At 71.2% G+C, this 55,630-nt stretch carries 51 protein-coding genes and 3 pseudogenes (1 of these 54 cut by a window edge); 32 read left to right on the forward strand and 22 right to left on the reverse strand.

All coding sequences use genetic code 11. The features are described from left to right. The 3 genes from ACWC2T_RS36000 to ACWC2T_RS36010 form a co-directional block, all read left to right on the forward strand. Positions 1-645: proton-conducting transporter transmembrane domain-containing protein (locus ACWC2T_RS36000; RefSeq protein WP_450674546.1), on the forward strand; the 645-nt coding region annotated here is incomplete at its 5' end. Between the two features lie 4 nt (positions 646-649). Beyond that, on the forward strand, positions 650-1,777 hold the full coding sequence (locus tag ACWC2T_RS36005; RefSeq protein ID WP_450674547.1) for an NADH-quinone oxidoreductase subunit D-related protein: 1,128 nt from the start codon (positions 650-652) through the stop codon (positions 1,775-1,777). Positions 1,778-1,901: 124 nt separating this feature from the next. Beyond that, positions 1,902-2,711 carry a VOC family protein gene (locus tag ACWC2T_RS36010; RefSeq protein ID WP_351212548.1) on the forward strand — a complete coding sequence of 270 codons (810 nt, stop codon included), beginning with the start codon at positions 1,902-1,904 and terminating at the stop codon, positions 2,709-2,711. A 66-nt stretch (positions 2,712-2,777) separates the two neighbouring features. On the opposite strand, the gene ACWC2T_RS36015 is transcribed toward ACWC2T_RS36010, so the two are convergent. Then, positions 2,778-3,140, reverse strand: a complete 363-nt coding sequence (locus tag ACWC2T_RS36015; RefSeq protein ID WP_450674548.1) for a DUF488 domain-containing protein — start codon at positions 3,138-3,140, stop codon at positions 2,778-2,780. Between the two features lie 185 nt (positions 3,141-3,325). Between ACWC2T_RS36015 and ACWC2T_RS36020 the strand changes: the two genes are divergently transcribed. Next, positions 3,326-4,624, forward strand: a complete 1,299-nt coding sequence (locus ACWC2T_RS36020) for a lanthionine synthetase LanC family protein (RefSeq protein ID WP_450674549.1) — start codon at positions 3,326-3,328, stop codon at positions 4,622-4,624. A 22-nt stretch (positions 4,625-4,646) separates the two neighbouring features. Here ACWC2T_RS36020 and ACWC2T_RS36025 read toward each other — a convergent pair whose 3' ends face one another. Together ACWC2T_RS36025 and ACWC2T_RS36030 are read right to left on the reverse strand one after the other, a co-directional pair. Continuing rightward, positions 4,647-6,278 carry a sigma-70 family RNA polymerase sigma factor gene (locus ACWC2T_RS36025; protein ID WP_450674550.1) on the reverse strand — a complete coding sequence of 544 codons (1,632 nt, stop codon included), beginning with the start codon at positions 6,276-6,278 and terminating at the stop codon, positions 4,647-4,649. A 14-nt stretch (positions 6,279-6,292) separates the two neighbouring features. Beyond that, entirely contained in the window at positions 6,293-6,586 is a 294-nt protein-coding gene (locus tag ACWC2T_RS36030; RefSeq protein WP_450674551.1) for a hypothetical protein, read from the reverse strand. Positions 6,587-6,701: 115 nt separating this feature from the next. Between ACWC2T_RS36030 and ACWC2T_RS36035 the strand changes: the two are divergent. Then, a pseudogene (locus ACWC2T_RS36035) lies at positions 6,702-6,878 on the forward strand (DUF899 domain-containing protein); the annotation flags it as partial. 392 nt (positions 6,879-7,270) lie between these two features. Here the strand turns inward: ACWC2T_RS36035 and ACWC2T_RS36040 are convergent. Together ACWC2T_RS36040 and ACWC2T_RS36045 are read right to left on the reverse strand one after the other, a co-directional pair. Then, a complete protein-coding gene (locus tag ACWC2T_RS36040; RefSeq protein ID WP_450674552.1) occupies positions 7,271-7,762 on the reverse strand; it encodes a hypothetical protein in 492 nt (163 codons plus the stop codon). 341 nt (positions 7,763-8,103) lie between these two features. After that, the gene (locus ACWC2T_RS36045) at positions 8,104-8,823 is read right to left on the reverse strand and encodes an FAD binding domain-containing protein (RefSeq protein ID WP_450674553.1); all 720 of its coding nucleotides are present in this window, start codon (positions 8,821-8,823) and stop codon (positions 8,104-8,106) included. A 252-nt stretch (positions 8,824-9,075) separates the two neighbouring features. On the opposite strand from ACWC2T_RS36045, the gene ACWC2T_RS36050 reads away from it, so the two are divergent. From ACWC2T_RS36050 to ACWC2T_RS36110, 13 genes are all read left to right on the forward strand, one after another. After that, a complete protein-coding gene (locus ACWC2T_RS36050; RefSeq protein WP_450674554.1) occupies positions 9,076-10,056 on the forward strand; it encodes a DMT family transporter in 981 nt (326 codons plus the stop codon). Between the two features lie 10 nt (positions 10,057-10,066). Beyond that, positions 10,067-11,134: a glucose-1-phosphate thymidylyltransferase gene (locus tag ACWC2T_RS36055; RefSeq protein ID WP_450674555.1), complete on the forward strand. Its 1,068-nt coding sequence runs from the start codon at positions 10,067-10,069 to the stop codon at positions 11,132-11,134. Continuing rightward, entirely contained in the window at positions 11,131-12,150 is a 1,020-nt protein-coding gene (gene rfbB, locus ACWC2T_RS36060; RefSeq protein ID WP_450674556.1) for a dTDP-glucose 4,6-dehydratase, read from the forward strand. Before ACWC2T_RS36055 ends, rfbB begins: the two co-directional genes overlap by 4 nt. 43 nt (positions 12,151-12,193) lie before the next feature. Beyond that, complete coding sequence (gene rfbD / locus ACWC2T_RS36065; protein WP_450674557.1) at positions 12,194-13,087, forward strand: dTDP-4-dehydrorhamnose reductase; 894 nt, start codon at positions 12,194-12,196, stop codon at positions 13,085-13,087. Beyond that, on the forward strand, positions 13,084-13,683 hold the full coding sequence (locus tag ACWC2T_RS36070) for an acyltransferase (protein ID WP_450674558.1): 600 nt from the start codon (positions 13,084-13,086) through the stop codon (positions 13,681-13,683). Before rfbD ends, ACWC2T_RS36070 begins: the two co-directional genes overlap by 4 nt. Positions 13,684-13,951: 268 nt before the next feature. Then, complete coding sequence (locus ACWC2T_RS36075) at positions 13,952-15,124, forward strand: hypothetical protein (RefSeq protein ID WP_450674559.1); 1,173 nt, start codon at positions 13,952-13,954, stop codon at positions 15,122-15,124. Then, positions 15,121-15,891 (forward strand): WecB/TagA/CpsF family glycosyltransferase, encoded by a 771-nt coding sequence (locus tag ACWC2T_RS36080; RefSeq protein ID WP_450674560.1) that lies wholly within the window; start codon positions 15,121-15,123, stop codon positions 15,889-15,891. Before ACWC2T_RS36075 ends, ACWC2T_RS36080 begins: the two co-directional genes overlap by 4 nt. Next, a complete protein-coding gene (locus ACWC2T_RS36085) occupies positions 15,891-17,150 on the forward strand; it encodes a nucleotide sugar dehydrogenase (RefSeq protein ID WP_450674561.1) in 1,260 nt (419 codons plus the stop codon). Before ACWC2T_RS36080 ends, ACWC2T_RS36085 begins: the two co-directional genes overlap by 1 nt. A gap of 3 nt (positions 17,151-17,153) precedes the next feature. Beyond that, a complete protein-coding gene (gene wecB, locus ACWC2T_RS36090) occupies positions 17,154-18,269 on the forward strand; it encodes a non-hydrolyzing UDP-N-acetylglucosamine 2-epimerase (protein WP_450674562.1) in 1,116 nt (371 codons plus the stop codon). Positions 18,270-18,320: 51 nt separating this feature from the next. Then, a complete protein-coding gene (locus ACWC2T_RS36095) occupies positions 18,321-19,148 on the forward strand; it encodes a Wzz/FepE/Etk N-terminal domain-containing protein (protein ID WP_450674563.1) in 828 nt (275 codons plus the stop codon). Beyond that, positions 19,111-20,598, forward strand: coding sequence for an oligosaccharide flippase family protein (locus ACWC2T_RS36100; protein WP_450674564.1), 1,488 nt, complete (start codon positions 19,111-19,113; stop codon positions 20,596-20,598). The genes ACWC2T_RS36095 and ACWC2T_RS36100 overlap by 38 nt, the downstream gene beginning before the upstream one ends. Next, on the forward strand, positions 20,595-21,542 hold the full coding sequence (locus ACWC2T_RS36105) for a hypothetical protein (RefSeq protein ID WP_450674565.1): 948 nt from the start codon (positions 20,595-20,597) through the stop codon (positions 21,540-21,542). The genes ACWC2T_RS36100 and ACWC2T_RS36105 overlap by 4 nt, the downstream gene beginning before the upstream one ends. Before the next feature lie 11 nt (positions 21,543-21,553). Continuing rightward, on the forward strand, positions 21,554-22,345 hold the full coding sequence (locus ACWC2T_RS36110) for a glycosyltransferase family 2 protein (protein WP_450674566.1): 792 nt from the start codon (positions 21,554-21,556) through the stop codon (positions 22,343-22,345). Here the strand turns inward: ACWC2T_RS36110 and ACWC2T_RS36115 are convergent. Continuing rightward, the gene (locus ACWC2T_RS36115) at positions 22,324-23,241 is read right to left on the reverse strand and encodes a glycosyltransferase family 2 protein (RefSeq protein WP_450674567.1); all 918 of its coding nucleotides are present in this window, start codon (positions 23,239-23,241) and stop codon (positions 22,324-22,326) included. The genes ACWC2T_RS36110 and ACWC2T_RS36115 overlap by 22 nt on opposite strands. Further along, positions 23,238-25,205 carry an O-antigen ligase family protein gene (locus ACWC2T_RS36120; RefSeq protein ID WP_450674568.1) on the reverse strand — a complete coding sequence of 656 codons (1,968 nt, stop codon included), beginning with the start codon at positions 25,203-25,205 and terminating at the stop codon, positions 23,238-23,240. The genes ACWC2T_RS36115 and ACWC2T_RS36120 overlap by 4 nt, the downstream gene beginning before the upstream one ends. Positions 25,206-25,324: 119 nt before the next feature. Between ACWC2T_RS36120 and ACWC2T_RS36125 the strand changes: the two genes are divergently transcribed. Then, on the forward strand, positions 25,325-25,981 hold the full coding sequence (locus ACWC2T_RS36125) for a hypothetical protein (protein ID WP_450674569.1): 657 nt from the start codon (positions 25,325-25,327) through the stop codon (positions 25,979-25,981). A 17-nt stretch (positions 25,982-25,998) separates the two neighbouring features. On the opposite strand, the gene ACWC2T_RS36130 is transcribed toward ACWC2T_RS36125, so the two are convergent. The 8 genes from ACWC2T_RS36130 to ACWC2T_RS36165 all read right to left on the reverse strand — a co-directional run bounded on the left by ACWC2T_RS36130 (position 25,999) and on the right by ACWC2T_RS36165 (position 37,289). Beyond that, positions 25,999-27,045 (reverse strand): glycosyltransferase family 2 protein, encoded by a 1,047-nt coding sequence (locus ACWC2T_RS36130; protein WP_450674570.1) that lies wholly within the window; start codon positions 27,043-27,045, stop codon positions 25,999-26,001. A gap of 71 nt (positions 27,046-27,116) precedes the next feature. Further along, on the reverse strand, positions 27,117-30,680 hold the full coding sequence (locus ACWC2T_RS36135; protein WP_450674571.1) for a DUF4082 domain-containing protein: 3,564 nt from the start codon (positions 30,678-30,680) through the stop codon (positions 27,117-27,119). A gap of 115 nt (positions 30,681-30,795) precedes the next feature. Then, positions 30,796-31,914 carry a DegT/DnrJ/EryC1/StrS family aminotransferase gene (locus tag ACWC2T_RS36140; protein ID WP_450674572.1) on the reverse strand — a complete coding sequence of 373 codons (1,119 nt, stop codon included), beginning with the start codon at positions 31,912-31,914 and terminating at the stop codon, positions 30,796-30,798. Beyond that, the gene (locus ACWC2T_RS36145) at positions 31,911-32,603 is read right to left on the reverse strand and encodes an acetyltransferase (protein ID WP_450674573.1); all 693 of its coding nucleotides are present in this window, start codon (positions 32,601-32,603) and stop codon (positions 31,911-31,913) included. The genes ACWC2T_RS36140 and ACWC2T_RS36145 overlap by 4 nt, the downstream gene beginning before the upstream one ends. Further along, positions 32,600-33,739, reverse strand: a complete 1,140-nt coding sequence (locus ACWC2T_RS36150; RefSeq protein ID WP_450674574.1) for a DegT/DnrJ/EryC1/StrS family aminotransferase — start codon at positions 33,737-33,739, stop codon at positions 32,600-32,602. The genes ACWC2T_RS36145 and ACWC2T_RS36150 overlap by 4 nt, the downstream gene beginning before the upstream one ends. Then, positions 33,736-34,716, reverse strand: coding sequence for an NAD-dependent epimerase/dehydratase family protein (locus tag ACWC2T_RS36155; protein ID WP_450674575.1), 981 nt, complete (start codon positions 34,714-34,716; stop codon positions 33,736-33,738). Before ACWC2T_RS36155 ends, ACWC2T_RS36150 begins: the two co-directional genes overlap by 4 nt. 24 nt (positions 34,717-34,740) lie before the next feature. Then, positions 34,741-35,796, reverse strand: coding sequence for a Gfo/Idh/MocA family protein (locus tag ACWC2T_RS36160; RefSeq protein WP_450674576.1), 1,056 nt, complete (start codon positions 35,794-35,796; stop codon positions 34,741-34,743). A gap of 53 nt (positions 35,797-35,849) precedes the next feature. Then, on the reverse strand, positions 35,850-37,289 hold the full coding sequence (locus ACWC2T_RS36165; RefSeq protein WP_450674577.1) for an exopolysaccharide biosynthesis polyprenyl glycosylphosphotransferase: 1,440 nt from the start codon (positions 37,287-37,289) through the stop codon (positions 35,850-35,852). A 344-nt stretch (positions 37,290-37,633) separates the two neighbouring features. Here ACWC2T_RS36165 and ACWC2T_RS36170 point away from each other — a divergent pair, with 344 nt between their 5' ends. From ACWC2T_RS36170 to ACWC2T_RS36180, 3 genes are read left to right on the forward strand one after another with little or no spacing between them, the layout of a single operon-like run. Then, positions 37,634-38,482, forward strand: coding sequence for a glycosyltransferase (locus ACWC2T_RS36170; RefSeq protein ID WP_450674578.1), 849 nt, complete (start codon positions 37,634-37,636; stop codon positions 38,480-38,482). Between the two features lie 24 nt (positions 38,483-38,506). Beyond that, the gene (locus ACWC2T_RS36175; RefSeq protein ID WP_450674579.1) at positions 38,507-39,823 is read left to right on the forward strand and encodes an MFS transporter; all 1,317 of its coding nucleotides are present in this window, start codon (positions 38,507-38,509) and stop codon (positions 39,821-39,823) included. Between the two features lie 32 nt (positions 39,824-39,855). Further along, positions 39,856-40,878 (forward strand): TolB family protein, encoded by a 1,023-nt coding sequence (locus tag ACWC2T_RS36180; protein ID WP_450674580.1) that lies wholly within the window; start codon positions 39,856-39,858, stop codon positions 40,876-40,878. Between the two features lie 7 nt (positions 40,879-40,885). Here the strand turns inward: ACWC2T_RS36180 and ACWC2T_RS36185 are convergent, their stop codons facing one another. Beyond that, positions 40,886-41,131, reverse strand: a complete 246-nt coding sequence (locus tag ACWC2T_RS36185) for a Smr/MutS family protein (RefSeq protein WP_450674581.1) — start codon at positions 41,129-41,131, stop codon at positions 40,886-40,888. Between the two features lie 313 nt (positions 41,132-41,444). Between ACWC2T_RS36185 and ACWC2T_RS36190 the strand changes: the two genes are divergently transcribed. Continuing rightward, positions 41,445-42,404 carry an urea transporter gene (locus tag ACWC2T_RS36190; protein ID WP_450674582.1) on the forward strand — a complete coding sequence of 320 codons (960 nt, stop codon included), beginning with the start codon at positions 41,445-41,447 and terminating at the stop codon, positions 42,402-42,404. Between the two features lie 26 nt (positions 42,405-42,430). Here ACWC2T_RS36190 and ACWC2T_RS36195 read toward each other — a convergent pair whose 3' ends face one another. Beyond that, the gene (locus ACWC2T_RS36195; RefSeq protein WP_450674583.1) at positions 42,431-43,762 is read right to left on the reverse strand and encodes an erythromycin esterase family protein; all 1,332 of its coding nucleotides are present in this window, start codon (positions 43,760-43,762) and stop codon (positions 42,431-42,433) included. Positions 43,763-43,957: 195 nt separating this feature from the next. On the opposite strand from ACWC2T_RS36195, the pseudogene ACWC2T_RS36200 reads away from it, so the two are divergent. Further along, a pseudogene (locus ACWC2T_RS36200) lies at positions 43,958-44,086 on the forward strand (sigma factor-like helix-turn-helix DNA-binding protein); the annotation flags it as partial. A gap of 111 nt (positions 44,087-44,197) precedes the next feature. On the opposite strand, the gene ACWC2T_RS36205 reads toward ACWC2T_RS36200, so the two are convergent. Then, on the reverse strand, positions 44,198-44,488 hold the full coding sequence (locus ACWC2T_RS36205; RefSeq protein WP_450674584.1) for a hypothetical protein: 291 nt from the start codon (positions 44,486-44,488) through the stop codon (positions 44,198-44,200). Positions 44,489-44,612: 124 nt separating this feature from the next. On the opposite strand from ACWC2T_RS36205, the gene ACWC2T_RS36210 reads away from it, so the two are divergent. From ACWC2T_RS36210 to ACWC2T_RS36225, 4 genes and pseudogenes are all read left to right on the forward strand, one after another. After that, complete coding sequence (locus ACWC2T_RS36210) at positions 44,613-45,065, forward strand: YbhB/YbcL family Raf kinase inhibitor-like protein (protein WP_450674585.1); 453 nt, start codon at positions 44,613-44,615, stop codon at positions 45,063-45,065. A gap of 334 nt (positions 45,066-45,399) precedes the next feature. Next, on the forward strand, positions 45,400-45,642 hold the full coding sequence (locus ACWC2T_RS36215; protein ID WP_450674586.1) for a hypothetical protein: 243 nt from the start codon (positions 45,400-45,402) through the stop codon (positions 45,640-45,642). 432 nt (positions 45,643-46,074) lie between these two features. Then, positions 46,075-46,310 (forward strand): annotated as a pseudogene (locus tag ACWC2T_RS36220) (VOC family protein); the annotation flags it as partial. Between the two features lie 95 nt (positions 46,311-46,405). Beyond that, positions 46,406-47,170 (forward strand): SDR family oxidoreductase, encoded by a 765-nt coding sequence (locus ACWC2T_RS36225; RefSeq protein ID WP_450674587.1) that lies wholly within the window; start codon positions 46,406-46,408, stop codon positions 47,168-47,170. Positions 47,171-47,233: 63 nt separating this feature from the next. On the opposite strand, the gene ACWC2T_RS36230 is transcribed toward ACWC2T_RS36225, so the two are convergent. The 3 genes from ACWC2T_RS36230 to ACWC2T_RS36240 all read right to left on the reverse strand — a co-directional run bounded on the left by ACWC2T_RS36230 (position 47,234) and on the right by ACWC2T_RS36240 (position 52,464). After that, positions 47,234-48,373 carry an ABC transporter substrate-binding protein gene (locus ACWC2T_RS36230; protein ID WP_450674588.1) on the reverse strand — a complete coding sequence of 380 codons (1,140 nt, stop codon included), beginning with the start codon at positions 48,371-48,373 and terminating at the stop codon, positions 47,234-47,236. Between the two features lie 196 nt (positions 48,374-48,569). Beyond that, entirely contained in the window at positions 48,570-51,365 is a 2,796-nt protein-coding gene (locus tag ACWC2T_RS36235; RefSeq protein ID WP_450674589.1) for a SpoIIE family protein phosphatase, read from the reverse strand. Positions 51,366-51,456: 91 nt separating this feature from the next. Continuing rightward, a complete protein-coding gene (locus ACWC2T_RS36240; RefSeq protein WP_450674590.1) occupies positions 51,457-52,464 on the reverse strand; it encodes a LacI family DNA-binding transcriptional regulator in 1,008 nt (335 codons plus the stop codon). 110 nt (positions 52,465-52,574) lie between these two features. On the opposite strand from ACWC2T_RS36240, the gene ACWC2T_RS36245 reads away from it, so the two are divergent. The 4 genes from ACWC2T_RS36245 (at position 52,575) to ACWC2T_RS36260 (ending at position 55,123) form a co-directional block, all read left to right on the forward strand. Continuing rightward, a complete protein-coding gene (locus ACWC2T_RS36245) occupies positions 52,575-53,729 on the forward strand; it encodes a Gfo/Idh/MocA family protein (protein ID WP_450674591.1) in 1,155 nt (384 codons plus the stop codon). Between the two features lie 235 nt (positions 53,730-53,964). After that, the gene (locus ACWC2T_RS36250; protein WP_450674592.1) at positions 53,965-54,252 is read left to right on the forward strand and encodes a hypothetical protein; all 288 of its coding nucleotides are present in this window, start codon (positions 53,965-53,967) and stop codon (positions 54,250-54,252) included. 283 nt (positions 54,253-54,535) lie between these two features. Beyond that, the gene (locus ACWC2T_RS36255; RefSeq protein ID WP_450674593.1) at positions 54,536-54,778 is read left to right on the forward strand and encodes a hypothetical protein; all 243 of its coding nucleotides are present in this window, start codon (positions 54,536-54,538) and stop codon (positions 54,776-54,778) included. Positions 54,779-54,898: 120 nt separating this feature from the next. Then, positions 54,899-55,123 (forward strand): hypothetical protein, encoded by a 225-nt coding sequence (locus tag ACWC2T_RS36260; RefSeq protein WP_450674594.1) that lies wholly within the window; start codon positions 54,899-54,901, stop codon positions 55,121-55,123. A gap of 64 nt (positions 55,124-55,187) precedes the next feature. Here the strand turns inward: ACWC2T_RS36260 and ACWC2T_RS36265 are convergent, their stop codons facing one another. Then, positions 55,188-55,630 carry the 3' portion of a MaoC family dehydratase gene (locus ACWC2T_RS36265; RefSeq protein WP_450674595.1) on the reverse strand. 13 nt of this gene lie beyond the right edge of the window, so only the last 443 of its 456 coding nucleotides appear in the window; its start codon lies beyond the right edge, outside the window — the gene reads right to left on this strand; its stop codon occupies positions 55,188-55,190.

Genomic DNA, 55,630 nt, shown 5'->3' on the forward strand with positions numbered 1-55,630 from the left:
GGTTTCACCCGGGTCCTGCTGGCCGGGATCGCCCTGCTCACCCTCGCCCTCGCGGCCGGGCTGCTGCTCGCCCAGCGCGACTACAAGCGGATGCTCGCCTACTCGTCCATGGAACACATGAGCCTGCTCGCCCTCGCCGCGGCGATCGGCAGCCCCCTCGCCCTGACCGCCGCGCTGCTGCACATCGCCGGCCACGGACTCGCCAAGTCGGTCGCCTTCTGCGCCTCCGGCCGCATCCTCCAGCTGACCGGCACCGCGAAGATCGGCCGCGTGCGCGGGCTGCTCGCCAGGACGCCCGCACTGGCGGGCATGTTCGGGCTCGCGGCAGCGGCACTGATGGCCTTCCCGCCGTTCAGCCTCTTCGCCTCCGAACTGGGCATCGCCCGCACCGGTTTCGCCGCCGGGACCGGCCTCGCCCAGGTCACGTCCTTTGCCTTGCTGCTGGTGCTCGTCGCCTTCGCCGCGCTCGCCGCCCGCACCGCCCGGATGCTGCTCGGCCCGGCCCCTGTCCCGCCCACGCGCCCCGAGTCCGCCGCCGTCTGGCCCCTCGCCCTGGGCCTGGCCGCCTGCGCTGCCCTGGGCAGCGTCCTCGGCCCGCTCACCGACCTGCTGCACGCCGCCGCCCAGGCGATCGGAGGCCACTGACCCGATGCGCATCGATCAGATCAGCCTCTCTGAACTGCCCGGGCGCGCCAGGGAGTTGCTGATCGGCGGACACCGCCTCGCCCTGGTCGCCGCCCACCACGACGAACACGGCATCCGTGTGGTGCACCTGTTCGCGGCGGGCCCGCCCGACACCCGCACCGAACTCCATGTCCACCTCGACCGCGAGCGCCCCGAACTGCCGACGCTCGCCCATCTCTCCTTCCCCGCTGGCCGGTTCGAACGCGAGATGCGCGACCTGTTCGGCATCGTCCCCTGCGACCACCCGCTGCCCCGCCGCCTCGTGCGCCACTTCCACTGGCCGCGCGGCTGGTACCCGATGCGCCCCGCCGCCGCGCCCCCGCCGCTCTTCGGCGAGCAGGAGGGCCGCTACCCCTTCCTGGAGGTCGAGGGCGACGGCGTGTACGAGATCCCGGCCGGGCCGGTGCATGCGGGGCTGATCGAACCCGGGCACTTCCGCTTCTCCATCGTCGGCGAGACCATCCTGAGGCTCAAGGCCCGCCTCTGGTTCGTTCATAAAGGCGTGGAGATCACCGACCTCGCCCTCGGCCACTCCACCGTCCGCGACCGCTTCACCGGTACCGCCGTGCTGAAGACCGACGCCGCGCGGGAGATCGGCTGTCTCGGCTACGTCGCCCGCGCCAGCGGCCTCGCGTACGACGCCCGCGTCGCGCATCCCTTCACCGACTACGGTCCACGGCTTCGCATCCCGGTACACACCGGCGGCGACGTGCTCGCCCGCTTCCTGGTGCGCGCCGAGGAGATCGACACCTCCCTCGCCCTGCTCGAGCAGCTCGCCGGCGAGCTCAGCGCCCCGCGAGCCGTCCTGGCTCCGCCGCCCCTGCCGGGCACGGGACCCCGCACCGGTGTGGGCCTCGTGGAGGGCTGGCGGGGCACCATCACCACTCGTGTCGAACTCGCCCCCGACGGCACCCTGACCCGGGTCAAGCCGGTCGACCCGTCGTTCTTCAACTGGCCCGCCCTGCCGGTCGCGCTCGCGGACACGATGGTCCCCGACTTCCCCCCTGACCAACAAGAGCTTCAACCTCTCCTACGCGGGCAACGACCTCTGATCCGCCGCGCAGGGCGGCCCCGAGGTGCGTACGGACGATGACCGGGCGGACACGGGCCGAGCAGGTTTTCCCCCGCGGGGCGAGGGCAGGTGATGTGCAGGATCAGGTCTCTGGGCGGACACTGGACTCAAAGCTGTGGTCGCGGGCGTAGGAGACCAGGGCGCGATGGCCAGGAATCACGGCACGACACCCACTTCCGGTGCGGCGGATGTCGTCTTCACCCATTCCGTGTTCGGCGCCCCGTGCTGGGTGAGTCTGACCAGCCGCGACCTCGATGCCACCCAGGACTTCTACGGTGCCGTGCTGGGCTGGCAGTGCCGCAAGGCCAGGCTCGGCGAGCACTTCCGGACCGCGCTGGCGGACGGGGTCCCCGTCGCGGGGATCGCTGCGGTGGCCACCATGTGGCAGATGGCCGTGGCCTGGACGCCGTACTTCGCGGTGACGAACGCGGACGAGACTGTGGCCCGCACCCAGGAGCGATGCGGCACCCTGGCGGTCGGGCCGATCTCCTTCCCTCCCGGAAGAGCGGCGCTGCTCGCCGACCGCGACGGCGCCACCTTCGGGATCTGGCAGGGGAAGCTCGTCACCGAGTGGGAGACCTGGCGGCAGGTCGCACCCACCTTCATCACCCTGCACACCCGCGACGCCTTCGACGCCGCGATCTTCTACGGCCAGATCCTGGACTGGGCCTCGGATCTTCCCGGCTGCTGCGAGGTCGAGTACGCGGGCGACGAGGTGCTGCTGCGCAGTCAGGGTGACATCGTGGCCCGCATCGAGTCGGGCTCGGTCGAGGCGCCACCGGACCCCTCGGTGCGACCGCACTGGCAGGTCCACTTCTGCGTGGCCGACGTGGGACCGTGCGCCCGGGCCGCGGAGAAGCACGGCGGCAGCGTCCTGCGGGAGGGCGAGCACGAGGCTGTGCTGCGGGACCCCGACGGCGCCAAGTTCACGGTGACCTCGCGTCGGCGGCGCTGACCTCCCCGGCGTCCGCGTCTTACGGATCTCCCGGATCACGGATCTCCCGGATCTCCGGTGACGACGTCACCGCTTCCTGGTCAGCCACTCGGCCAGCACAGCGGCTTGGCTGTGGTCCACGTCCTTGGTGGCGGTCAGCAGCATGAGCTTGTCGTGCGCCGCCAGGTCACGTAGATGCTCTGCCGCCTCGCGGTGCCCCGCGTCGCGCAGCTCCGCCAGGTAGCGGCGACGGAACTCGGTGAAGCGGCTGGGCTCGTGGCCGTACCATTTGCGCAGGTCGGTGGAGGGGGCGACATCGCGCAGCCACTCGTCCAGATGCGCGTCCTCCTTGCGCATTCCCCGAGGCCAGACCCGGTCGACGAGCACGCGCTTTCCGTCCTGGGGCGAGGTCTCCTCGTAGACCCTGCGGCAGGTGATCTGTTTGGCCATGACGGTGCGCCCTTCCAGATCGTTTGGCCATCCCGGCCCAAGCGGGCGGACGGCGCTCCCCGCTGCGAAGCCGGGTTCCCCGAACCGCCCATTTTATCGAGAGCGGTCATACCGGACCGGTCGACCATCTGCCTGGCCGGTGCGCGACCGTGGGCGCGGTCGTTGGATCATGCGAGAGTGGGCGCATGACGCCATTGGCAGACTCGGTCGTGGCGGTCGACGAGGTCGAGGAACTCGCGGTGGACGGGCTGCGGTGGCTGACCGCGGCGGCGCGGGAAACCGTCGGCGAAGGCCTGGCCTGGGCGACCAGGCCCTCGGACGACGAGCTCAACCCGATGCTCTACAACGGTACGGCCGGGATCGTCCCCGTGCTCCTGGAGGCCTGGCGGCACTTCGGCGACGACTCCTACGCCGACACCGCCCTGCGCGCGGCCCGCGCCCTCGCGGACTCCCTCGACGGTGTCGACGACGGCTCCCTCTACTACGGCCGCACCGGAACGGCCCTCGTCCTGCGGGCCGTTCACGGTGAACTCGGCGACGCGGCCGCCGGTGCGGCCGCGGACCGTGCGCTCGGTCTGGTGCGGTCGGGCTTCGACGGGACGCGCTGGGGCGAGTTGTTCGAGCTGATGGGCGGCAACGCGGGGATCGGCCTCGGCGCGCTCGTGGCCGGTGACGCCGAGTTGGCCGTCCTCGCCCTGGAGCCGTATCTGCGGACGGCCGAGCAGACCGCGGCGGGCGTGCAGTGGGCCCAGCGCCCGGGCACCGACTCCCGTCTGCACCACATCTCGCACGGCACGCTCGGAATCGTCCTGGCGCTGGCCCGGGTCGGCCGGGCCACCGGGCGTGCTGACCTGGTCGAGCTGGCGCTGGCCGGTGCCGCGGACGTCGTGGCGCGTGACGAAGCGGGCCCGGAGGGCTTCCTGGTGCCGCACTCCACCCCGCAGTACCGACCGGACGTGATCGATCCCATCAGCTACGGCTGGTGCCACGGCCCGGCCGGCGACGCCCAGGTCTTCCGGCTGCTGCGCGACGTCACGGCCGACCCCATCTGGCCCGCCCTCGTCGACCGCTGCTGGCACACGGTCACCCACTCCGGTCTGCCCCGGCGGCCGCGCCCCGGCTTCTGGGACAACAACGGCCGCTGCTGCGGCACCGCGGGCGTTCTCGCCCTGGCCTGCGACCGGATCACCGAACAGCGTGACGGTGACGACTTCGCCCACGTCCTCGTCGCGGACCTCGCCGCCCGTGCGATCCGGGACACCGACGGTGCCCGCTGGTCCAACGTCGCGCACCGGTCCACCCCGGGCGATCTCGAACCGTGCACCGGCTGGGCGATGGGCAACGCGGGCATCGTCCGCGAACTCCTGCGTTTCGTACGGCTGAGCCGCGGGGGCGATCCCCGGTACGCGTTCACCTGGCCGGACCAGCCTGCGGTGCCCGCTCGGGCCACGGTGCGCCTCTCGGGTACCGACGCCATGTCGTGAGGGTCGGCTGCGCACGCCTGCGTCACTGCTTGGCACCGAAGTCCTGCGTCCACCACGGGCCGCCCGCACCCTGGTGAACACCCACACCGATGTCCTTGAACGAGCAGTTGAGAATGTTCGCCCTGTGACCGGGACTGTTCATCCAGGACTCCATGACGGATGCGGCGGTCTGCTGGCCCTGGGCGATGTTCTCGCCGTATGTGGACCAGCGATAGCCGGCGGCCGTGATGCGCTGGCCGGGGTCGGCGCCGTCCGGGTTGGTGTGGTCGAAGAAGTGGCGAGTGGCCATGTCGTCGGAGTGGCCCTGGGCCGCCTGCTGCAGTTGCGGGTCCTCGGTCAGGGGGCCGCAACCGGCGCCCGCCCGCTCCTTGTTCACCAGTGCGACCACCTGGCCGACGACGTCGGTCGGTTCCGACGCGGACGGCGCCGTGCTCGCCGGCGTCGTGGCCGGTCGGGCGGGCTGCCGCCCGGTGGGTCCGCTCGCCCTGCCGCGGCTCGGTGCCTTCCCCGTCCGCGGTTTCTTCGGCTTCGTCGGTGACGGGGAGGGCGAGGCCGACGGCGACACGCCACTGGCGCTGGGGGTGGCCAGGTCCAGGACGGGGGCGGCCGCTCTTCGCTCCGCACTCGCGCTGTCGCGACCGGTACCGGAATCCATGCCGAAATACCACAGACCACCCCCGACGACGCAGGTCGCGACGACGGCCCCGCCGACGGCCCGGCGCCGCATCCGCCGACGCCGACGGGACTGGCTACGCGAACCGGTCCCGCCCGGTATCCCACGTGGTGCGGTGGCCGGGTTGGAGCCGGTGCCGCCCCCGGTGACCCCGAGCGGCGTGGCGGAACCCGCCGGGACAACACCCCCCGCGGAGGCGGAGAGCCTGGCCGACAGCGCGGGCGACGCCGCGACCAGCGCCAGACCGGCCAGCAGTCCCTCCGCCGGCATCAGGCCGCTCCACAGTCCGCTGCACCGGGAGCAGCCCCGCGCGTGCCGGGCTATTCGCTTGCGCCACAGAGCCGAGGCCCTGCCGTCCCAGGAAGCCAGCACGACGCGCAGTTCCTCGCACCGTGGCCGTGCGTCGAGCGCTCGTACGACCACGCGGGCCGCCTCGAGCTGCGCCTTCATCCGCTGTACCCGGACCGCCGTGTGCTGGGGCGACAGGTCCAGAGCCGCGGCCACCTCGGCCCGGGTGAGCTCGCCGGCACACTCCAGCCACCACAGGGACAGCAGTCCCCGGTCGTCGGGTTCCAGCCAGCGCGTGGCCTGCGCTGTCTCCTGGCGCTGTCCGGCGAGCTGGAGTTGGACCACCGTCAGGTCGACGAAGTCGGCACCCGGATCGGCCAGATCCTCGGCTTCCTCCATCGTCCCCGGGGCGGAGCGCCGGTTCTGCCAGTGCGCCCGGACCTGGTTCATCGCGATCGCCACGAGCCAGGGGCGAAAGCGCTCAGGAGTGCGCAGTTCGCCCAGCCCGTCCAGGGCGCGCAGCATGGTCTCCTGCACCACGTCGTCGACGTCGACCGAGCCGTTCAGTGCCCGGCCCACGATGTTGTAGACCAGCGGGAGATAGGTGTGGACCAGCGCGTCCTGGGCTTGTGTGTCGCCCTCTCGGGCGGCCGTGACCAGTATCGCCGTCTCCGCCGCGTCCTGCGTACTCATACAAATGCTTCCCGTCATCGAGGCCGAACGATTCTGTCCGATAACTGGGAGATCACTCGACGCGCCCCGGATAACAGTTCTTCGGCAGTGAGTTTGAATCGGTGCGCGTAGCAAGGGCCGGACGTGCGGAGATGACCGGAGTCGTTCAGGTGCGCGCCGCGCTCGTCCAGAAGTCCCGCATCAGCGGGGTGGGGGTCGGGCGGGATGGCGGCGCGCTGTTCGGCCGTGAGGTGGTTGGTGGTCATGCGGCCGACCGAGGCGGGGGTGAGGAGGCGGTGGCCGTTGCCCTCGCCGCCGTTCAGCAGCATGCGGGCGAAGGCCAGCCAGTCGCCGACCGTGGCGGCGAGGCCCCCACCGCCCGAGTGGAACCGCGGGCGACGGCTCCGACGCCCGGGCGACCAGCATTCCCTGGAGGTCGTCGGCTCACTCGCTTACAAGCGGCGCTTCGGGAACCGGATGGTCTGATACTCCACGGCGGACAGCCCGTTCGGCAGCGACGTCGGGGCACCGCCCGGCGGCGGATTCGCCGTCAACGTCTTCCTCCGTGACCGCGACAACGTCTACCGGACCTGGCACACCAACGGACGTGGCGTCGAACAATTCGTTCGATGCCGGTCGGCGAGGACGCTGGTCAGTTGCGAGCGGCTGGACCGGACCGGTGCACACGGTGTGTCTACCGAGCGTCGGACCCGGCCCAAGACCATCGACCCGCACGTCGGCCGCGTCGCCTGACCTTGCGTGTCATGTCTGCAGGGCCTCGCCCTGGTCCCCGGGAACGCTCACTCGTTCGGCGGTAGGCAACACCCGGGAAAGGAGTCGGCAGCGGATCGGCAGGTGGACGAAGGGACGAGCGCCCGGACAGCGCGAGCAGCGCCTGGTGTGCGGATCTGGCCGGGTGTGCAGGCGGGTGTGTTGCCGGACAATGGGCAGCACCGGGGGCCCCGGCCCGATTCCGGCGGGCCGGGGCCCCACATCATGCACTCGGCGGCGGATCAGTCCCAGCCACCGTGGCGCCGGACCACGCGGAAGCTGGCCACCACTCCGTGCTTGACATGGATGTCGTCGACTCTGCGCGGGTGCACGCCTTCCGAGGAGCTGTGGGGCCCGACGATGGCGATGGGAGCGCCGTTGTCGCAGACCACCCCGCGGAAGACCTCGACGACCTTGTCGCTCTCGTTGCGGATGTTGATGCTCCGGGCGCCCAGGCCGCTGACCACGGTGATGCAGTCGCCGGGCCGGCTGGAGTACGACCGCTCGTTGATCAGGATCCGGCCCCAGTCACCCTCGCGGCCCCCGCGGCCCTCGCGGCCCTCGTTGCCCTTGCCCTGCCCGGATTCGCCGCCGAGGGGTGCCACGGCTGCAGCGGCCGGGGCCGCCTGGGGCACCGGGGCGTCGGCCGCCGACGCGTACGTGATGCCGGTCGCGGCCAGGGCTGCGGCGGCCGCGAGACCAGCGGTGACCACGGTGGAACGGGGGACCTTCATGTCGTTTCTCCTGTCTGCTGTCTCAGAGATACCGGCACGTCAGCCGGTCGTGATCAAAAGTACCTACAGCAGACACACCGGTCATATTGAATGACTGCCATTGGGCGCCGATCGGGGTATTTCCATCGAGACACGCCCCTCCCTCGAAGGCGCCATCGGGCGTCAAGTACCCGATGGCCAAGGTGGATTGATGCGACATTAGCCCTTTTGGCTGATCTCCTGATACCCACTCACTTGCCGCACCCCCAGCGTGTCGCTCCATCAGGAGGAGATCGAGCCGTGCTAAAGGGGCCCGGGTCGTTCGGGCCCTTCGCTGTTCGTCGGCCGGGCTGCCACGTGCGTCAGTGCGTGCCGCGGCCGCCCAAAAGGCCGGTGACCTGTGAGCGTACGACGTCCCACGCGGCGGTCGGCAGGTCGCCGAAGGCCGCCGCCCGCAGTGTGTGGAGGGCCTCCTCGGTGTCGGTGACGCACGGGACGCTGCCGCTGAGCACGTCATAGCCGTCGCGCACCGCGACCCGCAGCAGGTCGCCACCGCCGTCGACGTGCACCGCCGAGGCGACGGCGAGCGGCGGCGGTCCACCGGCCTCGCCGGCCAGTTTCCGGTACGCGCTGGCGATCGGTTCGCGCCAGCGCAGGCTGAGCAGGACGGGGCGCTTGGTCACCAGCTCGGCCAGGTCCGTCTCATGGACGCCGTCGGAATCCAGCACCATCGCCCGGGCGTCCAGGACGGTCACCGCGGGCAGCAGACAGCGCAGTGTGCTGCCCACGAGGTTGCCGCCGACCGTCGCCGTCCGCCGCACGGCCCCGGTGCCCACCGCGGCGGCCGCCAGGCGCAGCACGTCCGGCACCCGGTCGTCCATCCGGTGCAGGACCACGGCGCCGCCCACTGTCTCCCGCCCCAGCACGTTGGCCTCCGGCACTTCCCGAAGAGACATGGCCAGTTCGGGGAAGCCGTCCCGCTGCCATGTGGCCCACACGAGCGTGGCACCGCCGATCGGCACGGCTCCCTCGGACAGGCACTCCTGGGCCTCGGACACCGACGTGGGGAGACGCAACAACACAGCGACCGGCCTGCCTTTCTCGGGAGTCGACCGAAGGCGGTGGGTGATGCCGTGGCCGCCCGCCCTCGCCGAGGCAGTCTTCTCGCCCGGGCGGGGGCGCGTACAGGGCTCACACAAGCACGCTGTCCACGCTCTCGTCGGGCGGCGCCCACGCCCCGCCGTTCCGGACCGCCGGGCGGGGCTTTTGGACCCGCGCACCGGTGACCTTGTGGACCTGTCCAGGACCTGCGCGGTGCGGGCAGCGTGGGCGGTATGGACACACCTTCCGTTTCGTTCGCCCGGCTCGTCCCCGGCATGGCCGGGATGGCGCTGGTCGGCAGCAGCGTCACCGTCTCGCGCACGCTCATCGACGCACCGCTGTTCACCACCCAGGCGGTCCGGTACGCGGCCGCGACCGTGATCGTCCTGGTCATGGCGCGGCTCGCCGGTGCTCGGCTGCTGTGGCCGCGGGGCCGGGAGTGGCTGTGGCTGGCCGGGATCGCGGTCACCGGTCTGGTGCTGTTCAACGTGGCCGTGGTCCGGGGCGTCGGCCATGCGGAACCCGCGGTGGTCGCTGTCGCCGTCGCGTGCGTACCGGTGGTTCTCGGGGTGGTGGGCCCAGTGCTGGAGCGGCGCAGGCCGAGTCGGCAGGTGCTGTGGGCTGCTCCTGTCGTCATGGCGGGTGCGGTACTGGTGGAGGGGACGGGCCGCACCGATGCCGTCGGGGTGGCCTGGGCGGCGCTGGCCCTGGGCTGCGAGGCCGCATTCACGCTGCTCGCCGTGCCGGTGCTGCGGCGGCACTCGCCGTGGGGGGTGTCCGTGCACGCGATGTGGCTGGCCGGTGTGCTGCTGGCCGTCCTCGGCGCGGCGGTGGACGGGCCGTCGGCCGTACGGGAGTTGTCCGGGTCCCAGTGGGCGGCCGTCGGCTACCTGGCGTTGATGGTGACGGCGGTCGCCTTTGTCCTGTGGTACTCGACCGTTCGCGCCGCAGGAGCGGGGCGAGCGGGGTTGCTCACCGGTATCGCGCCGCTCGCCGCGGCCGTCGTCGGAGTCGTCTCGGGCAGCGGCGCGCCGAGGACGTCCGTGTGGCTGGGCATCGCCGTGCTGATCCTCGGCCTGGTCGCCGGCCTGCGTCCACACAGCGCTTCCGGCGCGCAGGCCACGGATGTGGATTCCGGGCCCCAGCGGGGGGTTCAGGCCGTGCCGTCCCGCTCCATAGCGGAATCCCCCCGTCAGCAAGTCCGGCGTAAGTAGGGTGATGCGCATGAAGGCACTTTTGTTGTCTGGTGGCTCAGGTACCCGATTGCGCCCCATAACCCATACTTCGGCGAAGCAACTCGTACCGGTCGCGAACAAACCGGTGCTGTTCTACGGCCTGGAGGCGATCGCCGAGGCAGGCATCACCGAGGTCGGGATCATCGTCGGGGACACCGCCGAGGAGATCCGGGAGGCGGTCGGCGACGGCTCCGCCTGGGGTCTGGAGGTCACCTACATCCCGCAGGCGGCACCGCTGGGGCTGGCCCATGCGGTGCTGATCGCCCGTGAGTTCCTGGGCGACGACGACTTCGTGATGTACCTCGGTGACAACTTCGTCGTCGGCGGCATCACGGATCTGGTGGACGCCTTCCGCGGCGAGCGGCCCGAGGCGCAGATCCTGTTGACGAAGGTGCCGGACCCGACCGCGTTCGGGGTGGCCGAGCTGGACGCGGCGGGGCAGGTGATCGGCCTGGAGGAGAAACCCAGGCACCCCAAGAGCGAGCTGGCGCTGGTGGGCGTCTATCTGTTCTCCCCCGCGATCCACCAGGCCGTGCGCTCCATCGAGCCGTCCTGGCGCGGCGAGCTGGAGATCACGCATGCGATCCAGTGGCTGATCGACACCGGACGTGATGTGCGTTCCACGATCATCTCCGGGTACTGGAAGGACACCGGTAACGTCACCGACATGCTCGAGGTCAACCGCTCGGTCCTGGAGACCCTGGAGCGCCGGATCGACGGCACGGTCGACGACGACAGCGAGATCATCGGCCGGGTGCGGATCGAGGCCGGGGCGAAGGTCACCGGCAGCCGGATCGTGGGCCCGGTGGTCGTCGGCGCGAACACCATGATCACGGACTCGTACGTCGGCCCCTTCACCTCGATAGCCGGGGACTGCCGGATCGACGACAGCGAGATCGAGTACTCGATCGTGCTGCGCGACTCCTCGATGAGCGGGGTCCGGCGGGTGGAGGCCTCCCTCATCGGCCGCAGCGTCGAGGTCACTCCCGCACCCCGTAAGCCCGCCGCCCACCGTTTCGTCCTCGGCGACCACAGCAAGGTGCAGATATCGTCATGACGGTCCCCGTGTCCCCTCCCGCCCGCCCGACCCGGATTCTGGTGACCGGCGGTGCCGGTTTCATCGGCTCGCACTACGTCCGCACGCTGCTCGGTCCGGCCGGCCCGGGTGAGGTGGCGGTCACGGTGTTGGACAAACTCACCTACGCGGGTAATCCGGCCAATCTCGACGAGGTGCGCGATCACCCCGGGTTCGCCTTCGTCCAGGGTGACATCTGCGACGCCGCGCTGGTCGACGAACTGCTCGCCGAGCACGACCAGGTGGTCCACTTCGCCGCCGAGTCGCACGTGGACCGCTCGATCCTGGGCGCCAACGAGTTCATCCGGACCAACGTCCTCGGCACCCAGACACTGCTGGACGCGGCGCTGCGCCACGGAGGTTCGAAGACCTTCGTGCACATCTCCACCGACGAGGTCTACGGCTCCCTCGACTTCGGCTCCTGGCCGGAGACGGACCCGCTGTGCCCCAACTCCCCCTACGCCGCCTCCAAGGCGGCCGGCGACCTGATCGCCCTCGCCCATCACCGCACCCACGGCCTCGACGTGCGGGTGACCCGCTGCTCCAACAACTACGGGCACCATCACTTCCCCGAGAAGGTCATCCCGCTGTTCATCACGAACCTGCTGGACGGCAGGAAGGCCCCGCTGTACGGCGACGGCGGCAACGTCCGCGACTGGCTGCACATCGACGACCACGTCCAGGGCATCGAGCTGGTGCGCACCAAGGGGCGCGCCGGTGAGGTCTACAACATCGGCGGCGGCACCGAGTTGACCAACAAGGAACTGACCGCGCTGCTGCTGGAGGCCTGCGGCGCGGACTGGGACACCAGCGTCGAGTACGTCGCCGACCGCAAGGGCCACGACCGCCGCTACTCCGTGGACTGCACGAAGATCCGCGACGAGCTCGGCTACGCGCCCCGAAAGGACTTCGCCACCGGCCTTGCGGAGACGGTCACCTGGTACCGCGAGAACCGCGCCTGGTGGGAGCCGCTGAAGGAGCGAGCGGCGCTGCGGTGACGCGTCCACGCCCTCTTCACGACGAACAGACGAACAGGTGACCATGACCACCGCTTGGCTGATCACCGGCGCCACCGGAATGCTCGGGCAGGACGTCCTGGAGCGGCTTCGCCGGGACGGAGAGACGGCCGTCGGCCTGGCCCGCGGCGGTCTCGACATCACGGACGCCGACGCGGTGCGCGATGCGATCGACGTGCACCGGCCCCGGATCGTCGTCAACTGCGCCGCCTGGACGGCCGTTGACGACGCCGAGGCACGCGAGGCGGACGCCCTGCGGGTCAACGGCGACGGGCCCCGGCACCTCGCCGAGGCGTGTGCGAAAACGGGTGCCAGGCTGATCCAGATCTCGACGGACTATGTGCTCGCGGGCGACGCGACCAGCCCGTGTCCCGAGGACGCCCCGGCGGCACCGCGCAGCGCGTACGGACGTACCAAACTGGCGGGAGAACAGGCGGTACGGGCGGTGCTCCCGGACGCGGGGTACGTCGTGCGCACGGCCTGGCTGTACGGGGCGGGAGGCGGCAACTTCGTCGACACGATGATCGATCTGGAGTCGGTCAAGGACACCGTCGACGTGGTCGACGACCAGCGCGGACAGCCGACCTGGACGGTGGACCTCGCGGACCGGCTCGTACGGCTCGGGCAGGCCGCCCTGGCCGGTGGCGCGCCCGCCGGGGTCTACCACGGCACCAGCGGTGGTGAGACGACCTGGTTCGGGCTGGCCCGGGAGATCTTCCGGCTGCTCGGCGCGGACCCCGGCCGGGTGCGGCCGACCACCAGCACGGCCTTCGCCCGGCCCGCTCCCCGCCCCGCGTACAGCGTCCTGGGGCACGAGGGCTGGCGCCGGACGGGGATCGGACCGATCCGTCCCTGGCGCGAGGCGCTGGAGGCGGCGTTTCCGGCTCTCCTCAACGAGAAGAAAGGTTCCGCCCGGTGAACTTCAGGATCCAGCCGACCGCCCAGGTCGACGAGACAGCGGCGATCGGTGACGGGACGACGGTCTGGGACCTGGCCCAGATACGGGAGGACGCCCGGCTGGGCAGCGGGTGCATCGTGGGCCGGGGGGCGTATGTCGGCCCAGGGGTGCGGATCGGCGACAACGTGAAGCTCCAGAACTACGCGTTGGTCTACGAACCCGCCCAGCTCGGTGACGGGGTGTTCGTCGGACCGGCGGCGGTTCTCACCAACGACCACTTCCCCCGTTCGGTCGATCCGCAGGGCCGGCTCAAGCGCGGTGGCGACTGGGAGGCCGTGGCGGTGGTGGTGGGCGAGGGAGCGTCCCTGGGGGCCCGCTCGGTGTGCGTGGCGCCGGTACGTATCGGTCGTTGGGCGCTGGTCGCGGCGGGTGCCGTGGTGACCCGGGACGTGCCGGACTTCGCGCTCGTGGCGGGCGTTCCGGCGCGCCGGATCGGCTGGGTCGGCCGGGCCGGCGTGCGGCTGATGGCGCGGGACGGCGATCCGGGTGGCTGGGAGTGTCCCGAGACGGGAGCGCTGTACGACGAGAAGGACGGCGAACTCGCCGAGCGTGCATGACAACTGATTCTCCCAAAACGCCAATCCTCGAACACGCGCAGGCATAACATGTGTGCGAACTGTGCAGACCGGGCACAGTGAGCGCACAAACCAGTGCCCAGGGGGGTTACCGGGTGGGTACACCTGTGTCCAAAGCGAGGAGTGACCACCACTCCGACGCCTGACGTCTGAAGTCCGACGTATGCCTTCCGCCGCGTGGCCGTCCGCGACGCGGCGTTCACAAGCCTGCGCACAACGGGACCCACAGGGGGGTTGGTGTGTCCGAAGGATGACTACAACACGTCTGGCGGCGCTCGGTCGTGAGGAGCCGTCACTCCTCGCGCTCGCCCAACGGCTGCTCACCGTGGCGGAGTCGGGGCTTCCGTCGATGCTGCTCCCCGGTCGCGAGGCCTTCGTCTTCACCATGGCCGGGCGGAAGGCACCCGATGGCTCATGGACCTTGGAACGGCGCGGGACCAGCACCCGGTACGCGGCCATCACCGCGCTGGGAGCGCGGTTCCTCCCCGAGCAGCGCCAGTGCGCGGTGCTCGGCGGGCGCAGCGCCCAGGAGTTCACGGGCCTGCTGATCGAGTCCCTGCCGGCGGTGACCAATCTCGGTGACGCGGCGCTCATCGCCTGGGCGGCCGCCGAGACCGAACACCCCAAACTGTCCGACGCCGTCGCCCGAGTCGACGCCTTGGACGAGGAGAACCGGCCGCAGTACACCGTCGAGGCGGCCTGGGTGCTGTCCGCCCTCGCGGCGGCTCGCGGCACGGTCGATGTGGAGAGACGTTTCGCCTCGGCCCGAGACCGACTGCTGCGGGCCCGGATCGGCGACAGCCCCCTGTTCCCGCACGCCACCGGGCCCGGCAAGGTGCCCTGGTACCGGGCGCACGTGAGCTGCTTCGCCGACCAGACGTACCCGCTCCAGGCGCTGGCCCGCGCGCACGCCAGCGGCGAGGGGGACGGCGATCCGGAGGCGCTGGCCGCGGCCGAGGCGTGCGCGGCGCGCATCTGCGAGGCGCAGGGCGAGGGCGGGCAGTGGTGGTGGCACTACGACGCACGCACGGGTGGTGTCGTCGAGGGGTACCCGGTCTACAGCGTCCACCAGCACGCGATGGCGCCGACCGCCCTGTTCGACCTCGCCGACGCCGGCGGCACCGACTTCGGCGCGTCGGTCCGCAAGGGCCTGCGCTGGATGACGGACGTGCCCGAACTGGCCGAACACCCGGAGCACCACAAGCCGTTGATCCTCGACGAGCTCGGTGCCACCTGGCGCAAGGTCTACCGGGGCGACCCGAAGAAGGCCGTACGCGCCGCCCGGGGACTCGGCACCCGAGTCGTTCCGAACCTGCGGCTGACCTCCCTGGACCGGATGTACCGGCCCCTCTCCGTGGACCGCGAATGCCGGCCCTACGAGTTCGGCTGGATGCTCCACGCCTGGCAGGGGGGCCGGATATGAGCGGGCGTCGGACACTGTTCGGGGTCGAGCTGGACCCGCTGACCATGGACGAGACCGTGGAGCGCTGCCTCGAAGCGGTCCGGGACGGCAGACAGCTCGAGATCGGGGTGGTCAACGCCGCGAAGCTGGTGCACATGCGTCGCGACGCACGGCTCGCCCGGGCCGTGTCCGGCTGCGACCTCGTCCTGGCCGACGGACAGGCCGTGGTCTGGGCCGGCCGGGTGTTACGCGCACCGCTGCCGGAACGCGTGGCCGGTATCGACCTCTTCCTTCGGCTGCTGACGGAGGCGGAGAAGGCGGGCATGCCGGTGTACTTCCTCGGCGCCGGACAGGACGTGCTGGAGCAGATGCTGCGCCGGGTGGCCGACCGCTTCCCCGGCCTGAAGGTGGCCGGCAGCCGCAACGGCTACTTCGACGACTCCCAGCAGGAGGCGATAGCGCAGGCGATCGCCCGAAGCGGCGCCCAGCTGCTGTTCCTCGGCATGACCTCGCCCAAGAAGGAGATCTTCACCGCCGCCTACGGTGCACGCACCGGCGCCCGCGTCGTACACGGTGTCGGCGGCTCCTTCGACATCCTGGCCGGGGTCACCAAGCGGGCCCCCGCGTCCTGGCAGCGGTGGGGCCTGGAGTGGCTCTACCGCGCGCTGCAGGAACCACGCCGTCTGGGCCGGCGCTATCTCACCACCAATGCTGCCTTCCTCCTCATGACGGCGCGAGAGCTCATCCGGCTCAACCCGTCGACCACTCCCGCGAACAGGAGTCACTGATGCGCGTCGTCGTGGTTGGACAGGGATACGTCGGCCTGCCACTGGCCATCCGCGCTGCCGAGGTCGGACACGAGGTGATCGGCTACGACGTCGACTCCCGGCGGGTCAAGAGCCTGTCGGCCGGTGAGTCCTTCGTCGAGGACGTCTCCTCCGAGCGGATCCGCGCGGCACTCGACCGGGGCGCCTACCGCCCGAGCGAATCGGCCCGCGACTGCGGCGGTTTCGACGTCGCCGTCGTGACCGTTCCGACCCCGCTGCACGAAGGCACCCCCGACCTCCGCTACATCAGGGAATCGGCGGTCACCCTCGCCCGCTATCTGCGCCCCGGAGCCACCGTCGTCCTGGAGTCGACCACGTATCCGGGCACCACCCAGGAGTTGTTCGGGCCCATCCTGGAGGACGGCTCGGGCCTCGCCGCCGGCACCGACTTCCACCTCGGCTACAGCCCCGAGCGGATCGACCCGGGAAACACCGTCTGGGGTTTCAAGGAGACCCCGAAAGTCGTGTCCGGCGTCGACGCGGCGTCGCTCGAGGCCGTTCGGGGCTTCTATGCCGGGCTCGTCGACACCACCGTGCCGGTGAGCTCGCCGAAGGAGGCCGAACTCGCCAAGCTGCTGGAGAACACCTTCCGCCATGTGAACATCGCGCTGGTCAACGAGATCGCGATGTTCGCCCACCACCTGGACATCGACGTCTGGCAGGCCATCGACGCCGCCTCCACCAAACCCTTCGGCTTCATGAGGTTCACGCCCGGACCGGGCGTCGGCGGCCACTGCCTGCCCATCGATCCCTCGTACCTGTCCTGGCGGGTGCAGCGCGAACTCGGCCAGAGCTTCCGCTTCGTGGAACTGGCCAACGACATCAACAACCACATGCCCGAGTACGTGGCGCGCCGCATCGGCGACCTGTTCAACGAAAGACGCCGCTCCGTGAACGGCTCGCACATCCTGCTGCTCGGTCTGGCGTACAAGAAGAACACCGGCGACGCCCGCGAGTCGCCCGCCCTGCGCATCTCCCAGCTGCTGCTCGACATGGGGGCCCAGGTCAAGGCGGCGGATCCGCATGTCGTCGAGGGCCTGCCGGTGGACACCCGGCTGGTGCGGGTCGAGCTGACGCCCCGGGAGCTGGCCGCCGCCGATGTGGTGGTGCTGCTCGCCGACCATGACAGCTTCGACTACGAACTCGTCGCCGAGCACGCCCCGTTCGTCCTCGACTGCCGGCGACGGCTGCCGTCCGGACCCACGATCGAGGTGCTCTGAGCCATGCCGCGCATCCTCTGCGTCGCCGGGGCGCGACCCAACTACATGAAGATCAAGCCGGTGATGGAAGCCCTGGAGCGCCGGGGCGCCGAGGTGGTCCTCGTCCACACCGGCCAGCACTACGACCGGGCCATGAACGACGTGTTCTTCTCCGACCTCGGCATCCGGCCGCCCGACCGGTTCCTCGGGGTCGGGTCCGGCACCCATGCCGAGCAGACCGGACGTGTGATGACCGCGTTCGAGCCCCTGCTCGGCGAGGTGTCCCCGGACATCGTCGTCGTGGTCGGGGACATCAACTCCACCCTGGCCTGCGCCCTGGTCACCGCCAAGGCCGGACCGCTGCTGGCCCATGTCGAGGCGGGCCTGCGCAGCCGTGACTGGAGCATGCCGGAGGAGGTCAACCGGGTCGCCACCGACCGCGTCAGCGACTACCTGCTCGCTCCCTCGCCCGACGCCGCCGAGAACCTGCGCGCGGAGGGGTACCGGGACGACCAGATCCACCTCGTCGGCAACGTCATGATCGATACCCTGCTGGCCAACCTGGAGCGGGCCAGAAGCTCGGACGTCCTGAGCCGGTACGGCCTGGTCAGAGGCGAGTACGGCCTGGTCACCCTGCACCGCCCCGCCAACGTGGACGACCCCGAGGTCCTCGCCGCGCTCCTGAAGGCCCTGGGCGAGATCGCCGGCCGCTGCCCGCTCCTGCTGCCCGTGCACCCGCGCGCGGCGCAGCGGCTGGCCGACATCGGTGTCCCCGGCGGCATCCGGCTCGTGCCGCCCGCCGGATACCTGGACTTCATAGCCCTGCAGGACTCCGCCCGGGTCGTGCTGACCGACTCCGGGGGCGTGCAGGAGGAGACCACCGCGCTGGGTGTGCCGTGCGTGACCCTGCGGGACAACACCGAGCGGCCCGTCACCGTCGAGCAGGGCACCAATGTGCTGGCCGGCCGTGATCCGGCGCGCATCGTGACCACCGTGCACCGGGTGCTGGACGACCCGCCCGCGCCGCGTCGGCCCGGACTGTGGGACGGTCGCGCGAGCGACCGCATCGCCGACGTGCTGCTGGCGGGAGGCACCGCGAGCACGCGGCCGAGGCCCACCGACCAAACCTTCCCCCTGTGATCCGCCGGCGACTTATGCTCGTCGGGGGGCGGGTCACGAGGGGGGACCACCATGGATCTGGCTGAGATCTTCCGTGTCATGCGCAGGCGCTGGTACGTCCTGCTGCCCGGACTGTTGCTGACCGCCGGTCTGACGGTCGCCGTGGCCCTGCTGGTTCCGGTCACCTACCAGTCGCAGAGCACGGTCGTTCTGCTGAACTCCCAGAAGGCCACGGTGGCCTATGACGGCAACCCGTTCCTGAGCGCCCAGACCTCGCTCACCGGCATGGCCGACAGCCTGGCCCGCAACCTGAACTCCGACGGCTCGCTCCGGGGCCTCAAGTCCCGCGGCGCCACGGGCACGTTCGAGGCCAAGCTCGCCGACAACGCGCAGGGACCGCTGATGTGGCTCACCGTCACCGGCACCGACAAGGCCGCCGTGCTGGCCTCGGACCGCATCCTGACCACGTACGCCAAGGACCGGCTGGAGCAGTTCCAGAAGCAGCAGTCGGTCGCCCCGAAGGCCATGATCCGGATGACGACCGTCGTGCCGCCGCAGAACCCGGTGGCGCAGACCAAGACCCGGCTCGAGTACCTGGTCATGGCCGGGTGCCTGGGCCTGGTGCTGAGCCTGGTCGCCGTCTTTTATGTGGAGGCGCGCCGCCGCTCACGGACGTCGGCGGGGCCGGAAGCACCCGCACAGGCGGCGGCCGGGGAACCGGGGGCGGAACAGACGACGGCCCTTAGGACGACGCCCAGCTGGTCGCGGTCCGCCGAGATCCAGAACGCCGCGGAGCCGCGGGCCGGACGGCCCGTCGTGGCCGTGGCGCCCGCCGCCGAGCCGCTCGACGAGGAGTCGACTCATGGACAGCGTTCGCACACCGGACGGCGGGACCGCTGAGCCGAGCGACACCTCCGTCCCCAACTCCCTCGGAACCAAGGTCCGTTCAGCGGCACGGTGGAGCCTGATCAACACCGTGGTGATGCGCCTGGGCAACTTCGCCACCGGCATCCTGCTGGCGCGCTTCGCCCTCGGGCCGGCCCAGTGGGGCGTCTACGGCATCGCCCAGACCGTTCTCCTGGTCCTGCTGTCCGCCAACGAACTGGGGGTCAGCCTGGCCATCGTCCGCTGGGACGGCGACCCCCGCCGTTTCGCTCCGACGGTACTGACGCTGGCCACCGTGTCCAGCGGCCTGCTGTATGCCGTCCTCTTCGTCTGCGCACCGACGGTGGCCGGGCTGCTCGACTCCCCCGGCGCCTCGGGCGTGCTGCGGGTGATGTGTCTGTGCCTGGTGATCGACGGAGTGGCCCAGGTGCCCGCCGGCTTTCTGACCCGGGAGTTCGCGCAGGGCAGGCGGATGCTGGTCGACGCGCTCAACTTCGTCCTGAGCACCGCCGTGACGCTGGTGCTGGCCTTCGCCGGATGGGGCGCGATGAGCTTCGCCGTGGGTGCGGTCGCGGGCAACGTCGCCGCCCTCGTCGGCTGTGCCCTGGCCGCCCCCGGGACCCTGCGGTTCGGCTGGGATCCCCAACAGGCCCGTGCGCTGCTGAGGTTCGGGCTGCCCCTGGCCGGCGCGAGCCTCCTCGCCCTCGCCGTCGTCAATGTGGACACCATGGTCGTCGGCTCCACACTCGGCCAGGTGTCCCTCGGTTTCTACGTCCTGGCGTTCAACATGTCCGGCTGGCCGGTACGCGTCGTCTCCGAGGCCGCCCGCCGCGTCTCCTTCGCCGGCTTCTCCCGCCTCGCCGACTCCCCGCAGGCCCTCGCCCGGGGCTTCAGCCGCGCTCTGGGTGTCCTGGTGACCGGCACCGTACCCCTGTGTGTACTGCTCGGCGGCCTCGCCGCCCCGGTCGTCCACCTGGTGTACGGGAGCACGTGGCTGCCCGCCGCCGATGCGCTGCCCTGGCTGATGGCCCTGGGCCTGGTCCGCATCGGCTGTGAACTCGCCTACGACTGCCTGGTCGCCACCGGGCAGCGCCGCTCGCTCGTTCTCACCCAGGGGCTGTGGGTCGTCGCGCTCGTCCCGGCCCTGATCGTCGGCGCCCGCCTGGGCGGCATCGTCGGCGTCTCCCAGGGCCATGTGCTGGTCGCCGCCGGACTCGTCGTACCCGCCTTCCTCCACGCCCTCGGCCGGGCCGGGATCGGCCTCGTCCCCATCGCCAGGGCCTGCGCGTGGCCCTTCTTCGCAGGGAGCGTGATGACCGTGGTGATCCTCGTCGCGAAGCGGCTCCTCGGCGACGGCAGCCCCGCCCTGTTCGTCGTCGGCGCGGCCGCCCTGGCCTGCTACGTGGTGTGCGTGCTGCCCAGCCGCCGTTTCCTGCTCGGCTCCCGGACGGCGGGGACCGTATGACGAGCCTGCGCCGCCTGCTCGCCGGGCTGGCCCTCCTGCTGTGCGCCGCCTGTTCCTCGGCCTCCCCAGGCACCGACTCGGCGCCGCCCGCCCGGAGCCACTCCCCCGGCGCGCTGCACGCCACCACGGCGCCGCCCGGCGAATCCGGCTTCCCCGACGCCCGCACCACCGGTCCCCGCATCTCCCTCACACCGCACTCCACGGGGAACCTGAGCGTCACGACCGACGGGACCGTCATCCAAGGGTGGGACATCACGGGCTCACTCGACGTCTACGCCGACGACGTGACCGTCATCGACAGCAGGATCACGTCGGCCAACTGGTGGGGCGTGAACCTGCGCCCCGGCCACCGCGGCCTGAGGATCCTCCACAGCACCATCACCGCCGTCCCCGGCAAGGGCCCCGACAACGGCGGGGTGGACTACGCCGTCTCCAACATGGGCACCAGCTCCGTCGAGGTCGGCTGGTGCGACATCTCGGTCTTCGGCAACGCCCTGTCCATGGGACAGGGGTACGTCCACGACACCTACGTCCACGACCTCGTCGCCTTCCGCAACAACGGGGGCGAGTGGCAGCACACCGATGCGGTGATCAGCGGCGGCGGCAACAAGGGCAAGCTGATCATCCGTCACAATGCACTGCTCAACCCGGTCGGTGTCGACCGGGGAGCGTCCGCCGCCCTGGGTCTGTTCGCCGACACCGGCCACGTCTCCGCCACGGTCGTCGACGGCAATCTCCTGGCCGGCGGCGCGTACGCCCTGTACGGGGGTGGCCCGGGCGCCACCGGGATCACGGTCACCGACAACGTCTTCTCCACCCGCTACCACCGCAACAGCGGCTTCTACGGAGCCGTCACCGCCTGGAACGCCGGTGGTTCCGGCAACGTCTGGCGCAACAACCGCTTCTCCGACGGCACCCCGGTCAGCCCCGCGCCGACCGGCTGAGGAAGAGGATCATGCGACGCATCACCCGCGCCCCCTGGGAGCTCCTCAAGCGCACCTTCGGCTGGCTGGTCCTCTTCGAGCTGCGCAACAAGGTAGTGCTCCTGCCCTCCGCACTGCGGCTGCGCCGCTTCGAGAGCGCCGAAGTCCGCCGCCTCGCGGCCGCTGCCGCACCCCTGCCCGCCGCCCTCGTCGCCACGGTCATCGCCACCCACCGCCGCCCCGACGAGCTGCGGGCCGCCGTCCGGTCGGCCCTGGCCCAGACCGTGCGCGATCAGGTCGTGATCGTCGTCGACGACGGGGCGGGTCTCCCCGAACTTCCGGATGATCCACGGCTGTTGGCCGTTTCGCTGGCGCGCAACACCGGCGTGGCCGGCGTCGTGCGCAACGTCGGCATCCGGCTCACCCGCTCGCGGTACGTGGCGTTCCTGGACGACGACAACCTGTGGGAACCCGACCATCTGGAACGAGCGCTGACGGTCCTGGAGTCCCCCGGCGGCCCGGACGGCGTCTACACGGCGCTGCGCCGCGTTCTGCCGGACGGGACCGAGCGGGACATCCTGTCCGTGCCGTTCGACCGTCGTCGGGCCGCTCGCGCGTCCTTCCTGGACACCAACGCCTTCGTCGCCCGCCGCAACCCGACCTTGCACTTCAGCCGACTGCGGCGGACGCCGGACGTCCTTCCCCGTGAGGACTGGGAACTCGTCCACCGGTACAGCCGCGGCCACCGCGTGCGCCATGTGCCGTACGCCACGGTGCGGTATCTGGTGAACCCCGGGAGCTTCTACACGACCTGGTCCGGCTGAGGCCCCGGAGCGGCCCGCAGGCCGCCCGGCTTGAGCAGGGCGGCCGCCGCCGCCCTACTGGCCCCCCTGCCGAGGGCGGCCCGCGACGCCTCGCGCAGCAGCACGGCACCTCTGAAGCACGCCGTCGCGACGGCGCCGTGGCGACGCCCGTACAGCCGCACCCGGTTGAGCGTGAGCAGGGTCCACAGCCGGGGCGAGACCTGGGAGTCTCCCCCGAGGTGCACGGCCTCGGCCGTCGGCTCCAACCGCGTGACGTATCCCCGGTCCCGCGCCCGCAGGCAGTACTCGGTCTCCTCCGAATAGAGGAAGAAGGACTCGTCCCAAGGGCCGCAGGCGGCACGGCAGTCGGCCGAGACGGCCATGAGCGCGCCGGTCGCCCAGTCCGCGCGCGTGGGCCGTCGGTACGCGGCGGGGTCGGTGACGAGTTCGCCGAGGCGCGGGAAGCGCCCGGCCCGGCGGTTGCCGATGACGGCCTCACCGAAGGCCCTCAGCACGCTCGACTCGCGGCGCAGCGAGTAGTGGGGCGTGTTGCGGCCCTCTTCGTACAGGAGGGGTACGGCGATCCCCACTCCGTCGCCGAGTCTGCCCACCAGTCGCTTGGCGCAGCCCTGCCGCATACGGATGTCGGGGTTGCAGATGAGAGCCACCCCGCCCTCACCGGCGGCGGCCAGCGCCGCGTTGATGCCGGCCGCATACCCGGCGTTGCGGCCCGTTTGGACGATCGTGGCATCCGGGGCCAGTTCCTGGAGGACCTGCACGGTGTCGTCGGCGGAGTCGTTGTCGGCGACGACGAGCCGCCAGTCGAGGCCGGCCATGCCCTCGGGAAGCGCGGCGAGGAACCCGGGGAGCACCGGGGCGCTGTTCCAGGTGACGACGATGACGGTGACGGGGCTCATCGGTTCTCCACGAGTTGAGGGAGCTGGACTGGTGAGGTCTGGGCGGGGCCCTGGACCGCGACGGCGACGGCCTCGCGCCGCACGAAGCCCAGACAGCTGCAGCCCGCCCCCAGGAGCAGGAAGAACATGCCGGCGAACATGGGAAAGCTGAGCGAGTCGAACGTGGCGCTGATGACCAGGGCGACCAGCGACGAGGCGAAGAACGCCTGTCCCAGCTCGCGGTCGGACTCGGTGCGGGCCAGGCGCCGGATGCCGCCGCCGTGGTGGATTCCGGTGACGAACAGGACGAGCAGGGCGACGAGTCCGAGCGCGCCCATCTCGGCCAGGGCCAGCATGTACTGGTTGTCGGTGAAGAAGTACAGGTCCGGAGTGAAGGTGCCGAAGCCCCGTCCGAACCACGGGTGTTCCTTCAGATAGGGGACGATCGCGCTGTACTTGACCGTACGGGCCTGTGTGCTGCTGTCGGAGTTGGACAGGAACGAGGCGAACAGGCCCGTGATCGTGCCGATCAGCCCCGGCACGAGCACCTTGAAGACGGCCACGGAGGCGGTCATCAACCCGATCGCGGCCCAGCGTCGGGCCGGTTTCCAGCGCGGCACCATCACCAGAGCCACCAGCAGCAGGCCGATGATCGAGGTCCGCGACACCGACAGGGGCAGCGCACCGGCCATCAGCAGCACCGGTCCCCAGCGGCGCAGCGCGTGGCGGTGGCGGCGTACCGGATCCAGGGCCTGCTGGATCGCGAACGGCAGGAGGATCGCCAGCATGCCGGCGAACTCCAGCGGCTGGGCGGTGGTGGCCCGGGGCCGGGTGAAGGCGCCGCGGTCCATGACACTCACCTGGGTCACGCTGGTCTGGAGGCCGGGGATGTGGAGGGAGTCGGCGATGTTGGTGGCCGCGAAGAAGTCGTAGAAGCCGATCGCGGCCACGACGGACCCCATGACCACCATCCGGCGCATCAGGACGTCCAGCCGGCTGCGCTCCTGCACCCCCGCCGAGGTCAGGACGACCAGTGACACCCACACCAGGAACCCGATGAGCCCGCGGTCGGCCCCGAGGACCTCCTCGTGCGAGCTCTCGCGCATCGCGTCGGCGACGTAGGCCGCCAGGACGGCGAGCCCGAGCAGGCACATCGCGACCCGGGCGAGCCTGGTCCCCGGTGCCGGAAGGATGCGGCCGCCGAGCCAGGTCGCGAGGTACCACAGCAGTCCGAGCAGGGCGAAGACGTTGGCCGGGGTGCCGACGCCGCCGAGCGCGGGCAGGGCCAGGCTCGAGGGGATGAAGAAGGCCAGCGCCAGGTAGACGGTGAGGATCGCGGTGGCGTCGACCTGTCGCCCGAGCAGGCCCCGGCGGGTGCGGGCGTGCTCCGGTCGCGGGGCGGCGGCGTTCCCGGTCCGCCGCCGGCGGCGGACCACCGCGACGCCCTCCAGGAGGATCGACAGCAGGAACGCGCTGACGACGCCGAGGATGACGACCGCCGCGATGTCCTGGTAGCGGCTCTTGGACTTCGACACCGGGGTCTGCGGCAGGACCACCGGCGCCGTCTGGACGAAGTAGGTGGGCGGGACCTTGGCGGCGGCCTGCAGGGCCTTCAGCTGCTCGCCGGCGAAGGCCGTCAGGGTGTTGGTCTCCCTGAGCACCTTGGCCCGGTCGGTTCCGGTGACGCTGAGCGAGAGCAGCGGGCTTTCGCTCTGCGGTGCGAAGCCGGCCGTGTAGGGGTCCGTGACGCCACGGCCCTGCAACTCCTTGGCGGCGTCGGCCGATTCAAGGGTCCGGATCAGCACGTCGGCCGTGACGATGAGCGAACCGCCCGCGTTGGAGATCGGGTTGCCGAACGTGGGGGCGAGCCGGGCGACGGCCGAGGAGTCCAGCAGCGCGACCGAGCTCTGCGACTGGTAGGAGACGGGCACGGTCACGTAGAGATACGCGCCGCCGAGCAGGCTGAGCAGGGTGAAGGGCACCATGAAGTACCAACGTCTGCGCAGAATGGCCCATATCTCACCAAGGCTCACGAACCATCCCCCCATTCGGTGGCATCCCGCCGCGCGCCCTGCCAGTATCGGGGGTGACGGAAGGAACTCCTATGTCGCCCGGGAACGTCGCCGCTGCGCTGCTCCGCCGCTGGTACGTCGTGGTGGTCGCGCTGCTGCTGACGGCCGTCGGGGCGTACCAGGTGGTGCGTCCCGCCCCGCAGTACGTCGGCTCCGCGGTGGTCGTCCTCAAGCCGCCGGTGACGCAGAACCAGCCCAACCAGCTCACCAATCTCCAGCCGCCGCTCGCCGTGGTCTCCTACGCCGTCGTCCAGCAACTCCAATCCCCTTCCGGGGCCAGGGAGTTGAACGCGGCGGGCGTGCACGGGACCTACCGCCTCGTCCCCCGCAACAGCGGCACGAGCGCGACACCGCGCTATCTGATCCCTTCCCTGCAGGTGCAGTCGCGGGCGTCCGGCCCCGATGCCGCGGTCCTCGCGGTGCGCCGCATCATCGGCGTCTACACCAGGCACGTCGCGCAGATGCAGACGGCTCAGGCCGTCCCCGCCGGTTCGCGGATCACCGCCTCCGTCCTCACCTCCCCGAGCGCCGCCGAGGTGCAGGGCGACAAGAGCCGGGGCCTGGCCGGCGTGTCCCTGCTGGGCCTCGTCGCCGGCGTTCTGGGTGCCTTGTGGCTCGACCGGTACCTGATGAACCGCCGTCAGGTCGCGCCTGGCCGGCGCACTGCTCCCGTACCCGTCGCCCACTGAGCGGAACCGGTCGCTCATCAGATACCGCGGCGCTTCCACGACTCCCACCACAGCCACTCCCGGCCGCGCTCGGCGACGGCCGACCACACCAGCGGCTGCAGATACGGCATCACCGTCGGACCGATCCGCCGCCTGAGCCGCAGTGCGCGGTACTCCGGCAGCGCCGCGTACCCCGGCAGGCACTCCGCGGCGAACGCCACACAGTCGTCGACCGGTACGACTCCGGTGCGCCCCCGGTCGTAGGCACGGTAGGCCCGGCGCAGCGCGAAGCGGGCGAGCCGGGTGTGCACCTCGTGGGCCAGGCGGTCCGCCTGGGGCAGCCGGTCGGCGCACTTGGCCAGCACCGAGTCGAAGGCCACCAGTCGCTGGCGCAGGTCGTCGAGCTGACCGCCGAAGTCCGTCGTGGACATGTTCTTGCCGTGGACCCGGTAGAAGGCCTGATCGGCACCGCGTATGTGTCCGACGTCGGCGTGTGCGGCGAGCCGCATCCACATCTCGATGTCGCCGGCGTGGGGCAGCGCCGGGTCGTAGCCGCCGACCGTGCGCTGGAGGCTGGTGCGGACGACGACCTCCGGCGAGGTGATGCATCCGGTGCCCTCGCGGAAGCGCCGCTCCAGCCACCACTGCCCGGGGTAGACGACCGAGCCGGTGCTCTGCGTACGGGCACGTGGCAGTGGGCCGCCGTGCTGGAAGCGCAGGGGGCGCCCGTAGGCGAACCCGGCCTCGGGGTGGGCGTCCAGGAGGGCGGCGGCGCGGACCAGCGCGCCCGGTACCAGCCGGTCGTCGGCGGAGAGGAGGGCGACGTAGTCCCCGTCGGCCCATTCCAGCAGGCCCTCGTTGTAGGTGGCGATGTGGCCCTTGTTGGTGTCGTGGACGCGGACCTCGATACGTGGGTCGGCCGCGGCCAGCTTGTGTGCGGTCTCCGCCGAGTCGTCGGGCGAGGCGTCGTCGATGATGAGCACCCGGACGTCGACGCCGTTCTGCTCGTCCAGGACGCTGCTGACGCAGTCGGCGAGGAAATGGCCGTACTTGTAGCAGGGAATCACAACACTGACGGTGCTCATCGGAGGGCAGGCCAATCCCCGGTGGTGGTCTCCGGCTTCGGCGGAGACCACCACCGGTGTGTTCGGGTCGGTCAGTTCTTCTTCCTGCGGACGGACTTGCCGGTCAGCGTCCAGGTGTGGGACTTCACCGTGTGGTGGCGCTTGTCCCGGGCCGTGACCGTGACGGTGAACCGGGTGCCGTCCGGCAGCGGGGCGGACAGGTGGACGGACACCTTGTGGGTGGCCCGGTCGTAGGAGGCGACGGCTGTGACGCGGAGCTTCTTCGCGGCGGCGGCCTCGGGGCCGGGCAGGATGGTGACGGTCACCTGGACGGAGGACAGCTCGGCCGTGCCCGGCAGGGCCATGACGAGGGGGCTCGCCGCGTCGGCGGTGTACGTCACCGAGGACGCCGTCGCCTCCGAGGGGGTGGCCGTCGTCAGGGACGCGCTGGGGTTGTCGGCGGTGAAGATCGGGCCGACCCAGTAGTTCGCGGATCCGTACGAGCTGGTGGGGAAGGCCGGGTCGGCGCCGTACCGGTAGAGCCCGTTGTGGTGCGTGGTGGTGTCCGCGGTGGCGGTCAGCGGGTAGGACTGGTGGGCGGCCGCGAAGTAGCCTCCGTCCACCGCATAGTTGCCGTTCGGCGCATGGTAGGAGACGACGTACGGGGTGCCGGCGGTGATGGCCACCGGCGTGGCGAAGGTCAGCGTCTGCCAGCCCGAGGCCGTCTCGCCCGTGAAGGTGCCGGTGGCGAGCAGCGTGCCGCTGTCGGACCACAGGCTGCCGGTGTGGGTGCCCGTGTTGCCGGTGCCCTTGTAGAAGGTGACACCGGTGACCCAGCCGCTCGTCGAGGACGTGAACCGGGTGCCCAGCTCGACGGAGTTGGCGTCGCCGGTCGTGTCGGCGGTGGCCGGCACGGCGGAGGAACTCCACAGCGTGCAGGGGCAGGTGACCGCGGGTGGGGTGGAACTGGTGGTGAAGGACCAGGTCACCGGGTCCGCCATGGCGTTGCCCCACACGTCCGAGCCCTGGACGGACGCCGTGTACGTGGTGTGCAGCGCCAGTTGCGTCGACGGTGTGAACGTCGCCTTGTTCGACGCGGGGAGCGTGACGGCCCCCGGCACGGTGTTGCCGTCCGGATCCTTCACGCTGAGCGTCAGGCTGTCGGGGTCGACGGCCGCACTGAAGGTCGCCGACACCGGTGCCGTGATCGACGCGTCGGTCGCCCCGGAGGTCGGGGACGTCGAGGTGACGGTGGGCGGGGTCGTGCCGGCCGTCGAGGTGTCCAGCACCACGTCGACCCAGTAGTTGCTGCCGGAGGACTGCGAGGACGGAAAGGCGCTGGTCGAACCGTAGTGGAAGACGCCGTTGCCGCCGTCGGTGCCGGACTTCAGCGCCGTGAGCGGGGCGAGGCCGGCGTCGCCGCCCGAGAAGTAGCCGCCGTCGTAGGAGTATCCGCCGTTGGGGGCGAAGTACGAGGCGACATAAGTGGTGTTGGCCTTGACGCTCACCGGGGTGGCGAAGTTCAGCTGCTGCCAGCCGGAGGCCGTCTCGCCCGTGAAGGTGCCGGTGGCCAGGCGGGTGCCGGAGGCGCTCCACAGGCTGCCGGTGTGGGTGCCGGTGTTGGCGGGTGACTTGTAGAAGCGCACGGCGGTGATGGAACCGGCCACCGTGGTACGGAACTTGACGCCAAGCTCCACCGAGCTGCCGTCGCCCGCGTTGACCGTGCCGGGAACGGCCGAGGCGGCGAAGACGGTGCAGGGGCAGGTCTGGGGGCCGACGGTCACCGGGACGGTGGTGACGGCGCCGATGTTGACGCTGTCGTCGACCGCGCGGACCTTGATGGACGCCGAGCCCGGGGTCGTCGGGGTCCAGGTGTAGGTCCAGGACGCGAGGCCCTTGGCGGCCTTCCAGGTCGTTCCGCCGTCGGTGGACACCTCCACGCGGGCCACCACGCCCCCGCCGGAGTCGGTGGCGGTGCCGGTGATGGTGACGGGCCTCAGCGCCGGGACGGTGACACCCGAGGACGGGCTGGAGACGGTGACTGCCGGGCCGGTGGTGTCGGTGGAGGCCATGGCGGCGACGAGGTTGCTCTGCCGGGTCAGCGGCTGGACGCCCATGTCGGCGAGGATGTTCACCGTCGCCTGCTGCATGCGGGAGTCCTCGGTGACCACCGTGTCGTTCGGGTTGTACGTCGGGACGTTGGTCAGGCCCCACGACCACTGCACGGTCCCCGACCCGAACACCAGGGCCCCGGAGTCCTGGTCGCGGAACTCGACCAGGTTGTGCGTCGCCGTGCCGTTGCCGTACACGTTGCCCCAGTCCATGCGGAGCTTGCCGTCGGTGATGTCCACCGTCGTGGACGACACGTCGATGGCTCCGGCGGGTCTGGTGCTGTTGTCGATGTCGCTGTCCCACTCGTAGCCGAGGGTGCCCGTCGGGAAGGTGGCGGTCTGGCCTGCGGCGAGGTTCGCGATGGAGGTGTTGCGCCAGATCCGGTTCCTGCCGTAGGAGCCGGGGACCGTGATCGCGTCGCTGCGGTAGCCGTTCACCTGGAACATGGAGCCGGTGAGGATGTTCGGCGGCTGGTAGCCCTGCCCGTACTGGGTGCTGGTCGGGTCCATCCAGGTGCCGGTCCAGATGCCGCTGGGGTCGGCCACGCCGTTGTTCTGCGCCATCTTGGTCATCTTGTAGCAGACCAGGGTGCGGTCGGCCGTGTTCGTGCCGTCGTTGCTCGGGGCGAGCCGGGTCTTCCAGAAGACCTCGTTGCCGCTGAAGAAGGCCTCCCGCACGCCGGCCTTCCTGGCCGCGAGGACGTTGGAGTACTGGCTCTGCGTCCAGTACTCGTCATGGCCGGAGGACATGTACACCTTGTGCTTCTCCAGCAGGGAGGCGCCGCTGCTCGACGACACGTCCACGCCGGACATGTAGCTGACGTCGTAGCCGTTGCGCTCCAGCCAGGACAGCATCATGTACTCGGAGCCGTAGATGCCGTTGTCGCCGCCGATGTCCAGCGGCCGGTTGTAGCTGACCTCGTAGGCTCGGCCGTCGGGCGCGGGTCCCGCGCCTCCGTAGAGGTTCTGGCCGCCGTAGGTGTTGTATGCCTGCCAGGTCTCGTCGCTGGTCTGTACGACGATGTCGGAGGTGCTGGAGTCGTTGCGGACCACGAACGGGTACGGCATCAGGCCGTTGCCGTCGGTCTGGTCCAGGTTGGCGATGTACAGGCCGGACACGGCGTCACTGGGCACGGTCCAGCTCGCGGTCACCGGCCAGTTGCCGCAGTCGACCAGCCCGGTGCTGCTCTTGGTGGAACAACTGGCCGGCTTGGTCGTGTAGTTGGCCGGATAGGTCGCGGCCGCCTGGGCCGTGGTCGACATCTCGCGCGCGCCGTCGCCGCCGTACCAGCCCAGCCGGTAGATCTCGATGTGGTACGGGACTTTCGACTGGACCTTGAACTGGACGGTGTCGCCGGCCTGGACGCTCTCCTCGGTGGAGAAGCCCTGGATGTCGCCGTAGGCGTTGGGCGAGAACCAGTCGGTCTTGGGGCTGCCCGGCTTGGAGTTCTCGCAGACGATCGGGTTCGAGCCCGCTCCGCACGGGTCGGCTGCCGCCTGCGCGGTCGCCGCCTGCGGGAGCACCGCCCATATCAATGCTGCCACGACGGCGAGGCGCCCGCCCCGGAGCCGTCTGCTCCATCTGTTCATGTGTACCTCTCAGCGGTGCTGTGCAGGGCCGGCCCGCGGGCCGGGGCGGAGCGGGAGGAGCGGGGAGCGATCAGCTTCCGAGCGTGTCGGCGAGGGTGTCCACGATCCGTTGCTGCTGGTCGGGGGTGATCTGCGGGTAGAGCGGCAGCGACAGGATCCGTTCCGCCGCCTTCTCGGCGGTCGGGAAGTCGCCCCGGGAGTGGCCGAGATGGCGGTACGCCGGTGTGAGGTGGACCGGGGCGGGATAGTGCACCCCTGCGCCGATGCCCTCCGCGTTGAGCTTGCCGACGACAAAGTCGCGGTCCGCGCCGGTGACCTGGAGGACGTACAGGTGCCATACGTGGACGTTGCCGGGCGCCGTCGTCGGGAGCACGACCCGCCCGGTGGCCGCCAGGTCGGCGAGCATTGCGTCGTAGCGGGCCGCCGCCGCCCGCCGGGCCGCGTTGCCGTCCGCCAGCCGCGCCAGCTTCGCCCGCAGCACGACGGCCTGCAGCCCGTCGAGACGGCTGTTGAACCCGGGTACGTCGTGGCGGTATTTGGCGACGCCGCCGTGGTTGGCGATCGCGCGTACCAGGTCCGCGAGTTGTTCGTCGTCGGTGAGCACCGCACCCGCGTCGCCGTACGCGCCGAGGTTCTTGCCCGGGTAGAAACTGGTGGCCGCGATGCCACCGCTGCCGGGGGTGCGGCCGTCGCACGTCGCGCCCTGGCACTGGGCGGCGTCCTCGACGATCCGTACGTGGCCGGGGAGTTGGCCGGTGAGCGCCGTCACGTCGGTCATCTGGCCGTAGAGGTGTACGGGCACCACGGCGCGGGTGGCGGGGCCGACGGCGGCCAGGGCGGCCTGGGGGTCGAGGAGGTAGGTGTCGGGCAGGCAGTCCGCGAGGACCGGGCGGGCGCCGGTCCGGGCCACCGCGCCGACGGTGGCGATGAAGGTGTTGGCGGGTACGACGACCTCGTCGCCGGGGCCGACGCCGCTCGCCCGCAGGGAGAGTTCGACGGCGTCGGTGCCGTTGGCGACGCCCACGCAGTGTGCGACGTGGCCGAACCGGGCGTACTCGCGCTCGAATTGGCGGACCTCTTCACCGCCGATGAACGCGGTGCCGGCCAGGATCCGTTCGAATCCGGCCCGTACCTCGTCGGCCACCTCCTCGTGGGCCGCCTTGAGGTCCACGAGCGGAATCCGGTTCATGTCAGCGGTCCCCCCACTGTCGGTGTCGCAAGTTCCTCCAGCGCGGGCTGGTCCGCCGCGCGCAGCCGTCGGGCCGGGCTCCCCACCCAGACCTCACCCGGCGGTACGTCGCCGAGCACGGCGCTGCCCATCCCGACCAGCGACCAGGCGCCGACCGTCGTACCCTCCCTGACCAGGGCCCCGGCGCCGACATAGGCACCCTGCTCCAGCCGCGCTCCCCCGCCCAGGCGGACTCCGGAGGCGAGCGTGGCGTAATCCTCGACCACGTCGTCATGGGTGAGGACGACATGCGGCATCACGGCGACATGTGCGCCCACCCGTACGGCGGTGGTCAGGGCGCAGTGCGCGAGCAGGACCGAGCCGGGACCGATCTCGCAGGTCGCCTCCGGCACCGCCGCCGTCGGGTGGATCACGGTGGCATAGCGGTCCTCGGGCAGGCCGAGGCGGCGGACCAGCCGGGCGCGCGCCGCGTAGTCCCGGGGATTGCCCACACAGACCACCACGTGGGCGTCGGGCAGGTCGTGGACCAGCTCGCTGCCGCCGAGGACGGCAATTCCGTCCACCTCGGTGCCGTGCAGGGCGGGATTGTCGTCGAGGTGTCCGAGCAGCCGGTACTCGCCCGCGTCGGCCACGGCCGCCGCGGTCTCCCGGGCGAAGCCGCCCGCGCCGATGATCACGAGTTCGGTCATCTGCGGGCCTGTTCGCGCAGCACTGCCACGACACGGTCCTGCTGGACCTCGGTCATGGTGTGGAACAGCGGCAGGATCAGCGAGTCCCGGGTGATCCGCTCGGTGACCGGCAGTGGCACGCGGGGGTGGTCCGCGTAGGCCGGTTCGAGGTGCGCCGCCATGATCCCCCGCCGGGCGGAGACACCGGCCGCGGCGAGCGCGGCCAGCAGGTCGTCCCGGCCGGCGGGGAAGTCCTCGTCGAGCAGCACCCAGTAGGACTGGAAGTTGCTCTGTCCGTGCTCGGGGTCGCGTACGGGGGTGAGGCCGGGGACGTCGTGCAGCAACGAGTCGTAACGGGCCGCCAGTTCGCGTCGGCGAGCGATCATCGCGTCGAGCTTGCCGAGCTGGACCAGGCCGACGGCGGCCTGGATGTCGGTCATCCGGTAGTTGAAGCCGGTCTCCAAGTAGCTTTCCAGGACGGGCCTGTTGCTGGCATGGCGCTGTGCCGCCGAGGCGTTCATACCGTGCTCGCGCAGCCGGCGCAGGCGTGCCGCCCACTCGGTGTCGTCGGTGGTGATCATGCCGCCCTCGCCCGTGGTGACGAGCTTCCGGGGGTGGAAGGACCAGGCGGCGAGCAGCGCGCCATGGCCGACGGGCTTGCCGCCGGCGGTCGAGCCGATGGCACAGGCCGCGTCCTCGACCAGGGGCAGGTCCCAGTCGGCACAGGCGGTGCGCAGGGCGTGCCCATCGGCCGGTACGCCGCCCTGGTGGACGGCGAGGACGGCCTTGGTGCGGGGGCTGCGGACCGCGTCCACCGTGGCCGGGGTCAGGTTGCCGGTGGCGAGATCGACGTCGGCGAACACCGGCTCGGCGCCGACGTGGCGTACGGCGTTGGCGGTGGCGATGAACGACAGCGAGGGCACCACGACCTCGTCGCCGGCGCCGAGGCCGAGCGCGACGAGGCAGAGGTGCAGGGCGGTGGTGCAGGAGCTGACGGCGATGCCGTGCTCGGCGCCCACCCGCTCGGCGAAGGCCCGCTCGAAGGCGGCGACCCGGGGCCCTTGGGCGACCCACCCGGACAGCACCGCCTCGGAGGCGGCCTGGGCCTCCTCCTCGCCGAGCCAGGGGATCATCACCGGGATGCGGTCGGTGGTCACCTGGCCGCCTCCCGCTCCGCGCGCCACCACTCCACCAGGTCCCGCAGCCCCGTGCGCAGCTCTGTCTGCGCCGTGAACCCGAGCCGCTCGGCGGCCCGCGAGGTGTCCGCGAGCCGCCGGGGCACCCCGTTCACCGCGCGGGCGGGCCCGTGCACCGGCTCCAGGCCCTGAGCTCCCATCGCCTCCAGCAGTGCCTCGGCGAGTTCCTTGAGCGAGGTCTCCGTGCCGCTGGCGATGTTGAAGACCTCGTCGGTGAGGTCCGACTCGGCGGCCAGGACGTTGGCCCGGGCGATGTCGCGGACGTCGACGAAGTCCATGGTCTGCGTGCCGTCGCCGAGGATCAGCGGCGGCTCACCCGCCTCGATGCGCTCCATCCAGCGGATGAGCACCTCGGTGTAGAGGCCGTGGATGTCCATCCGGGGGCCGTAGACGTTGAAGTAGCGCAGCGCCACGTAGTCCAGGCCGTACATGGCGTGGAAGCTGCGCAGCATGCCCTCGTTGAAGGCCTTCGCCGCCCCGTAGAAGGTGTCGTTGTTGTACGGGTGGTGGCGCTCGGTCGTCGGGAAGGTCTCGGCCATGCCGTAGACGGACGCCGAGGAGGAGGCGATCACCTTGGCGACGCCGGCCTCGGCCGCCGCCTCCAGGACGTTGAAGGTGCCGTCGACCAGGACCTCGTTGGCCAGCCGTGGCTCCTGAGCGCACTGGGTGATGCGGATCGCGGCGAGGTGGAACACCAGGTAGGCGCCCTCGGTGACCTTCCGCACGGTCTCGGCGTCCCTCACGTCGCCCTCGACGATCTCCACGACGCCGCGGGGCAGGGCCTGGGCGAGGTTCGCCCGCCGTCCGCGCACGAAGTTGTCGAGTACGACGATCTCGCGGGCGCCGCCCTCGGCCAGGAGGTCGACGAGGTGGGAGCCGATGGTGCCCGCTCCCCCGGTGACCAGGATCTTCTTGCCTCGTACGCTGCTCAACTGCACTTGCCTCTCAGCCGATCGGATCTGTCAACGCCCGGCGCGCAGGCCGACGACCGCGCCCCGGAATTCGAGGCTCCGGGACGCCGCCTCGAGGATGTCCAGCACACGCAGGCCCGCCCGGCCGTCGGTCAGCGGCGCCCGGCGCTGTCCGATCGCGTCGCCGAACTCGTCGACCATGCTGCGCAGCGCCTCCTTCTCGCCGATCGCGGGCGCGACCATGTCGCCGGAGCGGTACGAGACGAGCATGTCCCGGCGCTCGTCGTCGCCGATCTCCTGGGGCGAGGCCAGGTCCACGCCCCGGTCGTACACGGCCACTCTCTGCAGGGGGTTGAGGTCGTCCCAGATCAGGGTGCGTTTGGCACCGCCCACCATGGTGGTGCGCACCTTGGTCGGGGACAGCCAGTTGACGTGCACGTGGGCGATGGCCCCGGTGTTGAGGGTGAGTGTCAGGTAGGCCACGCAGGCCTGTCCGGCGCCGATCGGGTCGGCCCCGTGGGCGGCGACGGCGACCGGCTCGACCTGGTCGGGGAGGATGAAGTCGAGGATCGACAGGTCGTGCGGGGCCAGGTCCCACATCACGTCGATGTCCTTCTGGACAAGTCCGAGGTTGATCCGGACCGAGTCGACGAAGTGGACCTCGCCGAGTTCGCCGGAGCGGACCAGTTCGCGGATGCGGCCCACGGCGGGTGTGTAGCAGTACGTGTGGTCGCACATCAGGGTGAGACCGCGTTCCTCCGCCTCGGTCACCAGGCGCATCCCGTCGGCGTACGTCGCCGCGAGCGGCTTCTCCACCAGGACGTGCTTGCCGGCGCGCAGGGCGGCCAGGGCGATGTCGAGGTGGGTGCCGGCGGGCGTGGCCACGGCGACCGCGTCCACATCGGGGTCGGCGAGAACGGCCGCGTAGTCCGCGGTGGCCTTGACCGTCGAGTAGCCGCCGAGGACCCGCTGGGCCCGGTCCACGTCGAGGTCGCACAGCCAGTGCAGCCGGAACCGCTCACTGGCCTGGAAGTTGCGTACGAGGTTGGGTCCCCAGTAGCCGGCACCGACGACGGCCACCCCCAACTGCTTGGCTTTCTGCGTCACTTGGTCCCTCTCCCCCAGGTCCATCGGTAGGCGGTCCGTCCGCGGGCGGTCCATCAGTAGGCCCCCGTTCCCCGCACCACCGCGGACCCGGTGCGCAGCAGGATCGACACGTCGAGGCTCATCGACCAGTTGTCCACGTATCCGAGATCGAGCCGGACTGCCTCCTCCCAGGGCAGGTCGGAGCGGCCGCTGACCTGCCACAGTCCGGTGAGGCCGGGCTTGACGAGCAGCCGGCGCTTGATGTCCGGCGGGTACGCCTCCACCTCCTCGGGCAGCGGCGGGCGCGGGCCGACCAGCGACATGTGGCCCCTGACGACGTTGAGCAGTTGCGGCAGTTCGTCGAGCGAGCTGCGGCGCAGGAACGAGCCGACCCGGGTGATCCGCGGGTCCCCCTTCACCTTGAACAGCAGGCCGTCGCTGTTCTGGTTGAGGTGCTCCAGTTCCGCCCGCAGGGCCTCCGAGTCCGGCCGCATCGTGCGGAACTTCAGCATGGTGAAGTGGTCGCCGTACCGGCCGACCCGCTGCTGCCTGAACAGGGCGGGCCCGGAGCTGTCCAGCCGGACGACCAGGGCGATCAGCAGCATGGGCAGCGCGAGGACCAGCAGCAGCGCCGCCGCGAGTGTCCGGTCCAGCAGTTCCTTGGGCAGCCGGGAGATCCGGGAGAGGTTCGGCGCCTGGATCCGCAGCAGCGGCACCCCGTTGGTGGGCCGTACCGCCAGCCTGGAGGCGGAGACCTCGGTCAGCACGGGGGCCAGCAGGAAGTCGACGCCCTGCGCGGCGGCCGTCCAGGCCATCCGGCGCAGGGCCGAGGCGTCGGTCCCGGGTACCGGCAGCGCCACCACGGTGGTGATGCCCAGGGCCCGGACGACGTCGTCCATGTCGCCGACGCCGCCGAGTACGGGCAGTCCCAGCTTGCGGATCTCCGCGGCGTTCTGCGGATCGCTCAGGCACGCCCCGGCGGCCTGCAGTTCCTGTCCGCCGCCGCGCCGCAGCACGGCGACCAGCTCCACGATGCCACGGGACGGCCCGACCAGCAGTGTCGTGCTCCGATCCCGGCCCCGCGCCCACCGTCTGTGCAGTCGGCGGCGCAGCGTGTACCGGACCGGCAGGGCGATCACGGCGGCCGGCACTGCAGCCATGGTCATGTCATGAAGAAGGCCTGAATCGCGGGTGAACAGCCAGTACGCGAGGGCGGCCAGCGCCGGCAGCGCGACGGCTCCGCGCAGCACCCGTCGGTACTCCTCGCCGCCCAGGCCGAGGGCACTGCGATCGTAGGAGCGGTGGGCCAGCATCGCCACGATCCACGTCGGGGGCAGCACCAGGGCCACCGCCCAGCGGCCGTACGCCCCGTGGATCACCAAGGCCGCGACGACGGCGGCGAGGCCGTCCGCGACCAGCAGGACCGTCCGGTACTTGCGTTCCCAGCGTCTTCGGCGAGCTTCTGGACGTCTGTGTTCCACAACCAGTTGCTCATGCGTGACCTCAATGGTCATGTCCCCCCACCACATGCGCGGCTCCCCCTGACCGAACGCAGGCGGACCTACGGTCGCGCATGCGCAGCCAGGGCTGGATCAGCACCGCATGTGTCTCCTCCACACAGCGGCACCGACAAGACGAGGAGGCCTTCAGCGGTTCCCCAACCGCCTTGTGCTTCCTGCATGTTGGTTACTACCGGTTTCGCATCCGGTTCACGACGCCGTACCTTGACGTGCCGTCAAGTGCAGGTACCCCTCCCAAACCGGTCCGGCGGACCTCAATCTAGACCACGGGACGCAGTCACGGGAACAGTTGGACGAAACACGCAGCGCAACGGCGACAACGAAGCCATACTGCCCGGGTGACGAGCATCGTGATCCCGGCTCACAACGAGGCGCGCGTCATCGGCCGGCTCCTCGATTCACTGCTGGCCGACTCCTCCGCGGACGAGACCGACATCGTGGTCGTGTGCAACGGCTGCACGGACGACACCGCGCGGATCGCGGCCGCTCGCGGCCCGCGCGTCCGGGTGGTCGAGATCCCCGTTCCCTCCAAGCACGCCGCCCTGCGGACGGGCGACGAGCACGCGCGCGGCTTCCCGCGCCTGTACGTGGACGCCGACGTCGTGATCACGGATGCCGACGTCCGCGCGCTGACCGAGCCCCTGGACGACGATGCCTCGGGCATCCTCGCCACCGCCCCCGAACGACGGATCCCACTGGCCGCCTGCGCCTGGCGGGTACGCGCCTACTACCAGGTCTGGCAGCGGCTCCCCGCCGTGCGCGAGGGGCTGTTCGGCCGGGGTGTGATCGCGGTGTCCAAGGCCGGGCAGGCCCGGATCGCGGCGCTGCCGCCGCTGATGGCGGACGACCTGGCCGCGTCCCTCGCGTTCTCCCCTGAGGAGCGGCTCGTGGTCGGCGGAGCCGGTGTCGTGATCCAACCGCCGCGCACCTGGCGGGACTTGATCAAACGGCGCATCCGTGCCGCCGTCTCCACCGCCCAGGTCGAACAGCATCACCGGCCCGAAGAAGCCTCGGCGCGCACGACCAAGGCGGATCTGGTCGCCCTGCTCCGCAGGGAGCCCAGACTCTTCGCGGGAGTCGTGGTCTTCGTCGCGGCGGCGGTCACCGCCCGGCGAGGGGCCAAAAAGGCCATCCGGGCACAGGACTTCGGCACCTGGCTGCGGGACGAGAGCAGCCGGCACAACTGATCGCACCACACCGGGAGCCCTGTCTTGTATCTCACCGACCGCTCCGCGCCCATCGAGGCGGGCGCCGACCGGGGCCGAAGACGCGGCCCGGGGCCCGGGGTCGCCCCGGTCGTGTTCGTGCTGGGCGCGGTCAGCCTGATCACGGACATCTCCTCGGAGATGGTCACCGCCGTCCTGCCGCTCTACCTCGTCACCACGCTCGGCTTCAGCCCGCTGGGATTCGGCACCCTCGACGGCGTCTACAACGGCGTCAGCGCACTGGTCCAGCTCACCGGCGGCCACCTCGCCGACCGGGTGCGGGGCCACAAGCTGCTGGCCGGGCTGGGCTACGGACTGTCCGCGCTGTGCAAGCCACTGCTCCTGATCGCCGGCAGCCTCGGCACGCTCGGCACGGTGCTGGCTCTGGACCGGACCGGCAAGGGCCTGCGCACCGCGCCGCGCGACGCGGTGATCTCCCTGTCCACGCCGGCCGGGCACCAGGGCCGGGCCTTCGGTGTCCACCGGGCGATGGACACCACCGGTGCGATGCTCGGCCCGCTGGCGGCCTTCCTCATCCTGCGCGCGGCGACCGACGGTTACGACGCCGTGTTCGGCGTGAGCACCTGCGTCGCCGCGCTCGGCGTGGTCGTGCTGGTGCTGTTCGTACCGGGCAGGCAGGAGGGCCCGGGGAAGCACGAGGGCGCACAGCCCGATGACCTGACCGATGACTCCGCTGTGACTCATGAGTCCCCTGCGAAGGGCAGGCCGCCCATCCGCCTGCGCGAGGCGCTGGCACTGCTGCGCCTGCCGCGGCTGCGGGCGCTCGCCGGCTGTGCCGCGCTGCTCGGCCTGACCACCGTCAGCGACGCCTTCGTGTATCTGCTCCTCCAGCGGCGGGCGGGTGTCGGCGAGGAGTGGTTCACGCTGCTGCCGCTGGGTACGGCCGTGGTGTTCCTGCTGCTGGCCGTGCCCGTCGGCGCGGTGGCCGACCGGGTCGGACGTCGCACGGTGTTCCTCACCGGGCACGTGGGCCTGCTCACCGCCTACGCACTGCTGCTGTGGGCCCCGGACACACCGCTCCTCGTCCCGGTCGTCCTCGCCCTGCACGGCACCTTCTACGCGGCCACCGACGGGGTGCTCCCGGCCGCTGTCGCGGGCCTCGTGCCCGAGCAACTGCGCGCCAGCGGCCTGGCCATCGTCGGCACCAGCCAGGCGCTGGCCCGGTTCTGCTGCTCGCTGGCCTTCGGCGCCGCCTGGACGGCCTGGGGAGACGGCCCGGCGCTGGCCGGCTCGGCGACCGGTCTGCTGTGCTGCGCGGCCGTCGCGGGCGTGGTGCTGCGCCCGGCCGGCGCAACCCGATGACCACCTCGGCAACACGAACCCCAAGGATCCGGATGACATCGATGCGCCGCCGTCTGCTCCTACTCGTCGCGGCGGTCCTGCTGCTCGTGGGCCTGGGCACCGGCGTGGTCCTGCACGCCGCGGCCCGCGCCGACCGGGCGAACCGGCCGCAGTCGGGCGATCCCGCCGTGCGTACGGGCAGGTTGACGCTGAATCAGAAGGGTCGGCTGACGTTCCTCAACACGGCCGCCGGCCCGCACCGCAACGCGGTCGCCTCGGTGCCGTCCACCGGCCCGGGCGACGGACGGGTCGCCTCGGGCCTGAAGTGCGTACGCTTCTACGCGGCCGCCGGCACGGGCATCTGCCTCCAGTCCAACCCCGGCGTCCTCAGGCAGAGCAACCGCGCCCTGCTCCTGGACGCCGGCCTCCGCACCCGGCGCACCTTCCCGCTCGCGGGCACTCCCAGCCGGGCCCGGGTGTCGCCCAGTGGCCGGTTCGCCGCCTGGACGGTCTTCGTCTCCGGCGAGTCCTATGCGTCCGCCTTCTTCTCCACCCGGACCTCGATCCTGGACACCCGGACCATGCGGCTGACGCCCAGCCTGGAGACGTTCTCCGTCGTCAGGGACGGCAAGCCCTACCACGCCTCGGACATCAACTTCTGGGGCGTCACCTTCGCCTCCGACGACGACACCTTCTACGCCACTCTCAACACCGCCGGCCAGACCTATCTGGTCCGGGGTTCGATCTCCCGACGCACGGTCACCACCCTGGTCGAGAATGTGGAGTGCCCGTCCCTCTCCCCCGACGGGACCCGCGTCGCCTTCAAGAAGCGGGTGCTGTCGCGTACCGACCTCTGGCACGAGTACGTCCTCGACCTGCGCACCCTGCAAGAGACGGCGCTGGCAGAGCGCCACAGCGTCGACGACCAGGCCACCTGGCTCGACAACCACACCGTCGCCTACGCACTCCCCGCCGACGGCACGGTCGGCAGCAGCGATCTGTGGAGCGTCCCCGCGGACGGCTCGGGAACCCCCCGCCTGCTGATCGCGGGCGCCTCTTCCCCTGCGCCGCTGTAGACCGGGCTCACTGGAAGTAGACGAGGATGCGTCCGGCGTTGCCGGTGTCGATCTCGCGCCGGACGTAGAGCTTCCGGATGTGCTGCTGGTCCAGGAACGCGAGCACGCGAGCCCTGAGCCGTCCGGAACCCTTGCCCGGAATGATCTCCGCAACGGGCTCGCCCGAGTGGTTCGCCCTGAAGAGGAACTGACGCAGCGCGAGTTCGATGTCGCGGTTGTTGCGGAAGATCGGGTGGAGATCGAGCGACAACATGTGGAACCTCCCCGGTGATGCGACGACACGATCAGGTCGATGACGTCGATGTCAATCGTCGGCTCGCTCCCGGCCGCCCCCTTCCGCGTACCGCAATGTCGAATGCCGTAATGCGGAAATATAATGCCGCCAAGCGGAAAAGGCGGGGGTGGGGTTGAGTATGCGGCGGCATGTCAGGACGAAGGTGCTCGGTCGCGCGGACGCACGCGGGGAAGGGCGGGGCCGGCGGCCGGGAGCTCGTCCCCGCCGGTGGCGGCCGGGAGCTCGTCCCCGCCGGTGGGCTCCGAGGCGCGTCCCCGCGTTCGCCGTCCCTGTGCTGCGCGGCCTCGCCCAGGTCGTGTTCCTCGACAGCGCTGCGGCAGGCGCCGTCTTCGCCCTCGCGCTGCTGACGGCGGACTGGCGGTACGGCGCCTACGCACTGGGCGGCGCCGCCCTCGGCACCGGCGCCGCAGGCCTGCTGGGCGCTCCCCGCGACCGGGTGCGCACCGGCCTGGAGGGCTTCAACTCCTGCCTGACCGCCCTCTGCTTCGCCGTGTTCCTCGGTGCGGACAGGCCCGCCACGGTGGTGCTCGCGGCCGCGGCCTGCCTCGTGGCCACCGTCGTCACGGCGGCCCTGGTGCGGCTGCTGCGCGTGTGGGATCTGCCGACGCTGACCCTGCCCTACTGCCTGCTGGCGGGAGCGGTCACCCTGGCCGCGCCCGCCTTCCGACGGATCTGGCCCCATGGCGGAAGCATCGCCGCGCTGCCCCGCGCCGCCTCCGGAACCGCCGTGCTGCGCTGGCACGACCTGGCCGGAGCGTTCTTCCGCAACGTGTCCCAGGTCTTCTTCCTGGACCAGTGGCATGCCGGGGTCGTGCTGCTGGCGGGCCACTTCCTGGCCAGCCGGGTCGCGGGGTGGGTAGCCTGCGCCGGCAGCGCGACGGGCATCCTCACGGCCTGGGCGCTCGGCACGCCGGCCGCACGGATCGCCGACGGCACGATGGGCTGCAACGCGGTTCTGGTCGCGCTGGCACTGTGCGGGGTCTTCCTGGCCGCCACCCGGTTGACGCTGCTGTACGCGCTGCTCGGCGCCGCGACCGCGACCGCCCTCACCCCGGCCGTCGCAGCCCTCCTCGCCCCGTCCGGCGGCCATCCCTTCACCTGGCCGTTCGTCCTGACGACACTCGGCTTCCTGGCGGCCGCCCGCTCCTTCCCGCTCCTCGCCACCCCCACCATCCGCCCCACCGCGAACCGGCCCGCCGAGTCAGGTCCCGCTCCGGAGGTAGCCGGCTGATCCCGTCGTGGGAGGTCTGCGCGGCGTCACACGCCCGCGGGCCAGGTCTGCTGCTCCCGGCTCTCCTCGGCCAAGGGGCGCAGTGGTGTGAGCGCGTGGGTGCGGTCGAGGTAGCAGAAGGCGTCGTAGCGCTGGGCGAGGACCGTCGGGACGTAGTTGCCGACGCGGTCGTACTGCGGCCGGTACACCACGCCGATCGCGCGGTGGCCATGCTCTTCGTGGAACCACTCGCCCCGCCCGGAGGAGGGCGGATGCTGCAGCTGCACATGCGGGAAGACGAACAGAACGCGCTCGCCGGGCAGTGCCCGGTGCAGCAGATCCTCCACACTTCCGCGGCGCGCGGCCGGCACACCCATGACCCTCGGTGTGTCGCCCCACGCGTCCGCGGCGATCACGGTGCCGGAGTGCGATCCGAACCCGACCAGCACCACCCCTGCCCCCATATGCCGCTCGCGCACCAGCTGGCCCACATTGACCTCGCCGACGTCGGCCATGTCCGTGGCGCGCGCATCGCCGATGTGGGTGTTGTGCTCCCAGACCACCGCCTTGGCCTCGGGGCCGTGATGTTCCATCAGCCGGTCCAGCGTGTCGGCCATATGGAGGTCCCGCATGTTCCAGGCCTCGGGACCGCTCTCCAGCATGACCCGGTAATAGGCCTCGGCCCCGGCCAGCACCTGGGCGTTCTGCCGGGCGGCGAACTCCGCGAGCGAGCCGTCCACGGCTGCCGCCTGCGCCGCCCGCCGACGCAGCTCGGTGAGCACGGACACCACCTGCGGCTCACAGCCCTCCGGCACATAACGGGTGGCCGGCGCGTAGGACTGCGGATCCCGCGCGTACGGCTCGAAGCAGCGATACGCCTCCAGGACGTGCTCCACCCGGTCGGGATCGTGCTCGCGCAGATGGGCCAGCACCGCGTGCAGCGACTCCCACAGGCTGTAGACGTCCAGCCCGAAGAAGCCCACGCGCCGCTCGGGCGGCAGAGCCTCGTTGTGGCGGCGCAACCACCGGGTGAAGTCGGCCACGTCGGTGTTGCCCCACATCCACGTCGGCCAGCGACTGAATCCCGCCAGCACCTCGCCGGGGTCCTCGGGCGCGTCCGGCGCGGCCACCACGGCGCAGTGCACGGCCTGGCAGTCCGGCCAGTCGCCCTCCACCGCGACGAAGGAGAAGCCCTTCTCCTCGATCAGCCGACGCGTCAGCACATCACGCACCCGGTAGTAGTCGGCGGTGCCGTGGGACGCCTCACCCAGCAGCACGTAGCGGGCGTCACCGATGCGCTCCATCAGCGGGTCCAGCGACGCCGGATCGGTCAGCGGCAGGGCCTGGCTGCGCATGCGGTCCTGGTCGGTGTCGGGCACGGCTGACTCCCCTTTCCGCGGACGCCGCACCGGGTTCCCGCACCGCCACAGGCCGAAACGGCCTGCCGGCTTCTCCCCGGACGCCCAAGGACCACATGATCCGGGCCAACCTGCGGCTGGCACGCCCGTACCGTACGGCTGCCGATGCACGTCGTGGAGCAGCTGCAGAAGCTCGCGAAAGACGAACCGCACCTCCGGTTTCTGCAACAGGTGGCCGACCAGGTGGGACTGACCCGGGAACGCGTGCGGCAGCTGGAAAAGCAGTCACTCACCTGGCTGCGGGCACCCGAGACGGGCGAGCGCCTGCTGGACTGGGCGGGCTGACCCGACACGCGACTCGCCTCTAGCTGCTCGCGCACGGCGCCTGTCGGACCCTGCCAGAACGGGGCATCAGGGCCCGCGTCGTTCAGCCCGGCCATCAGGACCCCGCATCCTTCAGGCCCCGGGGCCCGGTGTCCCGCCGAGCGTCGTGTTCCGCGTCCCGCGGTGCCGGGGACCCCGGTGACGGCCGGCGTGGGTCGCGCCGCTCACCATGATCGCCAGACCCGCGCAGAAGATGAGCGCCAGCGCGAGTCCGGAGCTGAACAGGGCGAGGCCGCTCATGGTGGCGACGTCGTGATCGAGGACGGACACCGTGTACTCGGGCCCGCCGGACAGGTTGCCCGCGATCGCGAGGGCGGTGAAGGCGCCCGCGCCCACGAGAAGGAGCAGTCCGATGAACCGCATGCCAGTCATCTCCTCGCACGGTGGGTGTGTCAGTCGGGCGGGTACCCCCGTGCCTCTCCGGTCATCCCGTTCATCCCGTGCGGTTCGGCCGTATACCCCTGCCCGAGCCGGGTACTCCGGTCGCATGGCCGGCATCGAACTCAGAAGCGCAGCCTTCGGTGATCACAGCATGATCCCGCGCCGTCACGCTCATGACGCGGACAACGTCTCTCCCCCGCTCAGCTGGTCCGGAGTACCGGATGACACGGAGGAGCTGGTCCTGTTGTGCGAAGACCCGGACGCGCCGTCCGGAACCTTCGTGCACTGGCTCGTCACCGGCATCGACCCCCACGCCGGGGGTCTGGACGCCGGTCGGACGCCACAGGGCAGCCAGGCACATCGCAACGGCTTCGGGGAGCGTGGCTGGGGCGGCCCGCAGCCCCCGGTCGGCGACGACGCCCACCGGTACTTCTTCCGGCTCTACGCCCTGCCCGCCCCGGTCTCGCTCCCGGACCGGGCCACCGCCGACGAGGCGCACGCCGTGCTCGACCGGGAGCAGCTGGCGAGCGGCACCATCGTCGGGCTGTACCAGCGCTGACCACGGCGGCGGGGCTTGCCCCCTCACCCGGGCCGGCGCCCGGCGGCGCCCGGCGTACCTCTGCGCATCCCCGCTCGTCGACGGCGTAGACGCCGTAGCGCAGGAAGATGCCGAGCTTGGCGTCGCGGAACCAGGGCTGCATGGGCATGGTCGTCTCCTCGGATGGCATCGGTCTGTCTCAGACCACGACGAAGGCCCAGCGGGTGTCGCTGAGGCCGGTCTTGATGAGAGGCCCCCGGGTGCCAGCGCCGGGCGTTCCAGTATTGCCAGGTGGTGCTGTACCCGTGGACGCCTGACGGCACGCCGTCCGACGGTCTGCAGCGAGGTGGTGGCGGTGGTCGAGCCGGAGGTGTTGGTGATCGTCACCGGGACCGCGGTGCTCGCGCCGCGGGGTACCGTGCAGTTGTCGCTCGGCGGGGACGCCGTGGCCCTCAGCGGTCCGCTGCTGGAGGTGTCGGTGATGACTCCCATCTCGTACGCGTTCTGCGAGACACAGGCGCAGGCGTTGGTGGCGGCCTGGCTGCTGGGGACCTGGGTGAGTTCGATGCCGGCCGTGTCGCAGGTGAGGTGGAAGTAGTCGTAGACCACCGTGCAGCGGGTGGCGCCGTACTGCTCCAGGGTGGGGCGGACGGCGCTGCGTTCATTGGTGGACACCCGGAAGCTCGCGGCGTGCGCCGCGGGAGCCGTACCGGGTGCGGGCGCCAACACCGGCGAACGGCAAGGCATCTGCGTCCCACGCCTCGGCCTCACCGCAGCCAACTTCTGGTCCCCGGCCGGCTGGGTACGCTCGCGGCGAGCGCCAACGCCTCCGTCCTGGTCGCGAACACGCGGACGGCACGGCCGCGGTGGTCGTCTCCGACCCGGCGCGCCGGGCCACGTCGCTGGTGGTCACCTGGGGCGGGCCGGGTCCGCCGGATCCTGTCCGCACCGACGACGGTCACCGCCACCCCGGGGGCGCAACACCGCCTCGGCTCCGGTGACTTGACGGGCGCGCCCAGCAGGTCCGGGTGTGACCGGCCCGGTGAAGCCGTCCAAGCTGGACTTCGTCCGGATCGACGAGCCCAAGAAGGCCAAGAGCCGACTGCATCTCGACTTCAGGCCCGATGACCAGGACGCCGAGGTGGCCCGTCTTCTGGCGCACGGCGCGTGGACATCGGCCAGGGTGATCAGTCGTGGGTGGTGTTGGCAGATCCCGAAGGCAACGAGTTTGTGATGCATCCGCTGTGTCCGCGCGGCCTTCGTCGCCACCACCGGCACCTCCTCACATCGCAGAATCGTGGCATCTGCACCAGAATCGAACTGCGCAGGGCAAAGGGCTTCAACCGAGCAAGGAGTCGGTCATGACCACCGCTGCCCCCCATACCCTGGAGAACAAGGCTGTCTTCGTGGGCGGAGCCTCCCGCAACCTCGGCGCCCTGATCAGCCGCACGCTCGCCGACGCGGGCGCGCGCATGGCCATCCACTACAACAGCGAGTCCTCCGCGGCCAAGGCGCAGGCCGTCGCGGACGAGATCACGGCGAAGGGCGGCGAGGCCTTCACGCTCCGGGCGGACCTGACCCGGCCCGAGCAGGTCGAGCGTGTCTTCGACGAGGTCGTGAACCGCTTCGGCTCGCTGTACGCGAGCGTCAACACCGCCGGCATGGTCATCAAGAAGCCCGTGGTGGAGGTGACCCCCGAGGAGTACGACCGTATGTTCGCGGTGAACTCCAAGGCCGCCTTCTTCGTCATGAAGGAGGCCGCCAAGCGGATCGATGACGGCGGCAAGATCCTCACCGTCGTCACCTCACTGCTCGCCGGTTACACCGGCCTGTACTCGCTCTACGCGGGCAGCAAGGCCCCGGTCGAGGACTTCACCCGCGCCCTGTCCAAGGAGTTGTTCGGCCGCAACATCTCGGTCAACACCATCGCCCCCGGCCCGATGGACACCGGCTTCTTCTACCCGGCGGAGACCGACGACTCCGTGGCCTACCTCAAGGCACAGGCCATGAACGGCGAACTCACGAAGATCGAGTACATCGCACCGTGGGTGAAGTTCCTGCTCACCGACGGCTGGTGGGCCAACGGCCAGGTCTTCTTCATCAACGGCGGCTTCACCACCCGCTGAACACCTCTCGGAAAACCTCGCGGCGGCGGCAGGACCCACTGGGAAGGCCGTCGTCCTTGCGTCCTAGCCCGGGACGGCCTTGGCCCAGCCCTGGGTGACCGTCGTCCTCGCCTTCTCCAGCTGCGCGTCCGTCGGGAACTGCGGTGTTCCCTCGACCGTCGGCAGTCGTGCGGCGGCGGCCTTGTCGAGGGTGCCGTCCTGCTTCATGACGTCCAGCAGCACCGGGCGGGCGTAGCCGAGCAGCCTCAGGTTCTGGCCTTCCGGGCTGAAGAGGTACTCCTGCCACAGGCGGGCGGCCGCCGGGTGCGGGGCGTTCTTGTTGATCGCCAACGCGAAGTACTGGGCGAAGCTGCCGTCGAAGGGGATCGCGACCTGCCAGTTGACGCCCTTCCCACGGAGCTGGTCGGCGTAGTGGAGGTTGATGTAGTCCCAGTTGATGCTGATGGGCGTCCGGCCGTCCTCGACCGTGGCCGTGGTGGAATTGACGCGGTTGAAGTTGCCGATCCTGTTGAGCTCGGCGAAGAAGTCGAGACCGGGCTGGATGTTGTCGAACGACCCGTTGTTGGCCAGCGCGGCGGCAAAGACGCTGTCGAAGGCGGTGGCCGACCTGGTCGGGTCGCCTTCGAGTGCGACCTTGCCCTTGTAGGCGGGCTTCAGCAGATCGGCGAAGGTCTCCGGACAGGTCTTGACCCGGTTGGCGTCGCAGCCGATGGAGATGTAGCCCCCGTAGTTGTTGGTCCAGCGGGCGTTGGAGTCCTTCTGGTTCGCGGGGATCGAGTCGAAAGTGGCGACCTGGTACGGCGCGAGCAGATTCTGCTGCGCCGCGTTCCGCGCAAAGGTGTCGCCCACGTCGATCACGTCGGGGGCCGTCGGTCTGTTCCCGCTCTTCCTCACGGCGTCGATCTCGTCCTCGCTGTGGCCGTGCGGATTGTCCACGGTGACCTTGATCCCGTACTTCTTCTCGAAGCCGTCGATCAGGCCGCCGTAGTCGGCCCAGTCACGAGGCAGCGCGATCGCTCTGAGCGAGCCCTCTCGTTTCGCTGCGGCAATCAGTCCGCGCATGCCGCCCACGTTCGCGGCGGAAGTGGCCACCGACGGGCTCGTGAGTGTGGGGGGCGGTGGGTTCCCGCAGGCGCTCAGGCCCAGCGCCGCGAGAGCGAGGCAGCCACCGGCGACCGCTGCTCGGGCACGGGGTGTGGTCACGACTGCTCCTCGGGTGGGAAGGGTCGTGGAGTCCGGATGGCTGTCGGAAGCGGGGCGGGCCGAGGGGCTACTGCGTCGGCGAAGTGGTCGTCGAGGCCAGGGTACCCGGCCGCCTCGTCTACGGAATCCCGGCCGGGAAGCCTGCGAGCAGCGTGTTCCCCGGCGGAACACGCCGTCCTGACACTGTCGTACGGTCTCACAGCGCCGTGTCGTCCCACTGGTCGAGGAGGATGTCGCCGAGTCCCGCCGCCTCGGGTGCGGCGCCGTCGTGGAGGGACTGTTCGGCCCAGATCACTTTGCCGTTGGGCGTGTAGCGGGTCCCCCAGCGTTCGGCCAACCGGGCGACCAGGAAGAGGCCGCGGCCGCCTTCGTCGGTGAGTTCCGCCCGGCGCAGCCGGGGCGAGGTGCTGCTGCCGTCGGAGACCTCGAAGATCAGCGTGCCCGTGGCGGGGCCGGTGATCGGCACCGTGCGCAGCAGCCGGACGGCGATGGGCTCGGCGCCGTAGCGGACGGCGTTGGTGATCAGCTCGCTGAGGACGAGTTCGGCGGTGAAGGCGACGTCCTCAAGTCCCCACTCCGCCAGCCGGCGGGCGCAGGCGGTGCGCACCGGGGCCACCGCCGCCGGGTCCCGGGGCACGTCCCACTCGGCGACCTGCGCGGGCCCGAGGCGGCACGTGCGGGCCACCAGGAGCGCGATGTCGTCCCTGGGCCGGTCGGACAGCATGGCCTCCATCACGGCCGCACAGGTGGCCTCCGGCGTGCGCTCGGGCCCGGACAGGGCATCGCGCAGGGCCTCCAGACCGGCGTCCAGGTCCCGGGTGCGGTCCTCGATCAGCCCGTCGGTGAAGAGCACCAGCCGGGAGCCCTCGGGCACGGTGAGTTCGGCGGTCTCGACGGGCAGGCCGGCACCGAGCCCCAGGGGTGGGGAGACGGGCAGGTGAGGGAAGTCGACGGTCCCGTCGGGGCGGACCACCGCCGGTCCCGGATGGCCGGCGGTGGCGAGAACCAGGCGCCCGGAGGTGGGGTCGTAGACGGCGTACTGGCAGGTCGCGCCGGTGATCATGGCCTGCCCGTCCTCGGCTGCGGCGATCTCCTCGGCGTCGATCTGGGCCACCAGCTCGTCCAGCCGGACCAGCAGCTCTTCCACGGGCAGGTCCAGGCCGGCGAAGTTGTGCACGGCGGTGCGCAGCCGGCCCATGGTGGCCGCGGCGTGCAGACCGTGGCCGACGACATCGCCCACGACCAGCGCCACCCGGGTGCCGGACAGCGGGATGACGTCGAACCAGTCGCCGCCGACCCCGGCCTGGGCCGGCAGATAGCGATAGGCCACGTCGAGGGCGGACTGTTCGGGCAGCCCGCGTGGCAGCAGGCTGTGCTGCAGGGTGACGGCCATGGTGTGTTCGCGGGTGTAGCGGCGGGCGTTGTCGATGCACAGCGCTGCCCGGGCGGCCAGCTCCGCGGCGAAGGACATGTCGTCGTCCTCGAACGGCGGGGAGTCCTGCGCGCGCCAGAAGTCCACCACGCCCAGCACCACGCCGCGGGCGCGCAGGGGGACCACGAGCATCGAGTGCATGCCCCGGTCCGTGAACCGGCGGGCGCCTTCGGGATCCCGGGCCGGCCAGCCGTCGGAGGCGCTCAGGTTCCCGACCAGGACCGGTCGGCCCTCGGAGATCGCCAGGGAGACGGGGTGGTCCGGGACGAACCGCATCAGCTCACCGACGGGGTGGCGGAGATCGTCCGCGGGCAGACCGGCGACGGCACTGCGGCGCATCTCGGTGGTCCCCGCGTTCGTGCCTGAGGGCTCCTCGCCCCGCAGGACGGGGTCCAGGAGCTCCACGGTGACGATGTCGGCGAACCGGGGCACCGCCACCTCGGCCAGTTCCTCGGCCGTGCGCTGCACATCGAGCGTGGTGCCGATCCGCAGCCCGGCGTCGTAGAGCAGCTTCAACCGCTCGCGCGCCACCTCCGCCCGTCCGGCGACGGCCCGCAGCTCGGTGGTGTCCCGGAGCGTGACCACGCTGCCGGCCGGTCCGTGGGGTTCGGTGAGCCGTTTGTTGACCGCGAGCAGCCGGTCGCCCGCCAGGTGTACCTCGTCGCTGGCGGGGCGGTCGGAGGCCAGCAGGCCGGTGAGGTCCTCTTCCAGGCCCAGATCGGTGATGCGCCGCCGCTCCGCCTCCGCCGGCAGGTCCAGCAGCCGCCGCGCCTCGTCGTTGGCCAGCAGCAGCCGGCCGTCACCGCCGATGATCAGCACCCCTTCCCGCACCGCGTGCAGGACCGCGTCGTGGTGCTCGTACATCCGGGTCATCTCGGCCGGCCCCAGGCCGTGGGTCTGCCGCCGCAGCCGGCGGCTCACCAGGGCCGACCCGCCCGCGGCGACGACGAGCGCCGCGGCGGCGCCGCCGAAGAGGACCGGCAGCTGCCGGTTCACCCTGTGCTGCACCGCCTCCACCGTGACGGGCACCGAGACGATGGCGATGACCGAGCCGTCGGGAGCCCGGACCGGGACCGCCGAGATCACGGAGAGTCCCAGGGAGCCCTGGAAGGTGCTCGTGAACGGCTTGCCGGTCGCCGCCTGGGCGTAGGGGCCGATGACGTGTTTCCCGATCTGGTGCGGGTCGCTGTGGGTGAGGGTGATCCCGTTCAGTCCGTACACGATGATGGCGTCGACGCCCGCGGCCTTGCGGGCCGCCTCGGCATGCGGCTGCAGCACCGCGCTCGGGTGCGTGCTCCTCAGTGCGGCCACGATCCCCGGGGAGTTGGCGAACGTCTGCGCCGTGGTGAGAGTCCGGGCCCGGGCGTCGGACATGATGTCGCGTCGGGCCTGCACCACGAGCGCCACCAGAGTGGCCGCGACGATCAGCACCACGACCGCCAGCTGCAGCAGGAAGACCTGGCCGGCGAGACTGCGCACACTCAGCAGCGACCGCCAGGCCTCTCCCCTGCGACGGGGCCGATCCGGCACGCACCCGGATTGACCGGAATCCTCACTCATACCCCCTTTCTATCGTTTCTGGATGTCCGTAACGAGGCGACCCGGGACGACGTGCACGCCGTCCCTGCGCGAAGGCGGTCCTCGATGACCGTCAGGCACCCGCCGGCGGCGGGGCCGTCGTGCCTCTCACTTCGAGGAAGGGGGTGGCGAGCTCGACCCCGCCCGGGCGGTCCGGCTCGTCGATCCGGTCGAGCAGCCGCTGCGCGGCGCGCCGGCCCACGTCATGGCTGGCGTTGTCCACGGTGGTCAGCCACAGATGGCGCAGGCGGGAGAGGTAGGTGTTGTCGTAGCCGACCAGGGAGAGGTCGCGGGGTATCCGCAGCCCCGTCTCCTCTGCGGCGGAGAGCGCGCCGACGCAGGTCATGTCGTTGACGGCGAAGATCGCGGTCGGGCGCTGCGGGCGGCTCAGCAGCCGGACGGTCGCGCGGTAGCCGCCCTCCTCGGTGAGGTCGCCCTGTTCGACGTCCGCCGTGCCGGCGAGGCCGTGCTCGCGCATGGTCGCCTCGAAGCTGCGCCGGCGCAGGTCGCCGACCGCGCCCTGTCCGGCGATGTGAGCGATGTGCCGGTGGCCGAGGGCGATGAGGTGCTCGGTGGCCAGGCGGGCTCCGTGCTCGTCGTCGCCTGCGACGATGTCCACGCCGGGCAACACCGGCTCACGGGCGCCGGCGACGACCGTGGGGACCAGGCCGGCGGCGGTGCGCAGGGCCTGGGGGTCCTGAAGCGTGCCGACGGCGATCAGACCGTCGACGCGGAGCTCGGTGAAGGTCCGGGTGAGATCCTCGCCGAGGCGCCGGTTGAGGTGGCCGTCGGCCAGCAGCATGTGCAGGCCGTTGTCGTACAGCCGTGCGTTCAGGCCGTCGAGCAGCTCCACGAACCAGGGATTGCGCAGGTCGTCGAGCAGCACCCCCACCGTGCGGGTTCGCCGCTCGCTCAGGCTGCGCGCTGCCGCGTTGGGCCGGTAACCGAGCGCTTCGACAGCGGCGAGGACGGCCTCGCGCTTCTCCGGCCGGACCCCCTCCGAGCCGCGGAGCACGAGCGAGACCAGGGACTTGGACACACCGGCCCGCTCGGCGACGTCACGGATGGTCGGGGCACTCATACATGGACCGTTCCACAACCGCTCCGCCGCTGTAAAGCCCCCTTGACATCCGGGAGACGTCGAGCTCATGGTGAGCACAACTTCTGGAACGGTCCAAAGAAGGGGCGGTCATGGTGAATACGCTCGGCGTCGCCGTCGTGGGATTCGGCTGGATGGGACGGGTGCACACCCACGCGTACGCCCGCCTGCCGCACCACTTCCCCCAGCTTTCCGTGCGGCCTGAACTGCTCGCCGTCGCGGACGAGGTACCGGGCCGGGCCGAGGAGGCCGCCGGGCTGTACGGCTTCGCCACGGCGACCAGGGATTGGCGGGAGGTGGCCGCCGATCCGCGCATCCGGGCGGTCAGCATCACCGCCCCGAACTTCCTGCACCGCGAGATCGGTGTGGCGATGGCCGAGGCCGGCAAGCACATCTGGATCGAGAAACCGGTCGGACTCACCGCCGACGACGCCCGGGCGGTCGCCGACGCGGCCGCCAAGGCCGGCGTCCAGGGCACCGTCGGCTTCAACTACCGCAACGCGCCCGCCGTCGAGGCCGCCCGCGATCTGATCGCCTCCGGTGAGATCGGCCCGGTCACCCACGCCCGCATCCGCCTGTTCAGCGACTACGCCGCCCACCCGGACGGCGCCCTGACCTGGCGCTACGAGCGGGCGCGCGGCGGCAGCGGGGTGCTGGGCGACCTCGCCTCGCACGGCGTCGACCTGGCCCGATTCCTGCTCGGCGACATCGCCTCTCTGACCGCCGACACCGCGGTCTTCCTCCCCGAACGCGCCCGGCCGACCGGCGCCACCGCCGGTCACACCCTGGCCACCGGCGGCGAACTCGGGCCGGTCGAGAACGAGGACTACGTCAACTGCCTGCTGCGCTTCGCCTCCGGCGCCCGCGGCGTCCTGGAGGCCTGCCGCGTCTCGGTCGGTGAGCAGAACAACTACGGCTTCGAGGTGCACGGCACGAAGGGCGCCGTCTTCTGGGACTTCCGCCGCATGGGCGAACTCGCCGTCAGCCGTGGCACCAGCTACCAGGACCAGCCGGTCAGCACGGTGTACGTCGGCCCCGGCCACGGCGAATACGCCGCGTTCCAGCCGGGCGCCGCCACCAGCATGGGCTACGACGATCTGAAGGTCATCGAGGCCCACCGGTTCCTGCGCTCGATCGCCGAGGGCGCCGCGGTCGGCACCACGCTCGGCGATGCCGTGGCCGGTGCGGTGGTGCTGGATGCGATGGAGCGCTCGGCCCGGCAGGGCACGTGGGTCAGTCTGGCGTGAGCACCGTACGCATCGGGGTCATCGGCGCCGGGAACATGGGCGCCGACCACGTGAAGACACTGCACCACTGGGTCTCCGGCGCAGAGGTACGTGAGCGGCGCTGACCTCGACGAGGAACGGGCCGCCGCCGTCGCCGCGGTGGCCGGAGCCCGGGCTCGCCCCGACGGCACCGGAATGCGTCCGGGTCGTCCGCGAGGAGCGGCAGGCGGGGACCGGACTGGTCTCACTGGGCTTCATGCGCCGCTTCGACCCGGCGCACCCGGATCTGAAGGCGGCCGTCGCCGCGGGAACGTACGGCGCACCGCTGCTGCTGCGCTGCGTCAGCCGGGGCGTCGTCGCCGCGCCCGGCTGCACCGACGAGTTCAGCGTGACCGGGTCGGCCATCCACGAGTTCGACACGGTGCCGTGGCTGCTGGACTCGCCCATCACCGAGGTGAGCCGGCACGCGCTGCGGGCCACCTCGACGGTGACCGGCCTGCGTGATCCGCAGCTGATGCTGCTGCGCACCGCCGAGGTGCGCTGACCACCGTCGAGACGTTCCTCAACGCCGGTCACGGTTACGACGTCCGCTGCGAGACCGTCGCCGAGCACAGCCTGGAGACCTCCTCCTCACGCCGGCCGGCGGCGGCACACCCCTGACCTTCACGGAACCCCGCACGGCCCACGACGCCCTCCACTTCGAGGCCGCCGAAACCGCCCGCTGCATCGCCTCGGGCCGGCTGCGGACCGCGTACCGGACGCTGGTAGCCCCGGCGGTGGGCACGTCGAGCGGCACCGAGAGCGAAGTCGAACTAGGATCCGTACCCGTGGGAGAGGTCCCGGATGAGTTGATCAGGCTGGAACGCACCGCCGAGGAGGAGCGCGCGAAACTTGCGGGCCTCACCGGTGACGAGTACGACGCCCAGCTGCGCCGCTGGCGCGAGGCGTCCGACGCCGTGCGGGCGGCCGTCATCGCGCATGCCGCGGCCACCGGGTCCAGTCCGCACGATGTCGAGCACGCCGTACAGAAGGCTGTGCGGTGCAGCCAGGAGGACCCAGCCGTCGAGTAGCGGCCCGGGCCCCCTCGGGAATCCTCCTGAACAAGCCGGAACAAGGTCGAGCAGACAACCTGGGCTCGTTCAGCGATGCTGGACAAGGGTGGCACCCCTCCATGCGACAAGGAGCACGGCATGCCCACAGATCCGGTCGTACGATTCCTGGCAGCCCTGGACCCCGGTCACCGGGACACGATCGGCGCCAAACCGCGCCAGGAGCAGGAACGGCTCGCAGCGGCCTGGGAACGGGAGCTGGAGTCCGACGACGAGCTCGACACCCTCGACGAGCTGTCCCCGCCCGCCGCAGAGGCCGAGGCCGCCCGCCGCGTACTGGCCCGCGGAACCGGACTGAGCGGTTGATTCGGGCGGCCCTACCACTGCGACTGACTGTTGTGGAGCTGATGCAGTTCGTCCATCGACCTTCTCAGGCGTAGAACCGGGACAGGCTCTGGAGCACCGCGGCGGGCTTGGTGCCGCCTTCCACCTCGATCGCGCCGTCGACGGTGATCTGGACGCCGCCGGGCACCTCCTCCACCGAGGTGAGCCGGGCGGCCAGCCGGATGCGCGATCCGACCTTCACCGGCGCGGGAAAACGGACCTTGTTCAGGCCGTAGTTGACCTTCGTGGTCACGCCCTGCACATCCAGCAGCCCGGTGAAGAGGGGGATGAACAGTGACAAGGTGAGGTAGCCGTGCGCGATCGGCGCGCCGAAGGGGCCCTGGGCCGCGCGCTCCGGGTCGGTGTGGATCCACTGGTGGTCGCCGGTGGCGTCGGCGAAGGTGTCGATGCGCTCCTGGGTGACCTCCAGCCACTCGCTGGTGCCGAGGTCGCTGCCGGAGAGCTTCTTCAGTTCGTCCAGGCCGTTGA

The organism is Streptomyces sp. NPDC001393 (assembly GCF_053597455.1).

Excerpts from the sequence above, each read along its gene's own strand:
- ACWC2T_RS36005 (WP_450674547.1), top strand. The coding sequence starts at position 650 with ATGCGCATCGATCAGATCAGCCTCTCTGAACTGCCCGGGCGCGCCAGG.
- ACWC2T_RS36010 (WP_351212548.1), top strand. The coding sequence starts at position 1,902 with ATGGCCAGGAATCACGGCACGACACCCACTTCCGGTGCGGCGGATGTC.
- ACWC2T_RS36015 (WP_450674548.1), bottom strand. The coding sequence starts at position 3,140 with ATGGCCAAACAGATCACCTGCCGCAGGGTCTACGAGGAGACCTCGCCC.
- ACWC2T_RS36020 (WP_450674549.1), top strand. The coding sequence starts at position 3,326 with ATGACGCCATTGGCAGACTCGGTCGTGGCGGTCGACGAGGTCGAGGAA.
- ACWC2T_RS36025 (WP_450674550.1), bottom strand. The coding sequence starts at position 6,278 with ATGAGTACGCAGGACGCGGCGGAGACGGCGATACTGGTCACGGCCGCC.
- ACWC2T_RS36030 (WP_450674551.1), bottom strand. The coding sequence starts at position 6,586 with ATGCTGCTGAACGGCGGCGAGGGCAACGGCCACCGCCTCCTCACCCCC.
- ACWC2T_RS36040 (WP_450674552.1), bottom strand. The coding sequence starts at position 7,762 with ATGAAGGTCCCCCGTTCCACCGTGGTCACCGCTGGTCTCGCGGCCGCC.
- ACWC2T_RS36050 (WP_450674554.1), top strand. The coding sequence starts at position 9,076 with ATGGACACACCTTCCGTTTCGTTCGCCCGGCTCGTCCCCGGCATGGCC.
- ACWC2T_RS36055 (WP_450674555.1), top strand. The coding sequence starts at position 10,067 with ATGAAGGCACTTTTGTTGTCTGGTGGCTCAGGTACCCGATTGCGCCCC.
- rfbB (WP_450674556.1), top strand. The coding sequence starts at position 11,131 with ATGACGGTCCCCGTGTCCCCTCCCGCCCGCCCGACCCGGATTCTGGTG.
- rfbD (WP_450674557.1), top strand. The coding sequence starts at position 12,194 with ATGACCACCGCTTGGCTGATCACCGGCGCCACCGGAATGCTCGGGCAG.
- ACWC2T_RS36075 (WP_450674559.1), top strand. The coding sequence starts at position 13,952 with ATGACTACAACACGTCTGGCGGCGCTCGGTCGTGAGGAGCCGTCACTC.
- ACWC2T_RS36080 (WP_450674560.1), top strand. The coding sequence starts at position 15,121 with ATGAGCGGGCGTCGGACACTGTTCGGGGTCGAGCTGGACCCGCTGACC.
- ACWC2T_RS36085 (WP_450674561.1), top strand. The coding sequence starts at position 15,891 with ATGCGCGTCGTCGTGGTTGGACAGGGATACGTCGGCCTGCCACTGGCC.
- wecB (WP_450674562.1), top strand. The coding sequence starts at position 17,154 with ATGCCGCGCATCCTCTGCGTCGCCGGGGCGCGACCCAACTACATGAAG.
- ACWC2T_RS36095 (WP_450674563.1), top strand. The coding sequence starts at position 18,321 with ATGGATCTGGCTGAGATCTTCCGTGTCATGCGCAGGCGCTGGTACGTC.
- ACWC2T_RS36100 (WP_450674564.1), top strand. The coding sequence starts at position 19,111 with ATGGACAGCGTTCGCACACCGGACGGCGGGACCGCTGAGCCGAGCGAC.
- ACWC2T_RS36105 (WP_450674565.1), top strand. The coding sequence starts at position 20,595 with ATGACGAGCCTGCGCCGCCTGCTCGCCGGGCTGGCCCTCCTGCTGTGC.
- ACWC2T_RS36110 (WP_450674566.1), top strand. The coding sequence starts at position 21,554 with ATGCGACGCATCACCCGCGCCCCCTGGGAGCTCCTCAAGCGCACCTTC.
- ACWC2T_RS36115 (WP_450674567.1), bottom strand. The coding sequence starts at position 23,241 with ATGAGCCCCGTCACCGTCATCGTCGTCACCTGGAACAGCGCCCCGGTG.
- ACWC2T_RS36120 (WP_450674568.1), bottom strand. The coding sequence starts at position 25,205 with ATGGTGCCCTTCACCCTGCTCAGCCTGCTCGGCGGCGCGTATCTCTAC.
- ACWC2T_RS36125 (WP_450674569.1), top strand. The coding sequence starts at position 25,325 with ATGTCGCCCGGGAACGTCGCCGCTGCGCTGCTCCGCCGCTGGTACGTC.
- ACWC2T_RS36130 (WP_450674570.1), bottom strand. The coding sequence starts at position 27,045 with ATGAGCACCGTCAGTGTTGTGATTCCCTGCTACAAGTACGGCCATTTC.
- ACWC2T_RS36140 (WP_450674572.1), bottom strand. The coding sequence starts at position 31,914 with ATGAACCGGATTCCGCTCGTGGACCTCAAGGCGGCCCACGAGGAGGTG.
- ACWC2T_RS36145 (WP_450674573.1), bottom strand. The coding sequence starts at position 32,603 with ATGACCGAACTCGTGATCATCGGCGCGGGCGGCTTCGCCCGGGAGACC.
- ACWC2T_RS36165 (WP_450674577.1), bottom strand. The coding sequence starts at position 37,289 with ATGACCATTGAGGTCACGCATGAGCAACTGGTTGTGGAACACAGACGT.
- ACWC2T_RS36180 (WP_450674580.1), top strand. The coding sequence starts at position 39,856 with ATGACATCGATGCGCCGCCGTCTGCTCCTACTCGTCGCGGCGGTCCTG.
- ACWC2T_RS36185 (WP_450674581.1), bottom strand. The coding sequence starts at position 41,131 with ATGTTGTCGCTCGATCTCCACCCGATCTTCCGCAACAACCGCGACATC.
- ACWC2T_RS36205 (WP_450674584.1), bottom strand. The coding sequence starts at position 44,488 with ATGCGGTTCATCGGACTGCTCCTTCTCGTGGGCGCGGGCGCCTTCACC.
- ACWC2T_RS36210 (WP_450674585.1), top strand. The coding sequence starts at position 44,613 with ATGGCCGGCATCGAACTCAGAAGCGCAGCCTTCGGTGATCACAGCATG.
- ACWC2T_RS36225 (WP_450674587.1), top strand. The coding sequence starts at position 46,406 with ATGACCACCGCTGCCCCCCATACCCTGGAGAACAAGGCTGTCTTCGTG.
- ACWC2T_RS36235 (WP_450674589.1), bottom strand. The coding sequence starts at position 51,365 with ATGAGTGAGGATTCCGGTCAATCCGGGTGCGTGCCGGATCGGCCCCGT.
- ACWC2T_RS36240 (WP_450674590.1), bottom strand. The coding sequence starts at position 52,464 with ATGAGTGCCCCGACCATCCGTGACGTCGCCGAGCGGGCCGGTGTGTCC.
- ACWC2T_RS36245 (WP_450674591.1), top strand. The coding sequence starts at position 52,575 with ATGGTGAATACGCTCGGCGTCGCCGTCGTGGGATTCGGCTGGATGGGA.
- ACWC2T_RS36250 (WP_450674592.1), top strand. The coding sequence starts at position 53,965 with ATGCGCCGCTTCGACCCGGCGCACCCGGATCTGAAGGCGGCCGTCGCC.
- ACWC2T_RS36260 (WP_450674594.1), top strand. The coding sequence starts at position 54,899 with ATGCCCACAGATCCGGTCGTACGATTCCTGGCAGCCCTGGACCCCGGT.